Source organism: Pseudescherichia sp. (assembly GCF_031987975.1).
Lineage (GTDB): Bacteria > Pseudomonadota > Gammaproteobacteria > Enterobacterales > Enterobacteriaceae > Pseudescherichia.
In genome coordinates this window covers 1-54491 of record NZ_DALZYX010000015.1, presented here as the reverse complement: position 1 = coordinate 54491, position 54491 = coordinate 1, and the positions used below count along the sequence as shown (strand labels likewise).

The 54491-nt window shown below is 58.4% G+C and carries 52 protein-coding genes and 1 pseudogene; 16 read left to right on the top strand and 37 right to left on the bottom strand.

The window, feature by feature from the left end:
* Positions 1-230 precede the first annotated feature (230 nt).
* The 4 genes from hemG to pepQ are packed head-to-tail and all read right to left on the bottom strand — an operon-like array spanning position 231 to position 4232.
* The gene (hemG, locus tag RTN40_RS19835) at positions 231-782 is read right to left on the bottom strand and encodes a menaquinone-dependent protoporphyrinogen IX dehydrogenase (protein ID WP_312229905.1); all 552 of its coding nucleotides are present in this window, start codon (positions 780-782) and stop codon (positions 231-233) included.
* Positions 783-793: 11 nt separating this feature from the next.
* Positions 794-2245, bottom strand: coding sequence for a Trk system potassium transporter TrkH (gene trkH, locus RTN40_RS19830; RefSeq protein WP_312229904.1), 1452 nt, complete (start codon positions 2243-2245; stop codon positions 794-796).
* Positions 2246-2286: 41 nt separating this feature from the next.
* A complete protein-coding gene (locus RTN40_RS19825) occupies positions 2287-2901 on the bottom strand; it encodes an IMPACT family protein (RefSeq protein ID WP_312229903.1) in 615 nt (204 codons plus the stop codon).
* Positions 2901-4232: a Xaa-Pro dipeptidase gene (gene pepQ, locus RTN40_RS19820; protein ID WP_312229902.1), complete on the bottom strand. Its 1332-nt coding sequence runs from the start codon at positions 4230-4232 to the stop codon at positions 2901-2903. The genes RTN40_RS19825 and pepQ overlap by 1 nt, the downstream gene beginning before the upstream one ends.
* 187 nt (positions 4233-4419) lie before the next feature.
* On the opposite strand from pepQ, the gene fadB reads away from it, so the two are divergent.
* Both fadB and fadA read left to right on the top strand, forming a co-directional pair.
* Complete coding sequence (gene fadB / locus RTN40_RS19815) at positions 4420-6609, top strand: fatty acid oxidation complex subunit alpha FadB (RefSeq protein WP_312229901.1); 2190 nt, start codon at positions 4420-4422, stop codon at positions 6607-6609.
* 9 nt (positions 6610-6618) lie between these two features.
* Positions 6619-7782 carry an acetyl-CoA C-acyltransferase FadA gene (fadA, locus tag RTN40_RS19810; protein ID WP_312229900.1) on the top strand — a complete coding sequence of 388 codons (1164 nt, stop codon included), beginning with the start codon at positions 6619-6621 and terminating at the stop codon, positions 7780-7782.
* Between the two features lie 53 nt (positions 7783-7835).
* Here fadA and fre read toward each other — a convergent pair whose 3' ends face one another.
* Positions 7836-8537 carry an NAD(P)H-flavin reductase gene (gene fre, locus RTN40_RS19805; RefSeq protein ID WP_312229899.1) on the bottom strand — a complete coding sequence of 234 codons (702 nt, stop codon included), beginning with the start codon at positions 8535-8537 and terminating at the stop codon, positions 7836-7838.
* 55 nt (positions 8538-8592) lie between these two features.
* Positions 8593-10089: a 4-hydroxy-3-polyprenylbenzoate decarboxylase gene (gene ubiD / locus RTN40_RS19800; RefSeq protein WP_154056363.1), complete on the bottom strand. Its 1497-nt coding sequence runs from the start codon at positions 10087-10089 to the stop codon at positions 8593-8595.
* Between the two features lie 170 nt (positions 10090-10259).
* Here ubiD and rfaH point away from each other — a divergent pair, with 170 nt between their 5' ends.
* Complete coding sequence (gene rfaH / locus RTN40_RS19795; RefSeq protein ID WP_312229898.1) at positions 10260-10748, top strand: transcription/translation regulatory transformer protein RfaH; 489 nt, start codon at positions 10260-10262, stop codon at positions 10746-10748.
* Here the strand turns inward: rfaH and tatD are convergent.
* From tatD to udp, 9 genes are all read right to left on the bottom strand, one after another.
* On the bottom strand, positions 10745-11527 hold the full coding sequence (gene tatD / locus RTN40_RS19790; protein WP_312229897.1) for a 3'-5' ssDNA/RNA exonuclease TatD: 783 nt from the start codon (positions 11525-11527) through the stop codon (positions 10745-10747). The genes rfaH and tatD overlap by 4 nt on opposite strands.
* A complete protein-coding gene (tatC, locus tag RTN40_RS19785) occupies positions 11520-12284 on the bottom strand; it encodes a Sec-independent protein translocase subunit TatC (protein ID WP_312229896.1) in 765 nt (254 codons plus the stop codon). Before tatC ends, tatD begins: the two co-directional genes overlap by 8 nt.
* A gap of 2 nt (positions 12285-12286) precedes the next feature.
* A complete protein-coding gene (gene tatB / locus RTN40_RS19780) occupies positions 12287-12793 on the bottom strand; it encodes a Sec-independent protein translocase protein TatB (protein WP_312213787.1) in 507 nt (168 codons plus the stop codon).
* A gap of 3 nt (positions 12794-12796) precedes the next feature.
* Positions 12797-13051: a Sec-independent protein translocase subunit TatA gene (tatA, locus tag RTN40_RS19775; protein WP_312213789.1), complete on the bottom strand. Its 255-nt coding sequence runs from the start codon at positions 13049-13051 to the stop codon at positions 12797-12799.
* A gap of 71 nt (positions 13052-13122) precedes the next feature.
* Positions 13123-14769 (bottom strand): ubiquinone biosynthesis regulatory protein kinase UbiB, encoded by a 1647-nt coding sequence (ubiB, locus tag RTN40_RS19770; RefSeq protein ID WP_312229895.1) that lies wholly within the window; start codon positions 14767-14769, stop codon positions 13123-13125.
* The gene (locus RTN40_RS19765; RefSeq protein ID WP_312229894.1) at positions 14766-15371 is read right to left on the bottom strand and encodes an SCP2 domain-containing protein; all 606 of its coding nucleotides are present in this window, start codon (positions 15369-15371) and stop codon (positions 14766-14768) included. The genes ubiB and RTN40_RS19765 overlap by 4 nt, the downstream gene beginning before the upstream one ends.
* A 13-nt stretch (positions 15372-15384) precedes the next feature.
* Complete coding sequence (gene ubiE, locus RTN40_RS19760) at positions 15385-16140, bottom strand: bifunctional demethylmenaquinone methyltransferase/2-methoxy-6-polyprenyl-1,4-benzoquinol methylase UbiE (protein WP_042395932.1); 756 nt, start codon at positions 16138-16140, stop codon at positions 15385-15387.
* 66 nt (positions 16141-16206) lie between these two features.
* On the bottom strand, positions 16207-17583 hold the full coding sequence (gene rmuC / locus RTN40_RS19755) for a DNA recombination protein RmuC (RefSeq protein ID WP_409418543.1): 1377 nt from the start codon (positions 17581-17583) through the stop codon (positions 16207-16209).
* A gap of 134 nt (positions 17584-17717) precedes the next feature.
* Positions 17718-18479 (bottom strand): uridine phosphorylase, encoded by a 762-nt coding sequence (gene udp, locus RTN40_RS19750; protein WP_042395937.1) that lies wholly within the window; start codon positions 18477-18479, stop codon positions 17718-17720.
* 253 nt (positions 18480-18732) lie between these two features.
* Between udp and RTN40_RS19745 the strand changes: the two genes are divergently transcribed.
* Entirely contained in the window at positions 18733-19545 is an 813-nt protein-coding gene (locus tag RTN40_RS19745; protein ID WP_312229893.1) for a dienelactone hydrolase family protein, read from the top strand.
* Between the two features lie 18 nt (positions 19546-19563).
* Here RTN40_RS19745 and RTN40_RS19740 read toward each other — a convergent pair whose 3' ends face one another.
* Genes RTN40_RS19740 through RTN40_RS19715 form a run of 6 tightly spaced genes read right to left on the bottom strand, consistent with a single transcriptional unit; the run spans position 19564 to position 25324 of the window.
* Positions 19564-20019: a hypothetical protein gene (locus RTN40_RS19740; protein ID WP_312229892.1), complete on the bottom strand. Its 456-nt coding sequence runs from the start codon at positions 20017-20019 to the stop codon at positions 19564-19566.
* Positions 20009-20566, bottom strand: a complete 558-nt coding sequence (locus tag RTN40_RS19735) for a histidine phosphatase family protein (RefSeq protein WP_312229891.1) — start codon at positions 20564-20566, stop codon at positions 20009-20011. The genes RTN40_RS19740 and RTN40_RS19735 overlap by 11 nt, the downstream gene beginning before the upstream one ends.
* Positions 20563-21621 carry an MBL fold metallo-hydrolase gene (locus RTN40_RS19730; RefSeq protein WP_312229890.1) on the bottom strand — a complete coding sequence of 353 codons (1059 nt, stop codon included), beginning with the start codon at positions 21619-21621 and terminating at the stop codon, positions 20563-20565. The genes RTN40_RS19735 and RTN40_RS19730 overlap by 4 nt, the downstream gene beginning before the upstream one ends.
* A complete protein-coding gene (locus RTN40_RS19725; protein WP_312229889.1) occupies positions 21618-22643 on the bottom strand; it encodes an ABC transporter ATP-binding protein in 1026 nt (341 codons plus the stop codon). Before RTN40_RS19725 ends, RTN40_RS19730 begins: the two co-directional genes overlap by 4 nt.
* The gene (locus RTN40_RS19720; RefSeq protein ID WP_312229888.1) at positions 22631-24334 is read right to left on the bottom strand and encodes an iron ABC transporter permease; all 1704 of its coding nucleotides are present in this window, start codon (positions 24332-24334) and stop codon (positions 22631-22633) included. The genes RTN40_RS19725 and RTN40_RS19720 overlap by 13 nt, the downstream gene beginning before the upstream one ends.
* Positions 24335-24346: 12 nt before the next feature.
* Positions 24347-25324, bottom strand: a complete 978-nt coding sequence (locus tag RTN40_RS19715) for an ABC transporter substrate-binding protein (protein WP_312229887.1) — start codon at positions 25322-25324, stop codon at positions 24347-24349.
* 134 nt (positions 25325-25458) lie between these two features.
* Between RTN40_RS19715 and RTN40_RS19710 the strand changes: the two genes are divergently transcribed.
* A complete protein-coding gene (locus tag RTN40_RS19710; RefSeq protein WP_312229886.1) occupies positions 25459-26217 on the top strand; it encodes a DeoR/GlpR family DNA-binding transcription regulator in 759 nt (252 codons plus the stop codon).
* Between the two features lie 36 nt (positions 26218-26253).
* Here the strand turns inward: RTN40_RS19710 and metE are convergent, their stop codons facing one another.
* Entirely contained in the window at positions 26254-28515 is a 2262-nt protein-coding gene (metE, locus tag RTN40_RS19705) for a 5-methyltetrahydropteroyltriglutamate--homocysteine S-methyltransferase (protein ID WP_312229885.1), read from the bottom strand.
* Between the two features lie 116 nt (positions 28516-28631).
* Here metE and metR point away from each other — a divergent pair, with 116 nt between their 5' ends.
* Positions 28632-29588, top strand: coding sequence for an HTH-type transcriptional regulator MetR (gene metR / locus RTN40_RS19700; RefSeq protein ID WP_312229884.1), 957 nt, complete (start codon positions 28632-28634; stop codon positions 29586-29588).
* Here metR and RTN40_RS19695 read toward each other — a convergent pair.
* The 3 genes from RTN40_RS19695 to pldB all read right to left on the bottom strand — a co-directional run bounded on the left by RTN40_RS19695 (position 29473) and on the right by pldB (position 32276).
* A complete protein-coding gene (locus RTN40_RS19695; RefSeq protein WP_312229883.1) occupies positions 29473-30372 on the bottom strand; it encodes a carboxylate/amino acid/amine transporter in 900 nt (299 codons plus the stop codon). The two genes, metR and RTN40_RS19695, sit on opposite strands and share 116 nt — an antisense overlap.
* A gap of 71 nt (positions 30373-30443) precedes the next feature.
* Positions 30444-31244 (bottom strand): sugar/pyridoxal phosphate phosphatase YigL, encoded by an 801-nt coding sequence (yigL, locus tag RTN40_RS19690; RefSeq protein WP_312229882.1) that lies wholly within the window; start codon positions 31242-31244, stop codon positions 30444-30446.
* 39 nt (positions 31245-31283) lie between these two features.
* Positions 31284-32276 carry a lysophospholipase L2 gene (pldB, locus tag RTN40_RS19685; RefSeq protein ID WP_312229881.1) on the bottom strand — a complete coding sequence of 331 codons (993 nt, stop codon included), beginning with the start codon at positions 32274-32276 and terminating at the stop codon, positions 31284-31286.
* 108 nt (positions 32277-32384) lie between these two features.
* Here pldB and rhtB point away from each other — a divergent pair, with 108 nt between their 5' ends.
* Together rhtB and RTN40_RS19675 are read left to right on the top strand one after the other, a co-directional pair.
* Entirely contained in the window at positions 32385-33005 is a 621-nt protein-coding gene (gene rhtB, locus RTN40_RS19680; protein WP_312229880.1) for a homoserine/homoserine lactone efflux protein, read from the top strand.
* 165 nt (positions 33006-33170) lie between these two features.
* A complete protein-coding gene (locus RTN40_RS19675) occupies positions 33171-34055 on the top strand; it encodes an Rpn family recombination-promoting nuclease/putative transposase (protein WP_312229879.1) in 885 nt (294 codons plus the stop codon).
* A 38-nt stretch (positions 34056-34093) separates the two neighbouring features.
* On the opposite strand, the gene rhtC is transcribed toward RTN40_RS19675, so the two are convergent.
* Genes rhtC through pldA form a run of 3 tightly spaced genes read right to left on the bottom strand, consistent with a single transcriptional unit; the run spans position 34094 to position 37506 of the window.
* Positions 34094-34714 carry a threonine export protein RhtC gene (gene rhtC, locus RTN40_RS19670; protein WP_312229878.1) on the bottom strand — a complete coding sequence of 207 codons (621 nt, stop codon included), beginning with the start codon at positions 34712-34714 and terminating at the stop codon, positions 34094-34096.
* 60 nt (positions 34715-34774) lie between these two features.
* Positions 34775-36601: an ATP-dependent DNA helicase RecQ gene (recQ, locus tag RTN40_RS19665; RefSeq protein WP_312229877.1), complete on the bottom strand. Its 1827-nt coding sequence runs from the start codon at positions 36599-36601 to the stop codon at positions 34775-34777.
* Between the two features lie 35 nt (positions 36602-36636).
* A complete protein-coding gene (gene pldA, locus RTN40_RS19660) occupies positions 36637-37506 on the bottom strand; it encodes a phospholipase A (protein ID WP_312229876.1) in 870 nt (289 codons plus the stop codon).
* Positions 37507-37666: 160 nt separating this feature from the next.
* On the opposite strand from pldA, the gene yigI reads away from it, so the two are divergent.
* Complete coding sequence (yigI, locus tag RTN40_RS19655; protein WP_312229875.1) at positions 37667-38134, top strand: acyl-CoA thioesterase YigI; 468 nt, start codon at positions 37667-37669, stop codon at positions 38132-38134.
* A gap of 57 nt (positions 38135-38191) precedes the next feature.
* A complete protein-coding gene (gene rarD, locus RTN40_RS19650) occupies positions 38192-39085 on the top strand; it encodes an EamA family transporter RarD (protein ID WP_312229874.1) in 894 nt (297 codons plus the stop codon).
* Between the two features lie 38 nt (positions 39086-39123).
* Here the strand turns inward: rarD and corA are convergent, their stop codons facing one another.
* The 8 genes from corA to lptM form a co-directional block, all read right to left on the bottom strand.
* Positions 39124-40074: a magnesium/cobalt transporter CorA gene (corA, locus tag RTN40_RS19645; protein ID WP_222889085.1), complete on the bottom strand. Its 951-nt coding sequence runs from the start codon at positions 40072-40074 to the stop codon at positions 39124-39126.
* A 149-nt stretch (positions 40075-40223) separates the two neighbouring features.
* Positions 40224-40280, bottom strand: coding sequence for a YsgD/CorL family protein (gene ysgD / locus RTN40_RS21040; RefSeq protein WP_353621329.1), 57 nt, complete (start codon positions 40278-40280; stop codon positions 40224-40226).
* A 148-nt stretch (positions 40281-40428) separates the two neighbouring features.
* The gene (gene uvrD / locus RTN40_RS19640) at positions 40429-42591 is read right to left on the bottom strand and encodes a DNA helicase II (RefSeq protein WP_312229873.1); all 2163 of its coding nucleotides are present in this window, start codon (positions 42589-42591) and stop codon (positions 40429-40431) included.
* A 63-nt stretch (positions 42592-42654) separates the two neighbouring features.
* The gene (gene yigB, locus RTN40_RS19635) at positions 42655-43371 is read right to left on the bottom strand and encodes a 5-amino-6-(5-phospho-D-ribitylamino)uracil phosphatase YigB (RefSeq protein WP_312229872.1); all 717 of its coding nucleotides are present in this window, start codon (positions 43369-43371) and stop codon (positions 42655-42657) included.
* Positions 43371-44273, bottom strand: a complete 903-nt coding sequence (xerC, locus tag RTN40_RS19630) for a tyrosine recombinase XerC (protein ID WP_312229871.1) — start codon at positions 44271-44273, stop codon at positions 43371-43373. The genes yigB and xerC overlap by 1 nt, the downstream gene beginning before the upstream one ends.
* Entirely contained in the window at positions 44270-44977 is a 708-nt protein-coding gene (locus tag RTN40_RS19625; protein WP_103821732.1) for a DUF484 domain-containing protein, read from the bottom strand. The genes xerC and RTN40_RS19625 overlap by 4 nt, the downstream gene beginning before the upstream one ends.
* Positions 44974-45798 (bottom strand): diaminopimelate epimerase, encoded by an 825-nt coding sequence (gene dapF, locus RTN40_RS19620; RefSeq protein WP_312229870.1) that lies wholly within the window; start codon positions 45796-45798, stop codon positions 44974-44976. Before dapF ends, RTN40_RS19625 begins: the two co-directional genes overlap by 4 nt.
* A gap of 35 nt (positions 45799-45833) precedes the next feature.
* Positions 45834-46037: an LPS translocon maturation chaperone LptM gene (gene lptM, locus RTN40_RS19615; RefSeq protein ID WP_312229869.1), complete on the bottom strand. Its 204-nt coding sequence runs from the start codon at positions 46035-46037 to the stop codon at positions 45834-45836.
* Between the two features lie 135 nt (positions 46038-46172).
* Between lptM and cyaY the strand changes: the two genes are divergently transcribed.
* The gene (cyaY, locus tag RTN40_RS19610; protein WP_312229868.1) at positions 46173-46493 is read left to right on the top strand and encodes an iron donor protein CyaY; all 321 of its coding nucleotides are present in this window, start codon (positions 46173-46175) and stop codon (positions 46491-46493) included.
* Positions 46494-46560: 67 nt separating this feature from the next.
* Here cyaY and cyaA read toward each other — a convergent pair whose 3' ends face one another.
* Complete coding sequence (gene cyaA / locus RTN40_RS19605) at positions 46561-49107, bottom strand: class I adenylate cyclase (RefSeq protein ID WP_312229867.1); 2547 nt, start codon at positions 49105-49107, stop codon at positions 46561-46563.
* A gap of 343 nt (positions 49108-49450) precedes the next feature.
* Here cyaA and hemC point away from each other — a divergent pair, with 343 nt between their 5' ends.
* The 5 genes and pseudogenes from hemC to RTN40_RS19580 form a co-directional block, all read left to right on the top strand.
* Positions 49451-50392 carry a hydroxymethylbilane synthase gene (gene hemC, locus RTN40_RS19600; RefSeq protein ID WP_312229906.1) on the top strand — a complete coding sequence of 314 codons (942 nt, stop codon included), beginning with the start codon at positions 49451-49453 and terminating at the stop codon, positions 50390-50392.
* Positions 50389-51129 (top strand): uroporphyrinogen-III synthase, encoded by a 741-nt coding sequence (gene hemD / locus RTN40_RS19595; protein ID WP_312229866.1) that lies wholly within the window; start codon positions 50389-50391, stop codon positions 51127-51129. The genes hemC and hemD overlap by 4 nt, the downstream gene beginning before the upstream one ends.
* 21 nt (positions 51130-51150) lie before the next feature.
* Positions 51151-52323 carry a uroporphyrinogen-III C-methyltransferase gene (gene hemX, locus RTN40_RS19590; RefSeq protein ID WP_312229865.1) on the top strand — a complete coding sequence of 391 codons (1173 nt, stop codon included), beginning with the start codon at positions 51151-51153 and terminating at the stop codon, positions 52321-52323.
* Positions 52324-52325: 2 nt separating this feature from the next.
* A complete protein-coding gene (gene hemY / locus RTN40_RS19585) occupies positions 52326-53522 on the top strand; it encodes a protoheme IX biogenesis protein HemY (protein ID WP_312229864.1) in 1197 nt (398 codons plus the stop codon).
* Between the two features lie 562 nt (positions 53523-54084).
* Positions 54085-54491, top strand: a pseudogene (locus RTN40_RS19580) (RHS repeat protein); the annotation flags it as partial.

Sequence of the window (54491 nt, the reverse complement as noted above, 5' to 3'; positions counted from 1 at the left end):
AGTTGCGACGCGCTTCAGCGCTCTGTCGCGAGGTGGCGTATATTACGCTTTCCTCATTCAGAGTCAAGCGTTTATTTTCGCTTTTCTCTGCCGAAGTGCCCGGAGGCGCCTCGCTGACCGGCCGGCTTATTCGCCGTTGTTCCGTGTCAGTGGTGGCGCATTATAGGGAGTTATTCGGAGCTGACAAGTCTTAAATTCAAAAAAGTTTTCGATCGCTCACTTTGCAGACTTTATGCCTGCTTTACCGCCGATTTGCTGGTTAATTGTGCGATTTCCCGTGCAAAACCACTTACCCGTGACCAGTCGGTATAGACCACCTCTTTACGCGTATCCGTCTCTCCTCCTGTCATTTTCATAATCAGGCGGATCATGATCCGGTCATACCAGGTATAGCGCGGGTAACGCAGGGCACCGGCAAACACCGCACAGCGATCCGGCTGCCAGGGGGAGTTCAGTAAAAACTTACGCGTATAGCTATTGGTTTGCGGCGAGCTTTTTTCTGGTTTGCGCGCCACAAGATTTACGGCGTAAAAGGCACTGGGCAGCGTATTAAGGTGTTGCAGATGCTTTTTCACAAAGCGATCGACGGCTGGATGGAAGTGACCGTAGCGAATCGATGCGCCAATCACTACGCGGTCATACTCCTCCCAGGCGATAGATTCCGTACGGTTAAGGTTAACCACATCGGCATAGACGCCCAGCTCGCTCAGCTCGGAGGCGATACTGGAGGCGATCTCACGGGTTTGCCCGTCACGGGTGGAGAATAGAATCAACGTTTTCATAGCGTGCTCCCTTATTCGCGCCAGAACGTTGGGGTAAAGAGCACCAGCAACGTAAAGACTTCAAGACGACCAAAAAGCATATTGGCAATGAGTATCCACTTCGCCACCGGATTCATGCTGGCAAAGTTATCTGCTACCACCCCAAGACCCGGCCCGAGGTTGTTCAGCGTCGCAACCACTGAGGCAAAGGCGGAGAAGTCATCCACGCCCGTGGCAATGATCGCCAGCATACTGACAATAAAGACCAGTGCATAGGCGGAGAAGAAGCCCCACACCGCCTCGAGGATACGCTCCGGCAGCGCGCGGTTCCCCAGCTTGATGCTGTACACCGCGTTAGGATGCACCAGCCGTTTTAGCTCACGGTTGCCCTGCTTAAATAGCAGCAGGATACGAATGACCTTCAGTCCCCCGCCGGTCGAACCCGCCATGCCGCCGATAAACGCTGAGCAGAGTAGAAGCACCGGCAGGAATAGCGGCCAGCGTGCAATGCTATCAGTAGTAAAGCCAGCTGTCGTTGCCATCGATACCACCTGGAAGAACGCCTGGTTTAGCGTAGTGACCGCCGAGTTGTAGACATCGTGGAACCAGAGTACCAGGGTGCAGATCGCCACCAGCGTCAGCTGCACGCCAATGAACATCCTGAACTCGGGGTCACGCCAGTAGACCTTCAGGTTACGTCCGCTCAGTAGCGAAAAGTGCAGGCCATAGTTACAGCCGGAGATCAGCAGGAAGATAGCAATAATGGTGTTAATCGTTGGGCTATCAAAATAGCCGACGCTGGCATCATGGGTTGAGAACCCACCGATAGCGATGGTCGCAAAGCTGTGGCCAATCGCATCAAACGCGGGCATGCCGGCAAACCAGAGCGCCACTGCGCAGGCCACGGTAAGCAGCACATAGATAATCCACAGCGTCTTTGCCGTCTCGGCAATACGCGGGCGCATCTTATTATCCTTCAGCGGGCCGGGCATCTCTGCCCGGTAAAGCTGCATCCCCCCGACGCCAAGGATGGGAAGAATAGCCACGGCCAGCACGATGATCCCCATCCCGCCGAACCATTGCAGCATCTGGCGATAGAAAAGAATGCCGTGCGGCAAAGTATCCAGTCCCACCAGCGTGGTTGCCCCTGTGGTCGTCAGGCCAGAAAAAGATTCAAAGAAGGCGTCGGTCACCGTCAGGTTGGGACGCTCGGAAAAGATAAACGGCAAGGCCCCCACGCTGCCCAGCACTGTCCAGAACAGCACAACAATTAGAAAGCCTTCCCGCGACTTCAGCTCTCCCTTCTCCCGGCGGTTGGGCCACCACAGCAGAGAGCCGATCGCCAGCGCCACAAAGAAGGTTTGGGTGAATGCACGCCCCGCGCCGTCCCGATAAATCAGCGCAACCAGTCCGGGCAAGATCATCGTTCCGGAAAACAGTATCACCAGCAGTCCAACGATTCGGGTAATGGCGCGAAAATGCATCTCTGCCGCTTCCTTAGGTATCCAGATAAATGAGGTGGGGATTATTCTTTAATGGCTGATAATTGCAATGAACCACGACTAAAATCTGCCAGCCGGGCGGAGAACTCGGCCAGCCTGGCGCGGGGAAGCGCCACCCTTAGCTGCACGGCAGCCTGATAGTCACTGGTAACGATCTTCCCCTCGAACTGACTCAGTAGCGCCTCTACGCCAGCGAGCTGGGCATAATCACAACACAAAGTATATTCGGTCAGCGGTAATTTGCGGATAGTGGTGAGCTGATTCAACGCGCGCTGCACGCCGCCGCCGTAGGCTTTGACCAGCCCACCGGTGCCTAACAGAATACCGCCATAGTAGCGCACCACCACGGCGGTGATCTCACCGACGCCGCTGCCCATCAGCTGGGCTAGCATCGGCTTGCCCGCTGTGCCAGCCGGTTCACCATCGTCAGAGAAGCCCAGCTGCTGCGAGTCGTCCGGCGGCCCGGCCACCCATGCGACGCAGTGATGCCGCGCCTCGGGGTGTTCTGCCCGTACGGCGCTGACAAAGGCCTTCGCCGCCTCTACGCCGTCGGTATGGGCCAACAGCGTAATGAAGCGGCTCTTTTTGATCTCCTCAACGAAGGTCACCGGCGCGGCCGGTATCAGCCAGCTCTCCATCAGGCTAGCTTCAGATCTCGGGTCATGTTCTCCACGCCGTGCTCATGGATCACCACGTTATCTTCGATGCGGATCCCGCCAAACGGCTTAAGCGCCTCAATTTTCTGCCAGTTGAAGTGCTTGCTGAACTCCCCTTCCCGCCATGAGGCGAGCAGCGAGTCGATGAAGTAGATGCCAGGTTCAATGGTCAGCACCATCCGCGGCTGTATCACGCGGGTGCAGCGCAGGTAAGGATACTTCGCCGGTGCGGCCAGGTGCGTACCGGTGTCATCCTGCATAAAGCCCGCGACGTCATGCACCTGCAGGCCCAGCGGGTGACCGATACCGTGCGGCATAAACGGCCCGGTGAGATTGTTCTCTACCATCGCCTCTTCGCTGATGTCGGTGACGATCTGATGGCGGCGGAGCAGTTTCGCAATGCGCTGATGGAACTGCAGATGGTAATCGATATAGCTCACCCCCGCCTTCATGGTGCCGATCAGCGCCAGCTGCTCCTCGTTGACGTCTTTAATCAGCTGCGCAAAATCGTTATCGCCGTTGGCCGCCCAGGTTCGGGTCAGGTCAGCGGCGTAGCCGTTATACTCGGCGCCGGCATCCAGCAGGAAGCTACGCATTTCCGCGGGTACGCGATGATCCAGCCTGGTGTAGTGCAGCACGGAGGCGTGCTCGTTGAGCGCCACGATATTGCTGTAGGGCACGTCGGTATCGCGGTGGCCGGTGGCGGTCAGGTAGGCGATATTAATATCAAACTCGCTCATACCGGAGAGAAACGCCTCGTGCGCCGCACGGTGCCCCATTACCGCCGTCTTCTGCGCTTCGCGCATACAGGCCAGCTCGTAGTCGGTCTTATAGGCGCGGTAGTAGTGCAGATAATCAATCACCCCTTTCGGGTTGATGTTCTCGGCCTTGATCTCCAGCTGAAATGCGCGTTCGGCTACCGGGCCGATATAGGCGATATTGCCTCGCGCCGCAGGCAGCTGGCTGGCGATACCCTCGGCTTTTGGCAGCGCAATAATCTCGACCTCTTCGGTCCAGAACGAGGTCGGCAGCGGCTCGACGTTATGCCAGTAGTCCACCGGCAGGTAGAACCACAGCTTCGGCTTGTTGACGCCGTCCACCAGCAACCAGCAGTTGGGAACCTGCGTGACGGGCACCCAGGCTTTAAACTGCGGGTTGACCTTAAAGGGGTACGGATGGTCATCAAGGAAGATGTTGAACAGCTCGCCGGAGTGAATCAGCAGTGCGTCGAGCTTAAAGCGGGCCAGCACGTCCCGGGCACGTTCCTGTAGGGTAACGATATGATCTTTATAAAGCGCAGCCAGTGAGTCCATGATTTTCCCTTCTTGTTTAGACGTCAATTCTCCGCATCTTAGCATACCCGGTCACCCCTGCGTGTTTTCCGTTAAGCGTGATCCTCCCAGCAACTTTTTAAACACTCATTTGCATTTTATTAACATAATATCCACACTCCGTTTCATCTGGTAAGACCAGTAACCCTGCTGGATTCAGGAGACTGACATGCTCTACAAAGGCGATACCCTGTACCTCGATTGGCTGGAAGATGGCATTGCTGAACTGGTGTTCGCGGCCCCCGGCTCGGTTAACAAGCTCGATACGGCGACGGTGGCGAGTCTCGGCCAGGCGCTGGACGTGCTGGAAAAAAGTCCCGACCTCACCGGGCTGCTACTGCGATCTGACAAAGCCGCTTTTATTGTCGGCGCGGACATCACCGAATTTCTCTCTCTGTTCCAGGTTCCTGAGGAGCAGCTTAGCCAGTGGCTACATTTTGCCAACAGCATCTTTAACCGCCTGGAAGATCTGCCTGTTCCAACAATCTCTGCCGTGAACGGTTATGCACTGGGTGGCGGCTGCGAGTGCGTGCTGGCTACCGACTATCGCCTGGCGACGCCGGACCTGCGCATTGGCCTGCCGGAAACTAAGCTGGGGATTATGCCGGGCTTTGGCGGCTCGGTGCGTCTGCCGCGTATGTTGGGGGCTGATAGCGCTTTAGAGATTATCGCCGCTGGAAAAGATGTGGGGGCCGAGCAGGCGCTGAAAATTGGCCTGGTCGATGGCATCGTGACGGCGGAAAAACTGCGCGATGGCGCGCTGGCCGTTCTGCGCCAGGCCATCAGCGGCGATCTGGACTGGCGGGCTAAACGTCAGCCGAAGCTGGAGCCGCTGAAGCTGAGCAAGATTGAAGCTGCCATGAGCTTCACCATTGCCAAAGGCATGGTGATGCAGACTGCAGGTAAGCACTACCCCGCCCCGCTGACGGCGGTAAAAACCATTGAGGCGGCGGCCCGGTTTGGCCGTGATGAGGCGCTGGACCTTGAGAACCGGAGCTTTGTCCCGCTAGCCCACACCAACGAGGCCCGGGCGCTGGTAGGCATTTTCCTGAACGATCAGTATGTCAAAGGCCAGGCGAAAAAGCTGACCCACAATGTTGCTACGCCGAAGCAGGCCGCCGTGCTGGGCGCAGGCATTATGGGTGGCGGCATCGCGTATCAGTCCGCATGGAAAGACGTGCCGGTGCTGATGAAAGATATCAACGACAAATCCCTGACGCTGGGCATCAGCGAGGCCAGCAAGCTGCTCAACAAACAGCTTGAGCGCGGTAAAATCGACGGGCTAAAGATGGCGGGCGTGATTGCCACTATCCACCCAACTCTTGATTACACCGGCTTCGATCGCGTCGACGTGGTGGTGGAAGCGGTTGTCGAAAATCCTAAGGTGAAAAAGGCGGTGCTGGCCGAGACCGAACAGAAGGTGCGCCCGGATACGGTGCTGGCCTCGAACACCTCGACTATTCCTATCAGCGAGCTGGCCAGCGTTCTGCAACGCCCGGAGAACTTCTGCGGCATGCACTTCTTTAACCCGGTACACCGTATGCCGCTGGTAGAGGTGATCCGCGGTGAAAAAACCTCAGAAGAGACCCTCGCCAAAGTGGTCGCCTGGGCGAGTAAAATGGGCAAAACGCCCATCGTTGTTAATGACTGCCCCGGCTTCTTCGTCAACCGCGTCCTGTTTCCCTACTTTGCCGCCTTTAGTCAGCTGCTGCGCGACGGTGCGGACTTCCGCCGCGTCGATAAGGTGATGGAGAAGCAGTTCGGCTGGCCGATGGGTCCGGCCTATCTGCTGGACGTGGTGGGCATCGATACGGCGCATCACGCCCAGGCGGTGATGGCCGCTGGCTTCCCGGAGCGGATGCAGAAGGATTACCGCGACGCCATTGACGTACTGTTCGACGCGGGCCGCTTTGGACAGAAAAATGGTCAGGGCTTCTGGCGGTATAAAGAGGACAGTAAAGGCAAGCCGAAGAAAGAGGAAGATGCTGCCGTTGACGGCCTGCTGGCAGAGGTTAGCCAGCCGACGCGCGACTTCTCTGACGAGGAGATTATTGCCCGGATGATGATCCCGATGGTCAACGAAGTGGTGCGCTGTCTGGAGGAGGGCATTATCGCCAGCCCGGCGGAAGCCGATATGGCCCTGGTGTACGGCCTCGGCTTCCCACCGTTCCACGGCGGCGCGTTCCGCTGGCTCGATACCCAGGGCAGCGCCAGCTATCTCGACCGTGCGCAGCAGTTTGCCGCCCTTGGCCCGCTCTACGCCGTGCCGGACGGCCTGCGTGAGAAAGCGCGCCACAACGAACCCTATTATCCTCCCGTTGCGCCAGCCCGCCCGGCAGGCGTTCTGAAATCGGCTTAAGGAGTCACAATGGAACAGGTAGTCATTGTCGATGCAATTCGTACCCCGATGGGCCGTTCTAAGGGCGGCGCGTTTCGTAACGTTCGCGCGGAAGATCTCTCCGCCCACCTGATGCGTAGCCTGCTGGCGCGTAACCCGGCGCTGGACGCTGCGGCGCTGGACGATATCTACTGGGGCTGCGTGCAGCAGACCCTGGAGCAGGGCTTTAACATCGCCCGTAACGCCGCTTTGCTGGCGGAGATCCCCCACTCTGTTCCGGCGGTGACCGTTAACCGCCTGTGCGGCTCGTCGATGCAGGCCCTGCACGATGCGGCACGCATGATCATGACCGGCGATGCACAGGCTTGCCTGGTGGGCGGCGTGGAGCACATGGGTCACGTGCCAATGAGTCACGGCGTTGACTTCCATCCCGGCCTCAGCCGTAACGTTGCCAAAGCGGCGGGCATGATGGGCTTAACCGCTGAGATGCTGGCGCGCATGCACGGCATCAGCCGTGAGATGCAGGACCAGTTTGCCGCCCGCTCCCACGCCCGTGCATGGGCTGCGACCCAAGCCGGCGCGTTTAAGAATGAGATTACCCCCACCGGTGGTCATGATGCCGACGGCGTGCCGAAAATGTTTAACTATGACGAGGTGATCCGCCCGGAGACCAGCGTTGAAGGTCTCTCCGCCCTGCGGCCCGCATTCGATCCGGCTAACGGCACGGTGACGGCGGGCACCTCCTCTGCCCTCTCCGACGGCGCAGCGGCAATGCTGGTGATGAGCGAAAGCCGCGCCCGCGAGCTGGGCCTGACCCCGCGCGCGCGCGTTCGCTCAATGGCGGTGGTGGGCTGCGATCCCTCTATTATGGGTTACGGTCCGGTGCCTGCCTCGCAGCTGGCGTTGAAAAAAGCCGGGCTGGCGGTGAGCGATATCGATCTGTTTGAGATGAACGAAGCCTTTGCGGCGCAGATCCTGCCGTGCATTAAGGATCTGGGTCTGATCGAGCAGATTGACGAGAAGATCAACCTCAACGGCGGCGCGATCGCCCTGGGTCACCCGCTCGGCTGCTCCGGGGCACGGATCAGCACCACGCTGCTGAACCTGATGGAGCGTAAAGACGCGCAGTTTGGCCTGGCGACGATGTGTATTGGCTTGGGTCAGGGGATTGCGACAGTGTTTGAGCGGGTTTAGGACTGTAATGCAGGCCCGGCGGAAAGAGACCGTCGGGCCAGTAGCGCCAACGCTTAGATAAAGGCGAAAGCGTCGCCGAAAAGGCGATCTTCTCGCGCGCTACGTTCGTTGCAGAAGAGATCGCGGGCGATTTTTGCCATCTCGAAACGTCCGGCAATATAGATATCATGTTCGGCCAGCGTGCCGAAATCCTGTAGTACTGCCGTTAATACCGTACCGCTGCGGCCCTGCCATGCCTCTTCCGGCTGCTCGACTACCGGCACCACCTTCAGATGGGGATGATTAACCGTCAACGCTTCCAGCTCAGAGAGATCGTACAGATGCTTCTCCTCACGCCCGCCCCAGTAGATAGTGATATCACGTGCCGGGTTACGCGCCAGCGCGGTGAGCAGAATAGAGCGCACATAGGAGAAACCCGTCCCGCCTGCAATCAGGATCAGCGGACGCTCTTCGTCATCGCGCAGCCAGGCATCGCCGTGCGGAATATCGATCACGATTTCACGCTCTTTCAGGATCCGATCCATCACCGCCATGGCATAGAGGTTCAGCTCGGAAGCACCGATGTGCAGCTCAATGAATGCTTGCTCATCCGGCGTGGATGCCATAGAGAACGGGCGCTTATCACGCTCGTCCATCACCACCATCAAATATTGCCCAGCGCGAAATGAAAACGCCGCGTCTGGTACAAGACGAACACGGTATACGGTATCGGTGATAGCTTCTACCGAGGTCACTTTACAGCTTAAGGTTGTCATGCGCTCCCTCTGTCGGGTCGTTTTATTACGAATCAAAAGGCAAAACGGCGGCGCATTAGCTGCCTTTACCGTCACTCATTATGGCCAGCTCATCCCAGATAGCGTCGATTCGCGCGGTAACGGCAGGATCCTTTTTAATCGGACGCCCCCATTCACGCTGGGTTTCGCCGGGCCATTTGTTGGTGGCATCCAGCCCCATTTTCGAGCCAAGACCGGAAACCGGCGAGGCAAAATCCAGGTAGTCTATCGGCGTATTCTCTACCAGCACCGTATCCCTTGCCGGATCCATACGGGTAGTGATCGCCCAGATAACGTCGTTCCAGTCGCGCGCGTTAACGTCATCATCACAAACAATAACAAATTTGGTGTACATAAACTGCCGCAGAAATGACCAGACGCCCATCATCACCCGCTTGGCATGACCGGCATACTGCTTTTTAATGGTCACTACCGCAAGGCGGTATGAGCACCCTTCCGGGGGAAGATAGAAATCAACAATCTCCGGAAATTGCTTTTGCAGGATCGGCACAAAGACTTCGTTCAGCGCCACGCCGAGCACAGCCGGTTCATCCGGCGGGCGGCCCGTGTAGGTTGAGTGATAGATAGCATCTTCACGCTGGGTAATATGCGTGACCGTAAAGACCGGGAAGCTATCAATCTCATTATAGTAGCCCGTGTGGTCACCATACGGGCCTTCCGGGGCCATCTCGCCCGGCTCAATATAACCCTCAAGCACGATCTCCGCGCTGGCGGGCACTTCCAGATCGTTCGAGATGCACTTAACCACCTCGGTTTTGGTGCCGCGCAGTAGCCCGGCAAAGGCATACTCGGAGAGCGTATCCGGCACCGGCGTCACCGCGCCTAAAATCGTCGCGGGATCGGCACCCAGCGCCACGGCAACCGGGAAGCGTTCGCCGGGATGCGCTGCGCACCACTCCTGATAATCCAGCGCGCCGCCGCGATGCGACAGCCAGCGCATGATAAGTTTGTTCTTGCCGATAAGCTGCTGACGATAGATGCCAAGGTTCTGCCGCTCTTTATGCGGACCCCGGGTGACAGTGAGTCCCCAGGTGATCAGCGGAGCGGCGTCTTCCGGCCAGCACTGCATGATGGGAATGGTAGTTAAATCCACCGCCTCGCCCTGCACCACCTTTTGCTGACACGGCGCACCGCGCAGGCGTTTGGTCGGCATGTTCAGCACCTGCTTGAACTGCGGCAGCTTATCAAAGAGATCGCGGAAGCCTTTCGGCGGCTCCGGCTCTTTCAGAAAGGCCAGCAGCTTACCCACCTCGCGTAGCGCCGTCACATCCTCCTGCCCCATTCCCAGCGCCACGCGCTTCGGCGTGCCAAAGAGGTTGCAGAGTACCGGCATAGAGTAGCCCGTTGGGTTTTCAAATAGCAGAGCGGGTCCACCGGCGCGCAGGGTACGGTCGGCAATCTCTGTTATTTCCAGATGAGGATCAACAGGCAGCGTAATGCGTTTGAGTTCGCCCTGCTGTTCCAGCAGCGCCATAAAATCACGTAGGTCGTGGTATTTCATGCAGTTAATCATGGCCTCGGAGTCAGCCTTCCATTATACGGTGAACATCAGCGTGATGCTGTAATTTTGTTAAATAAGGGTAAATCGTTACGTCTGGGCGTGGCGAGAGCCTCTATAATCACCTTAGCCATCATTATCGGGTTTTGATATGCTTGCGCACGAACAGCCAAAACAGAGTGATTATGCAAGCCTGGTATTTACTTTACTGCAAGCGGGGCCAGCTTGAACGCGCCCAGCAACATCTTGAACGCCAGGCGGTAAACTGCCTGACGCCGATGATCACGCTTGAAAAAATTGTGCGCGGCAAACGCACCGCAGTCAGCGAACCGCTGTTCCCCAACTATCTGTTTATCGAGTTTGATCCAGAAGTGATCCACACTACCACAATTAACGCTACCCGCGGCGTCAGCCACTTTGTCCGCTTCGGTGCCAGCCCGGCAACCGTGCCGGAACCGGTTATTGCCCAGCTGGCAAACTATCAGCCCGAAGGGGTGACCGATCCCCAGACGCCCTATCCCGGCGATAGCGTGGTGATCACCGAAGGGGCGTTCGAAGGGTTAAAAGCGATTTTTACCGAGCCGGACGGCGAGGCGCGCTCAATGCTGCTGCTGAACCTACTCAATCAGCAGGTGATGCAGAGCGTTAAAAATACCGACTTCCGCAAGGCCTAAAAGGAAATGTTAAACAGCCGCCTGACGTTTTGATCCGTCACCTCAGAAAGCCACTCCGCCTCCTCTCCACGCAGCTGCGCAACGCGTTGCAGAATATGGCCCAGCAGGGCGGGTTCATTGCGCCGTGACGCAGGCTTAGGCTTGAGATCGCGAGGCAGCAGATAAGGCGCATCGGTTTCAATCAGCAGGCGCTCGGCCGGGATCGACGGGACGATTTCACAGAGTTCCTGCCCGCGCCGCTCGTCGCAAACCCAGCCGGTAATCCCCAGATAGAGTCCACGTGCCAGGCAGTCATGTGCCTCTCGCTCTGAGCCGGTAAAGCAGTGCAGCACTGCGCCGGGGAGTTTATCCAGCCACGGATCAAGCAGGGCTAAAAAGCGTTCGTGAGCGTCGCGGCAGTGCAGGAAAACCGGCAGCGATAGCTCAGCGGCGAGAGCCAGCTGGGCGCTGAACGCCGCCTCCTGCGCCTGAGGAGTCGAGAAGTTACGGTTAAAATCCAGCCCGCACTCGCCAATCGCGACCACCTGCGGCAGGCTGGCAAGCTGGCGAATGACGCCTGCCGTTTCGGGCTGCCACTGACTGCTGTCATGAGGATGGACACCCGCCGTGGACCAGCAGCTGGCATACCGTGCCGCCAGTTGCTGAGCCTGCTGGCTCTCATGCAGGTTGGTCCCGGTGAGCAGCATCCCCTTAACGCCTACGGCGAGGGCACGTGCGACAACCTGCTCTTGATCGCCAGCAAACTGTGAGCTGGTGAGGTTTACGCCAATATCAAACATCGTCTTCGCTTTCGTCGCCGTCATCCTGACGGAAGCGGCGTTTGCCGATATAGAAGCGCGAGAAGAAGACGCCTACCTCAAACAGGCAGTACATCGGGATCGCCAGCAGCGTCTGGGAGAAAACGTCCGGCGGCGTCAGCAGCATACCGACAACGAATGCCCCCACCAGCACGTAGGGCCGCTTACGACGCAGATCGTCCGGCGTGGTCACACCCATCCAGCAGAGCAGAACAATCGCCACCGGTACCTCAAACGAGACGCCAAAGGCCATAAACAGCGCCATGACGAAATCGAGATAGCTGGCAATATCCGTTGATACCTGCACGCCCTGTGGCGCGGTATGGGTCAAAAAGCCAAACGCCAGGGGGAAGACAACAAAGTAGGCGAAGGCCATGCCGATATAAAACAGCAGCGAGCTGGAAACCAGCAGCGGCACAACCAGACGCCGTTCGTGCTTATAGAGCGCAGGGGCAACAAAGGCCCATACCTGATAAAGGATCACGGGCGCGGAGAGGATCAGCGACACCATGAAGGTCAGCTTCACTGGAGTAAAGAAGGGCGATGCCACGTCGGTGGCAATCATTGTCGCTCCCAAAGGCATCTGCTTGATCAACGGGGCAGAGACCAGCTGGTAGATATCGTTAGCGAAATAGACCAGCACCACGAAAATGGCGAACACCGCAATGATGCAGTTCATCAGGCGTTTTCGTAGCTCGATTAGGTGCGTAATCAGCGGTTGGGTATCTTGTACAGCCATGTTTACGGTTTATCACTTGTCGATGAAGGTGAAGGTGCGGCAGAGGCAGCAGGCTGCGTAGGTTTACCATCAGCGGGCGCTTCCGGTGCCTGCGTAGGGGCACTGGCCTGATGCTCCGCAGCGGCAGGCGTTACCCCCTGGTGCTGCTCCTCGTTCCCTTTCACAATCGGATTATGAATAGTGTGCGCCACGTCGCTCGCGCGCTCAGGATCGTTCGCACTGTAGGAGCGTTTCATTGACTCCGCCGCATGGCGCAGCTCGTCCATGGACTCTTTCAGCTCTGGCGTCAGGTGATCCATACTCGCTTTTTCGACCTTCTTCAGACTGTCCTGAAGCTCCTGGATCTTCAGCTCCTGCGCCAGCTCATTCTGTACGGTGCTTGCCAGCGAGCGCAGCGCACGCACCCACCCGGCCACCGTTTTGACCGCTACCGGCAGACGCTGCGGCCCCAGCACAATGAGGCCGATAACGAATACCAGTACCAGCTCGCCAAAACCAATATCGAACACGAATTACACCTGCTCTTTATCGCGACGCTTTTCTTCGTCTTTTTTCACATCATCTTGCTTTTCAGCAAGGGTTTTAGTGGAGAAATCAGCGTCCTCCGTCGGTTTCTTCTCATGCTTATCGTCATCGCCCATGGCTTTTTTAAAGCCTTTGATCGACGCACCCAGATCGGAACCGATAGAGCCTAGCTTTTTTGTTCCAAACAGCAGCACAACGATGACGGCAATAATCACTAACTGCCAAATACTGATACCACCCATACATAATCCTCAAGCAGAGATGCTGAAATTAACGGGCCGCATACCGGGTACCCGGCCCATAAAGCGTGCGGCTATAGCACGCGGGTTTTTCGCCAGCCAATGAGCCAGGCGACCAGTCCGCCAGCAATCAGCCATGCGGACGCCGTTTGCCACTCCGGACGATTGATCAAAAAGAGCGTCCCACTCAGGATCAATGTTGCCCCAATGCCGAACAGATAGCGGGACTGCCCCTGGCGTACGTGGTTAACACGTATCTCACGGGTGATCAGATCCACGTTATGCTGCAGCTGCTTATGCTGGCGCAGGTTGTTGTAGATCAGCTCGGGAAGCTCGGGCATTTTTTCAATCCACAGCGGCCCTTTCTCTTTCAGGGAACGGACCAACGCCGGGAAGCCTACCTGATCTTTGATCCACGTTTCGAGGAAAGGTTTCGCCGTTTTCCACAAATCGAGCTGCGGATAGAGCTGACGCCCTACGCCTTCTATATAAAGCAGCGTTTTTTGCAGCAGCACCAGCTGCGGCTGCACTTCCATATTGAACCGCCGCGCCGTATTAAACAGGTTCAGCAGCACGTGACCAAAGGAGATCTCCGCCAGCGGCTTCTCGAAAATCGGTTCGCAGACGGTGCGGATGGCAAACTCAAACTCTTCGACATTGGTATCCGGCGGTACCCAGCCCGAATCAACGTGCAGCTCGGCAACTCGACGGTAGTCGCGGTTGAAGAATGCAATAAAGTTTTCCGCCAGGTAGCGCTTATCCTCTTTATTCAACGAGCCGACAATGCCGCAGTCGATACCAATATACTGCGGATCCTCGGGATGCTCATAGCTGACAAAAATATTGCCAGGGTGCATATCCCCGTGGAAAAAGCTGTCGCGAAATACCTGAGTAAAGAAAACCTGCACCCCACGCTCGGCCAAAAGCTTCAAATCGGTATTGTTCTTCTCCAGCGCCGCAACGTCGTTCACTGGAATACCATAGATGCGTTCCATGACAAGCATATTTTGGCTGCAGTAATCGGAGTAAACTTCCGGCACGTAGAGCATCTGGCTGTTTTCAAAGTTACGCCGCAGCTGAATGGCGTTGGCCGCTTCACGGAGCAGATCCAGCTCGTCGATCAGCGTCTTTTCATACTCCTTTACGACCTCAAGCGGACGCAGGCGACGCCCGTCCGGCAGCAGGCGGGGAACCCAGCGCGCAAGGCGATAAATAAGGCGCATGTCAGCTTTGATCACTGGCAGAATATCTGGCCGGATCACCTTGATTACCACCTCTTTGCCGTTCTCCTTGAGGCGGGCAGTGTGGACCTGGGCGATAGAAGCTGAAGCCAGCGGCGTGATATCAAAATCATCAAACCATGTCTCGACAGGGATATCCCCCATCGCTTTTTCGATCTGGCGCTTAGCCAGCACGCCGTCAAAAGGCGCAACGCGATCCTGCAGCATGGCCAGCTGATCGGCAATCGCGGGCGGAAAGAGATCGCGACGGGTAGAGAGCATCTGTCCGAACTTGATCCATACCGGCCCCAGCTCCTGCAGCGCCAGCCGCAGACGATGACCTAACTCTTTATCTTTGTGACGGTTTGGCATCCAGAAAAGCGTGCGACGCCAGAGCCGAAGCGGCAGGGTAAGACGCATTCGTGGGATGAGCTCATCAAGCCCGTAACTCAAAAAAGTTTGGATGATGAAATACAGGCGGCGAATTTCACCTGGCGTCATTTGCCCTCCAGTTTTTCCAGCCGTTTAGTTAACGCATCAACCGATCGCGCGACGGCGGCGGCCTCTTCGGCAAACCAGGCGACTTCCAGTCCGCCGGGTGCCAGACGCCACTCTTCCGTTAAGGCTTCGGCCACGTACTGCTGCTGACGCTGCAGGCCATGTCGAAAGCGCTTCGCACCGCCGCGCAGAACTTTAGCGATGCCTTCGGCGGCGATATCGCCGGTGTAAGGGGCAAGTAGCTCAGCAAAATCGAACTCTGCGAGATCGAAAAGCGTGCTAAGGTTTTGAACAACCTGAATATCGCCCTGCACTTCCAGCTCGCCGCTGCGTATAAGCGTAGTCAGCTGTTGGCGATCGCGCAGCTTCGGTAACAGGCGTGCCTGGGTAATCACGGTGCAGTCCGCCTCGCCCTCCCAGGCGCTGAGCACGTCGACCTGGCGCTCGCTAAAGGCCAGAATCAGCGGCGTAGAGAACTCGTTGAGGACAATACGCAGTACCTTACCCTGCAGGCGCTGGCGGGCGGGTTTTAATGCCCTTTCACGATATAAAAATGTATTGAGAACACCTTCGATTCCAGCGCTCACTAAAGGCGTAAAGGGCATTCACTCACTCCTGTCAGAACTTATATCCACGGTGCAGCGCGACGATACCCGCCGTCAGGTTGAAATACTCTGCGTTTTCAAAACCAGCATCCTGCATCATCGCCTTCAGCGTCTCCTGATCGGGATGCATACGGATGGACTCTGCCAGGTAGCGGTAGCTTTCGCCATCCTTCGCCACCAGCTCGCCAATGCGCGGCAGAACGTGGAAGGAGTAGGCGTCATAGGCCTTGCTCAGCGGCTCGATAATCGGCTTAGAGAACTCAAGAACTAAGAGGCGGCCGCCCGGCTTGAGCACGCGGAACATGGAGCGCAGCGCTTTCTCTTTATCGGTGACGTTTCGCAGGCCGAAGGCGATGGTGATGCAGTCAAAGGTATTGTCCGGGAACGGCAGCGCTTCGGCGTTGGCCTGCACGTATTCAACGTTACCCACTACGCCAAGGTTGCGCAGCTTTTCACGCCCGACTTTCAGCATTGAGTCGTTGATATCGGCCAGTACCACCTGTCCAGTTTCACCCACCAGACGGGAGAATTTTGCCGTCAGGTCACCGGTACCGCCTGCAAGGTCGAGAACCTTCTGCCCACGGCGAACGCCGCTGCAGTCAATTGTGAAACGTTTCCACAAACGATGGATGCCCATCGACATCAGATCGTTCATGACGTCATATTTTGCGGCCACGGAGTGAAATACGTGAGCCACCATGTCTGCCTTTTGCGTTTTGGCGACAGTCTGATAACCAAAATGCGTCGTTTCTTGTGAATCTTCCGCCATCTCAGTGCCTGCTATTCAAGAAATTGTTCGTGAAGTGTAACAGATTGGGCGCAATTGCCCTACGTTTCAACCCTCCTGTCCGGCGCGCAGGCGGAACTCCTCATCCTGCGCCACGGCCTGGTCGGCTAAATCCGGATTGATCTCGCGCTTGATCTCAACCCCCAACCCGCGAAACGCCTCGGCTTGGGCGAGCAGATTCCCCCGCCCGGAGGTAAGTTTTTTCATCGCCTGGCGGTAGTTATCCTGCGCTTTCTCCAGGCTCTGCCCCACCGATGACATATCGTCAACAAACAGTCGCATCTTGTCGTAGAGGCGGCTGGCGCGCTCAGCAATCTGCTGGGCGTTGCGGCTCTGATGCTCGTAGCGCCAGAGGTTAGCGATGGTGCGCAGGGCCACCAGCAGCGTGGTCGGGCTAACCAGCATAATGTTGTGTTTTAACGCCTCGGTGATCAGCTCCGGCTGCCGATCGAGAGCCACTAAAAATGCTGGCTCGACGGGAATAAACATCAGCACGTAGTCAAGGGATCGCAGTCCCGGCAGCTGCTGATAGTCTTTCCGGCCCAACAGGCGGATATGGCTGCGCACCGAGGCAATGTGCTCCTGCAACGCACTTTCGCGCGTGTACTCATCGTCGGCGTTGAAGTAGCGTTCATAGGCCACCAGCGTCATCTTGGCGTCGATAACCACGTCTTTGCCCTGCGGCAGTCGGACGATGACGTCGGGCTGCATTCTGGCGCGAGATTCGGTTTCAATGCTGACCTGGGTTTCATACTCGTAGCCGGCACGCAGGCCGGACGCCTCCAGCACGCGGGCCAGCACCACCTCACCCCAGTTACCCTGCGCTTTATTATCGCCTTTCAGGGCGCGGGTCAGGTTGATCGCTTCCTGCGCCATCTGGGCATTAAGCTGCTGTAGGTTACGGATCTCGTGGGCGAGCGTGTGGCGCTCCTGGGCCTCTTTGCCAAAGCTGTCCTGCACCTGGCGGCGGAAACCATCCAGCTGTTCCCGCAGGGGGGAGAGAAGCCCGTGAAGGCTCTGCCGGTTCTGCTCCTCGACCCGGCGGTTGCTCTGCTCAAAGATGCGGTTAGCGAGGTTTTCAAACTGCTCGCTCAGGCGCTGCTCGCTGTTGATCATCTGGCGGATTTTATCTTCCGCATGCAGCTGGGTGGACTCCAGACGGGTGGTGACCTCGCGCAGATCGGCCTCCAGCGAGGTGTTGATCTCCCGCAGGCTGCGCAGTTCGTTATTCAGCAGTTCGCACTCGTCGCGCCAGTGCTGGTTCTGTACCAGCCGCTGCCGCGCCGCGCTCAGTTCGATATCTAGCTCGCGCCGCTCTTCGGTAAGATCGGCCCGCAGGCGATCGGCATGGGATTTTGTCGCCAGCCAGCCTATCAGCAAGCCGGCTATCGCCGCTGCCACGCTGAGTAAAATTGAGATATCCACCCTGCCTCCTGCATAAACCACTTACCGATGCAAAATAAGAGTGTGCTGGATAGGTGTCCAGTTGGGAAGGATTTTCCTGCGAGGTACTACGCAAAACGGGCAGGCCGAGGGGATTGGCCTGCCGGAGAGGAGCGTTAAGCCAGACGGCGCGCCGCTTCCACCACGATTTTTATCGCGTGGCTTTCGGTTTGCTTCATGGTCTCTGCGTTCGGGATCTCTTGCTGAGTACGGTTGACGATCACGCCCGCGACCATACCCGCGCGCAGGCCCTGGCTGGAGCACATGGTCAGCAGCGTGGCGGACTCCATCTCATAGTTCATCACGCCCATTGACTGCCACTCTTCCATAGAGCCTTTATAGCGGCTAACGACGCGACCGGAGAAGGTGTCGTAACGCTCCTGGCCCGGATAGAAGGTGTCAGACGAGGCGGTCACGCCGATGTGGGTCGTTGCCCCAACCTCTTTAGCGGCCTCCACCAGCGCGGTGGTACAGGTGAAATCAGCTACCGCCGGGTACTCCATCGGCGCAAAGTGCAGGCTTGCCCCGTCGAGACGCACGGAGGCGGTAGTCACCAGCACGTCACCAACGTTGATGTGCGGCTGAATAGCGCCGGTAGTGCCCACGCGCAGGAAAGTCCGGATGCCCAGCTGCGCCAGCTCTTCAACGGCGATAGAGGTTGACGGGCCGCCGATCCCGGTGGAGCAGACAATGATTGCTTTGCCATCCACTTCGGCGCGCCATGAGGTAAATTCGCGATGCGATGCCAGCTTAACCGGCTTATCCATCAGCGCGGCGATCTTTTCCACTCGCTCCGGATCGCCAGGGACGATAGCCAGCGTTGCCCCCTGCAGATCGTTTTTGGTAAGACCGAGGTGAAAAACATCAGACTTGGACATAGGTGACTCCTTTGTGGGTCGATTCATCAGCAGAAGTAAAACGGTACTCTACAGAAGGCCATCGCTTTTTTTCGTGACATCAATCACTCTGAAGAAAACTGTTTACATCAATTTTTCATCAAAAGGTGATTTATATCACACTACTACGCTCTTATTCTCTCGTTCGTCGTAAAGATAGACCTTTTCGCACAGGATGATTTTGGCGTACTGGCTATAGTTACCTGATGCGCTAAATAAGGGTACGGAGATTGCTATGACCACAGAAAAACAGCCCGGCTTTGCACCTGCAGCTTCACCTCACGCTTCCACCGCCGTTCACACCTCTGAAGAGTCGATTTTGACCGGTGAGACATCAATTCCCACCCAGGGCGATAATATGCCCGCCTGGCACGCCCGGCCGCAGAAGGCCGACGGCCCGCTGCCGGTAGTGATTGTAGTCCAGGAGATTTTCGGCGTGCATGAGCACATTCGTGATATTTGTCGCCGGCTGGCGCAGGAGGGCTATCTGGCCATCGCGCCTGAACTTTACTTCCGCCAGGGCGATCCCAACGACTACAGCGATATTCCCACGCTGTTTAAAGAGCTGGTGTCAAAGGTGCCGGATGCTCAAGTGCTGGCCGACCTCGACCACGTCGCTAACTGGGCGGCGCGCAACGGTGGTGACGCGCATCGGCTTCAGCTTACCGGCTTTTGCTGGGGCGGGCGTATCGCCTGGCTCTACGCCGCGCATAATCCGCAGTTGAAGGCGGCGGTAGCGTGGTACGGCAAGCTGGTGGGTGATAAAACCCTCAATTCGCCAAAGCATCCGGTAGATATCGCCACCGACCTCAACGCGCCGGTGCTGGGTCTGTATGGCGCCAGGGATGACAGCATTCCTCTTGATACCGTGGAGACCATGCGCCACGCCCTACGCGCCGCCAACGCCGAGGCGGAGATTGTGGTCTACCCCGATGCCGGACATGCGTTTAACGCTGACTATCGCCCAAGCTATCATGAGGAGTCAGCCAAAGATGGCTGGCAGCGCATGCTGGCATGGTTTGCCCAGTACGGTGAAAAACGAGGCTAGCGTATTGTGCCGGGCGGCTTAAAAATCGCCCGGCGCACACTGCAGGCAGGTCAACCCCTCCGCACGCCAGAAATCAACCACCGCCTGACGATCGTCGATCACCAGCCAGGGGGCGTAGCCGTCCGCCTTAATCTGTTCCAGCAGCGCCTTTTTCACGACCTCATCCGGGAGCGTATCCTCCCCGTCCGGCCGCAGATAGAGCGTATCAAAAGGGATGCAGTGCCGCTCCAGCCACTCCTGGGTATGACGCTGAAAGCTGGCAGGCCGCCCGCTGCAGATCACAATCTTCTGCTGCTGAGCGCTCAACAGCCCTACCAGACGGCTGATGGCCACGCTCGGCAGCGCCTCCGCCATATGGGCAAAAAAGGGCTGCCACTGCTTTTCCGGGCCTAAGACCCACTCGCGTACCGCCTCGGCGTCAAACTCGGCCAGGGTACCGTCGATATCTACGATCACACACTGTTCAGTCAGCATTCATCTTCTCCAGCGGAATAATTTTCCAGTCGTCAGGGGTAGCGCCAGGCAGGATCCAGAGCGGAGCGACGTTGCCGACCCGCTCGCCATGGGGCGTGCCGGTTGCCAGCAGGCGGATCACGCGGAACACGCCAGAGTGCGCCACAATCAGCGGCGTATCGTACTGCGCCAGCAAAGTATTCAGGGCATCGGTCACGCGCATACAGAAAGGCTGCCAGGCTTCCCCATTCGGCGGTGTCTCCTCGTAGGGCGTCTGCTGGCTGAGCGGATGGCATTCAAGATCGCCCCAGTCCCGCTCGCGCAGGTCGGCAACCAGGGTCAACGCTGCTCCAGGCAGCGCCAGCTCTGCGGTACGTCGGGCGCGCTGCTGCGGGCTGACGGCAACGATGCTCCATGAGCGGTTTAACAGCAGCGGTGCGGCATCGCGAGCCTGCTGCTCGCCCGTTGCCGTCAGCGGGACTTCGGTACGTCCGCCAATCAGGCGATCGCGGTTGAGCGGCGTCTCACCGTGGCGAACAAAGACAAAAGGCTTAGGCAGTAGCGTCATGCTTCTATCCTGAAACGGGGTTGGGTAAGGATGTCGCAGCCCAGCGCCTGCTGCCAGTGCGCTGCGTGAACACCAGGGGTAAACAGCGGTACCAGTTGGCGACAGTCCAGCATCGCTACCAGCTTTTGCAGACAGCGCCGCGTAGGGTGAACATTCCAGCGGCAGAAATCGACCTCGCCTCGTTGATGCTGCTCCCGGGCGCGCTGGTTCATATGCCCGGTAAACAGGGTGCGATGCCGGAAATCAGCGCAACGCCGCAGTTCGCCCACCATGCCGTGCTGTCCGTCCGGATCGGCGGCCAACATAACCGACGCGTCAGCGGTAAACGGCGGCAGGTTGCGTACCAGCTGTCGAAGCTCATGCTCCACGCCGGGGATCAGGCTGCCGTCGTTATGCTCCGCCATCAGGGTCAGCATCTCGCGGCAGGCGTCATCCATCACCACGTCATTCATGCCTCGCCGCGCCAGCAGCAGAGCCATCTCCACTGCCCGTCCGGAGGGCGGAACCGGACAGAGCACAGGCCGCTGCACGTGCAGCCACAGAGCCTCAAGCTGCTGATGCTGAGGCGTATCGTATAGGCCATACGAGGCGTCCATCAGCGCGACCGCCGCAGGCGGGGGCGGATCGAAATGAAACAGCGCTGACTCCAGGCTAACGTCGCCGCTGTAGAACAGGCCCCCCGGCACATCGAGGTGGAACCAGATCCCACCCCAGGCATGGCCGCTGCTGCCGGTGGTAACCGTCAATTCGCCGAGGGAGAACTGGCCGCGCACAGGTATCGGGTGAACGTTCGATCCCGTCGGCAGCGCGCGGGCCGTTACGGCGCTACAGTAGATCGGCACCGAGGCGGGCAGCCGCGCCAGCCCGGCAATATGATCGATATGATCGTGGCTGAGCAGCACGGCATCCAGCCGATCCGGTACCGGCCAGTCATCGGCTCCCGGCTCCAGCGAGCCGCCAGCGTCCAGTAAAATGCGCTGCGTGGGGGTGGCCACCAGAATGGCGGCGGGCGCTTTATCATGCAGCCCGCTGATAATCTCAATCTGCGTCGTCACGCCGCCTCCAGCCGCCAGCCCTGATGCAGGCGCACGGTAGTCAGCTGCTGTTCGCGCAGCGGCAGGTGATGGAAAGCCGTAAGCGGCTGCCCATCGGCCAGGCGCAGCGCCAGCAGGTAGCGCTCCCCCTGATAGATGCAGTTTTCAACGGTAGCGGCAAGGCCGCCCTCACCTATTTCAACATGCTCGGGACGTACCAGCACCGGGTAGCGCACGCCATCGCTCACGCTTAAGCCATGATGAAGCTGTGCACCATCCAGCTGACGGCCCTGCGCCGCACTCGCAAGGTTCAGCACGCTGCCCTTACCAATAAAGCCCGCAACCCATGCGCTGTGCGGCTGCTGATAAAGCTCCTGCGGCGTTCCCCACTGCATCAGCTCGCCCCGATGCATCACGGCGATATGGCTGGCCAGCGCCATCGCCTCCGCCTGATCGTGGGTGACGTAGACAAAGGTTGCCCCAGTGCGGCGATGAAATTCGCGGAAAGTCTGCTCCATGGTAGCCCGCAGATGGCGGTCGAGATTCGCCAGCGGCTCATCGAGCAGCACTACCTGCGGCTCGGAGACCAGGCAGCGCGCCAGCGCCACACGCTGACGTTGCCCACCGCTCAGCTCCTGCGGTGAACGGTCGGCATACGCCCCTAGCTCCACCACCTCAAGGGCAGCCATCACCTGCTTATGCCGCGCCGCGCCGTTCACTTTTTTCAGCTTCAGCGGGTAACCAACGTTCTCCGCTACCGTCATATGCGGCCAGAGGGCGTAAGATTGAAAGACCATCCCCATGTTGCGCGCTTCCGGCGGCAGATGGGTGTCGGCATCGGCCAGCAGCCGGTTGCCCAGCGTCAGACGGCCATCAGAGAGCCGCTCCAGCCCGGCCAGAATGCGTAGCGTGGTGGTTTTTCCGCAGCCGCTTGGCCCGAGCAGCGCCGTAAATGCGCCTTCGGGAATGGTCAGGCTCAGATCGCGTACCACAGTCTGGTCGCCGAACGTTTTACTCAGGTGCTCCAGGCTCAGTTCTGCCATGGGATGACTCCTTTGGGTAGATAGCGGCCAAGACCGCTCAGCATCAGCATCACCAGCGCTACCAGCGCGACGACCATCACGGAGATGGCGGAGGCCAGCACCTTATCGCCGCTCTCATCAAGATTGAAAATCACCACGCCGAGGGTCTCCTTGCCCGTACTCCACAGCAGCGCCGAGACGGTCAGCTCGTTTACCGCCGTCAGAAATACCAGCAGTGCGCCAGCGAAGGCCGCCGGGGCCAGCAGGGGTAACACGATATGCCGCAGCCGCTGGGAGAAGTTCGCTCCGGCCAGGCTGGCCGCCTCCTCCATGGCCGGATCGAGTTGCAGCATGCTGTTGTGCAGCGGCTTCAGGCAGACGGTGAGAAAGCGCGCCAGGTAGGCGAAGAAGATGATCAGCAGCGTGCCACTCAGGCTGATGCCAATAATGGGCAGCGGTCGGGCGAATAGCAGGATGCAGGCGATGGCCAGCACCACGCCGGGCAGGGTATAGGGAATGTCGATCGCACTGTGCAGCCAGCGCAGCGGGCGTGCAGGAAAACGCACCAGCAGCCACGCCAGCGGCAGGCTCAGCAGCATCAGCACCAGCGCAGCGGAGACCGAGAGCAGCAGGCTGTTGCTCAGCGCGCGCCAGGTGGCGCTGCCGCTCTCCAGCATCGCCTGGTAAGCGTTAAAGGTTAGCGTCCTGGCCGTCAGCGGCACGCCAAGGGTCGGCACCAGTGAGGTCGCAACCAGCGCCAGCAGCGGGGCCAGCAGAATAGCGGCCAGCACCGTGCCCAGCAGCAGCTCGGTGGCAAGACGCCACCTGCCAAGCTGGAAGTCGAGCGCCCGTCCGGCCATGCCGATCAGCGGCAGCGCATGGCGGCGCTGGAGATAGCCCTGCAGGGAGACAATGCCGATCGCCAGCACGCCCATCAGCACCGACAGCGCCGCTACGTCACTCAGCATCGACGGCCCGAAGCTCGACAGCGACTGGTAGATCTGAATCGGCAGTACAAAATAGGAGATGGGAATGCCCAGCATGGCCGGAATACCAAAGTTGCCCAGCGCGGAGACGAAGGCTATCGCCGCCCCGGCCCACAGTGCGGTACGGCACAGCGGCAGCACGATGTCGATAAACACCCGCCACAGCGAAGCGCCATTGAGCCGCGCGGCCTCGATCTGCTCTTTCGGCAGACACTGCAGTTGGGTGCGCAGGGCCAGGAAGACCAGCGGCGCGTGCTGGATCCCCAGCAGCAGAGCGATCCCCTCGGGGGAGTAGAGCGGATTGGCACTGCCAAACGACGGCGCAATGCCGAGGCTGTTAAGCAGGATGCTGCTCGGCCCGAAGAGCTGGAGCCAGCTCAGAGCCGTCACCTGGGGTGGGATCATCATCGGCAGCATAAACAGGAATACCCAGACCTGCTTGAGGCGAATATTGGTCAGAGCGAGGCAGAAGGCAAACAGTCCGCCCAGCAGCAGCGAAAGCAGCGTACCCAGGCCGCTGGTATAGAGGCTATTGTAGAGCGCGGTCCAGGTCGTCGGGTTGCTGAGCACTCGCCACAGGCTGCTGCTGCTCCCCTGCTGCCAGTCGAGCAGGGCCGAGACCAGCAGCCGCAGGCTCGGCAGCAGGCTCAGGAGTGCTACCAGGCCGAGCAGCAGCCAGAGCAGCCCCTTCGGCGGGCCGCTGCTGGCGGGTTGACGGAGGGTCATGGTGATCATCAGTTAGCGGTTTCCAAACAGATCGGCGAAGCGTTTTTTATTGGCGTCGGTATCCGCCAGCGCCTGCGCCGGGTCATACGGCATCAGCTTGATGCTGTTCCGCGCCGGGAAGCCTTCCGGGGCTGGGAGGTTCGCATCAGCAGGCAGATAGCCCTGCTTCAGCACCAGGCGCTGCCCTGCGTCCGACAGCACAAAGTCGATAAAGGCTTTCGCCCCGTTCGGGTTTTTCGCGCTCTTCAGCATCGCTACCGGCTCGGTCACGATGCTGACGCCCTCTTTCGGGAACACGAACTCAATCGGTGCGCCCTTAGCTTTTTCGCGGATCGCCATGTAGTCCACCAGTACGCCGTAGCCCTTGCTGCCGGAGGTAATGGCGTTCATCACCGCGCCGTTCCCACTCTGGGGCATCGCGCCGTTGGCCTTCAGCTTTTCGTACCAGGCAAAGCCAAGCTGCGGATCGTTCATCAGCGTTGCCATATGGATCTGCGCCGCGCCGGAGTAGAGCGGGCTGGGCAGCGTGGTCATGTTCTTGAGTTCAGGCTTGAGCAGATCCTGCCAGGAGCCAGGCTTCACCGGCGCCCGGGTGTTGTAGGCAATCCCGGTGGTGATCAGCTTGGTGCCGTAGTAGTAGCCCTGCGGATCGTAGAGCTGGGCGTCGTAGCGGCTGGCCTCAGGGGATTGATAGGCCGCCAGCAGATCCTGCTTTTTCAGCGACTCCATGGTGACGCTGTCGGCAATCAGCAACACGTCCGGCGCGGCACCGCCTGCCGCCAGCTCGGCCTGCAGACGCGCCGTCAGCTTGGTGGTGCCGTCGCGGATCCATTTGACCTCAATGTCCGGGTGCGCCTTTTCGAAGGCAGTGACGGTCATCTGGGCATCTTCGTTCGGCTGGCTGGTATAGAGCGTCAGCGTGGAGGCGGCGAGAGCCGGCGTGCTTAACGCGGTTACGATAACGGCTGCCAGCGCGGTGTGCTTCATCATGGTCTCTTCCCTCTGTTTTCGTTGTGATGATTAAAACAGGGAAATCTGACAAAAATATGACCAGCTTTTTTCGTAGTAATAATTTCACATTCGCGCGCTAGCATGATGAAAAAGAGTGCTAAAAGGAGCGAATAATGACCCCCGAATCCCGCCGCACGGCAATTGTCGAGCTGGTGACGGCGCACGGCGAAAGCAGCATCGAGCAGCTGGCGCAGCACTTTGGCGTCTCACTGCAAACCGTGCGTAGCGATCTGCGAATGCTCACCTCGGGCGGGCTGCTGCTGCGGCGTCACGGCATGGTTGCCCCTTTCGCCCGCGAAAATATTGGCTATCAGCAGCGCGAGATCGTCAATATTGCGGGCAAACGCTGGATCGGTGAACGTACGGCGCTGCTGCTGGGCAGTTACCTGAGCTGCTTTCTCGGTACCGGCACCACCGTTGAGATGGTGGCCCGGGCGCTGCCGGAGGAGAGTCGGCTGGCGGTATTTACCAATAACCTGCACGCTGCCGGGGCGCTGAGCCGTCTCGCCGCCTGCGAATTGACGGTAGCGGGCGGGCGCGTCCGCAAACGCGATCTGGACGTGATCGGCAGCGATGCCCAAACCTTTTTCAGTCGTTATCGGGTTGATGCGGGGGTGGTCTCAGTAGGCGGGATCGGCGAGGCGGGCCAACTTTATGACTATAACGATGATGAAGTCGCGGCGCGCCGGGCGCTGGTCGCCAGCGCTGCGGTGAGCGTGCTGGTGGTGGACAGCACCAAGTTTGGCCGGACGGCGATCTGCCAGAACGGCAGCGTAGGGGATTTCGATTATATCATCAGCGATCGACCGCCGACGCCACAGCAGCATGTGGTCATTAAGCAGAGGGGGAAAGCGTGGCTAAGCCAGACGTAGGCCGGGCCAGCGCTCACGCCGCCCGGCATTTTCATCTTACGCCTGACGCAGATTCTGCGCCGCTTTTACCATGTTCGCCAGCGCCGCCCGGGTCTCCGGCCAGCCGCGTGTTTTCAGGCCGCAGTCCGGGTTAACCCACAGGCGCTCGGCCGGAATGCGATCCGCCGCTTTCTTCAGCAGGGTCTCGATCCACTCTACGTCCGGCACGTTGGGCGAGTGAATATCGTAGACCCCCGGCCCAATCTCATTCGGGTATTCAAAGGCCTCAAACGACTCCAGCAGCTCCATATCCGAGCGCGAGGTTTCGATAGTGATCACGTCCGCATCCAGCGCGGCGATAGCGTCCATGATGTCGTTAAACTCGCAGTAGCACATGTGGGTGTGGATCTGCGTCTCGTCCTTCGCCACCGCGGCGTTGATACGGAAGGCTTCCACGCCCCACGCCAGGTAGGCATCCCAGTCGCTGCGCTTCAGCGGCAGCCCTTCGCGCAGGGCAGGCTCATCAATCTGGATGATGCCAATGCCGGCCGCCTCCAGATCTGCTACCTCATCCCGTAACGCCAGGGCGATCTGTTTGGCGATGGTTTCCCGGCTAACGTCTTCACGCGGGAAGGACCAGCAGAGAATGGTCACCGGCCCGGTCAGCATCCCTTTTACCGGCTTGTCGGTGAGAGACTGGGCATATTTCGCCCACTCAACGGTGATCGCCTCCGGACGGCTGACGTCACCGATCACCACCGGCGGCTTCACGCAGCGGGAGCCGTAGCTCTGTACCCAGCCGTTCTGGGTAAAGACAAAGCCGTCCAGGTGCTCGCCGAAATACTCCACCATGTCGTTACGCTCGGCTTCACCGTGCACCAGCACGTCGAGGCCCAGCCGCTCCTGCTCGGCAATCGCCTGCTTGATGTGCTCAGCGATACCGGTACGGTAGTTGCCCGCGTCTAAACGCCCCTGCTTAAAGTCCAGGCGCAGACCGCGGATCTCGGTGGTCTGCGGGAACGAGCCGATGGTGGTCGTCGGCCAGGCAGGCAGGTTGAATCGCGCCCGCTGGGCCGCTGCTCGCTCCGCGTAGGGGCGCGTGCGCTGGCTATCCTCGGCGGTAATTGCCGCCAGCCGTTGTGCCACCGCCGTGTTGTGCACCCGTGTCGAGTCGCGGCGCGCCTGGATCGGGGCGCTCCATTCAGCCAGAGGCGCAGTGTCGCCGCCGTTCAGGGCATCGCGCAGCAGAGCCAGCTCATGACATTTTTGCAGGGCGAAGGCAAACCAGCTCTTCACCTCGGCATCCAGCCGCGTTTCAACGCTCAGGTCGATGGGGCTGTGCAGCAGTGAGCAGGAGGAGGCGACCCACAGATCGCGCTGGCCGGCGATGTCTTTGATCTGGGTATATTTCTCGCTGAGATCGGCCCGCCAGACGTTACGGCCGTTTACCAGCCCGGCAGAGAGCAGCCAGTCGGCTGGCAGACGGCGATGCAGCTCGGCTACGTCATCCTTGCCATGCACCAGGTCAACGTGCAGGCCCTGCACCGGCAGCGCAGCAATGGTATCAAGGTTCGGCGTCACGCCTTCGAAATAGGTGGTCAGCAGCAGCTTCACCTGTCCTGCCAGCGCCTCATAGGCGGGCTTAAAGGCGTTCAGCCACGGCTGGGGCAGCTCCAGCACCAGTGCTGGCTCGTCAATCTGTACCCACTCAACGCCGCGTTTTGCCAGCTCGGCCAATACCTGCTGATAGACCGGCAGGATCTCATTCATCAGGCTAAGGCGATCAAACTGCTCACCCTTTACCTTGCCCAGCCACAGGTAGGTTACCGGTCCCAGCAGGACGGGCTTCACCCTGTGACCCAGCGCCAGCGCCTCGTCCACTTCATCCAGCAGTTGGGTCCAGGTCAGCGTGAACTGCTGAGCTTTAGTGAACTCCGGCACCATGTAGTGGTAGTTGGTGTTAAACCACTTGGTCATCTCTGCCGCTGCCGCTGGCTCACCCGTTGGTGCACGGCCGCGGCCAATGCGGAACAGGGTGTCGATATCGACCGATCCATCTCTGTTCTGATGACGAGCCGGCACGTTGCCAAGCAGCAGGCTGGTGGTCAGAACATGGTCGTACCAGGCGAAATCGCCCACCGGCAGCAGGTCAATACCTGCCTGCTTCTGCTGCTCCCAGTGGCGAGCGCGCAGCTCGCGGCCTACCGCCAGTAGCGCCTCCTGGGTGGTGTTACCCGCCCAGTAGCTCTCTTGTGCCTTCTTCAACTCGCGACGCAGACCAACGCGAGGAAAACCGAGGGTGTGGTTCAGTACTGTCATGGTATGCCCCTTGTGAATTTTGGGATTTTAGACGTCCAGATGTTTACACATCTATAATGTGAAGGTACTGTATATTCCTCAAGCGCAAAATGTTCATGGCGAAGTGAAGGACTTTCATGATCGAAATTAAACACCTGAAAACGCTCCAGGCGTTACGGAACAGCGGATCGCTGGCGGCCGCGGCAGCCACGCTGCATCAGACACAGTCCGCCCTCTCCCATCAGTTCAGCGATCTCGAACAGCGTCTTGGCTTTCGTCTCTTCATACGCAAAAGCCAGCCGCTGCGCTTTACGCCGCAGGGCGAGATCCTGTTGCAGCTGGCGAACCAGGTGCTGCCGCAGATTAGCCGTGCGCTACAGGAGTGTAACGAGCCGCAGCAGGCCACCCTACGAATTGCCATTGAGTGCCACAGCTGTATTCAGTGGCTCACCCCCGCGCTTGAGAATTTCCGTGCCAAATGGCCGCAGGTAGAGATGGATTTCAAATCCGGAGTGACCTTCGATCCCCAGCCAGCATTGCAACAGAGCGAGCTGGACGTGGTGCTGACCTCAGACATTTTGCCCCGTAGCGGGCTGCACTATTCACCGATGTTTGATTATGAAGTGCGACTAGTGCTGGCCCCGGATCATCCGCTCGCCACGAGGGCGCGCATTACCCCGGAGGATATTGCCGCTGAAACGCTGCTGATCTATCCAGTACAGCGCAGCCGGTTGGATATCTGGCGTCACTTTCTGCAGCCGGCGGGCATTAACCCGATGGTGAAGAGCGTGGATAATACTCTGCTGCTGATCCAGATGGTGGCGGCCCGAATGGGTATCGCGGCACTGCCGCACTGGGTGGTGGAGAGCTTTGAGCGCCAGGGCCTGATTGTGACCAAGACCCTGGGCGAAGGACTGTGGAGCCGGCTGTACGCGGCGGTGCGCGATGGCGAGCAGCGTCAGCCGGTGACGGAGGCGTTTATTCGCTCAGCGCGGAACCATGCGTGCGACCACCTTCCCTTTGTGCGGAGCGCGGAGCGACCCAGCGGCGATGCACCCACAGGGACGCCACTATCACTGCACCCCCAAGGATAAAGCTCGGCCAGTGGGGCTGCTCCTGCCAGATGGCAAGGTTAACCAGCAGCCCTGCCGGGACGTGCATATTGTTCATAATCCCGAGCGTACCGGCGTCCACCTGGGTTGCGCCGTAGTTCCACATGAAGTAGCCAATCCCCGATGCCACCACCCCGAGAAACGCCAGGATGCTCCACTGTAAGGTAGTCTCCGGCAGCTTCTGCGCGTTGCCCAGCGAAAACCAGGCTACCACCGCCACCAGGAACGCGCCCAGATAGAACCAGGCGAAGGCGTTATGCTGCGGCATCGGGCGGGTCTCCATCAGGCGCTTGTAGCCCACCATACCAATGGCAAAGCTGATGTTAGAGAGCTGCACCAGCAGCAGTCCGGTCCAGAAGTGGTTGGTTACCTGATCGTAGCGGATGATCCCTGCCCCAATTACCGCCAGCAGCGCGCTCAGCGCATAGCCCCAGCGCAGTCGGCGTCGGCTCATCAGATCGTAGATCAGGGTGATATAGAGCGGCGTCAGGACGGTAAACAGCAGCAGCTCGGAGACCGTCAGATAGAGATAGGCGCGGAAGCTGAGCATATACATGATGCCCAGCTGCATAGCCCCTACCAGCATATAGAGACCAATGGTTTTCAGGCCGTGACCGCGCGTGCGCAGGAAAGGTAAAAAGACCAGCGCCGCCAGCCCAACGCGCATCAGCACGGAGAAGTAGCTGTCAATATGTCCGGCGAGGTATTCGCCATACAGGCTAAAGGAGAAGGCCCACAGAACGGTGGTGATAATCAGTAACGCCACAATGAGTGTCTCGTTGGTTAATGAGCGCTCATTGTAGCGGAGTTACCGGTTGACGACTGGTTAATAATTAATCAATCAAGAAACAGCTTACGCAGATAGTTTGGTACAGCGTTGTCGCCGTTGGTGCCGATCACTTCCAGCTGCGGATAGAGATCCTTCAGGCGCTGGTGCGCGTTCGCCATGATGCAGCCCTTGCCCGCCATGGAGAGCATCTCGGCGTCGTTCATCCCGTCGCCAAAGGCAATGCACTCTTTCAGGCTGTGGCCCATCGCAGTGGCGACCGCCTCCAGCGCATGGCCTTTCGAGACGCCGCCCGCCATCACCTCAAGACAGGTCAGGGTAGAGAAGCTGACGTTGACGCGATCGCCCCAGCGGGCATTAATCGCCTGCTCCAGCGGCAGCAGCGGTTCATGGGTGTCGCAGGTGAAGAATACCTTGCTGATCCCCTCCGGCTCCAGCAGGCCCGGCTCAAAAAGCGAGTACTGAAATACGGCTTCTTTGAAAAAGCGCATTTCATCTGGACGGTGGCGGTTGATAAACCATTCGTCGTCGCGGTAGACGTTGGTATCAATGTGCGGGTTGCTGTGCATCACGCCAAACAGATCCTCAGCAATTTCGCGATCCAGGTTATGCGTAAAAACCAGATTACCATCGGTATCGTGCACCCGCGCGCCGTTAGAGGTGATCATATAGGCCTTGATGCCCAGGTTATCGCGGATCTGTCCCACATCAACATGGTGACGGCCGGTGGCAAAGACAAAGTTTACGCCGCGGGCGGTCAGCAGCTTCAACGTCTCTTTGGCATAGGGAGAGAGTGAGTGGTCGGGAGAGAGCAGCGTGCCATCTAAATCAGACGCAACAACCTGATACATAATAAAATTTAACCTCTGGTCGGGCGGCGAACCGCCGAATTAGTTATGCCTGTCGAAAAAATCAACGATGGCGTTAAGCGCGACTGAGCGCATGGTGTCCTTTTCAAAAAGGATCTCATGGTACGCGCCTTCTATCACCAGCGGCCTGCCACCCTCACAGGGATGGCCCGCTGCGGCGCGGATCTCACAGAAACGATCGTGCATACGGTTATCGACCACACGCTCCTCCTCTGCTTGCAGCAGGAGCATCGGCGTCGCATCCTGTGCCGCGCCTGCCAGTACCTTTTCACCAGCAAGGATGCCCTCTCGCACCCAGTGGTTGGTCGGCCCGCCGACGCGCAGCTGCGGATCGTCAGCATAGCAGCGCAGGTTGCGCCGGTAGCGTACCCGGCTATGAGTGAGTACGTTAATGCTAAACGGCAGCGCATGCCAGCGTCCGGTACCCAGCGCGTAGCTCTCCCGAAATGGCTGATAGCCTTCGGCCCAGTTCAGGATATGACGTACCATCCACTCGGGTAGGCGGATAACAATACCAAACATGGGCGCGCAGAGCGCTATCGCATCGCATAATTGCGGCTGGCGCTGGAGCAGCAGCGTAGCAATCGCCCCGCCCATTGAGTGGGCCAGAATATAGCGCTTACGCCACGGTCCCGGTACAACCTCTTGCTGCCAGAAGGCCTGCAGATCGTCAACGTAGTCATCAAAACTGTCAACGTGGCCGCGATGGCGGTCGGGCAGGATCCGTCCGGAACGCCCCTGCCCGCGATGGTCGATGATCAGCACGTCAAAACCGAGATGGAACAGATCGTAGGCAAGCTCGGCATATTTGACGTAGCTTTCAATGCGCCCTGGGCAGACAACAATTACCCGATCGTGATCGGCAGCATGAAAGCGAACAAAACGCACCGGAATGTCATCCACGCCGGTAAACTCTGCTTCCTCACGCTGCCGCCAGAAATCGGTCAAGGGTCCGTGCGTGAAAGCCGCAAAGGCATTTTCTCTTGTTTCCCACCCCTTTTTCTGCCGAAACATTGGGTTTCCGCCCCCGGTCGTCTGTAAAATTGTTTTTTTATGACTCGTGATACAACACGTTAACAATAGCGTATTGTTGCATAAAATATATCGTTCAGGGAGTTTCGCATGACCTTCGAGTGGTGGTTTGCCTATCTGCTTACCTCAATCATCCTCAGCCTCTCGCCAGGCTCCGGCGCGATTAATACCATGACTACCGCCATCAGCCACGGTTACCGCGGCGCAGCGGCGTCGATTAGCGGCCTGCAGGCTGGTCTGGCGATCCATATCGTGCTGGTTGGCGTCGGCCTCGGGACGCTCTTCTCCCGCTCGGTGCTGGCTTTTGAGGTGCTGAAGTGGGCGGGCGCGGCTTATCTGGTCTGGCTGGGCATTCAGCAGTGGCGGGCCGCCGGTGCGCTGGATCTTAACACCCTCGCACAGACCCAGTCTCGCGGACGCCTGTTTAAACGCGCCGTCTTCGTGAACCTGACCAACCCCAAAAGCATCGTGTTTCTTGCGGCACTGTTCCCGCAGTTTATCAATCCGGATCAGCCCCAGGTGATGCAGTATCTGGTGCTTGGCGTCACCACCATTGTGGTGGATATCATCGTGATGATTGGCTATGCCACCCTGGCAACGCGGATTGCGGCGTGGATCAAAGGACCGCGCCAGATGAAGGCGTTGAACCGGGTATTCGGCTCGCTGTTTATGCTGGTCGGCGCGCTGTTGGCATCAGCAAGGCACGCCTGATTAACACTGGAGCATGCTCGCACCGTCAGGGTAATACACTGCACGTTCGACCATGCTCTCTCGACGCTTCCCGCAGGCAGAAAAGTTTCCTTTTTTCTACGCTGTTGGTCCTGCGCGACCAATGCCAGAATGCCGCCTGACACTCTCATTTAAGGATGATGAACGATGGCGGAGACCGCTACACCGCATGACGCGGTATTCAAAACGTTTCTTTCCCGTCTGGAAACCGCACGGGATTTTATCGAAATTCACCTCCCGCCCTCGTTAATCCGCATCTGTAAGCTTGATACTCTGCATCTGGAGTCGGGCAGCTTCATTGAAGACAGCCTGCGTCCCTTTTACAGCGACGTTCTCTATTCGCTGGAGACCGTCTGTGGGCGTGGCTATGTACACATTCTCATTGAACATCAAAGCTCACCGGACAAACTCATGGCGTTTCGTCTCATGCGCTACGCAGTAGCGGCAATGCATCGGCATCTTGAGGCGGGGCATAAAACCCTACCGCTGGTGATCCCGATACTCTTCTATCAGGGACGTCGCAGCCCTTATCCCTGGTCTCTGAACTGGCTGGAGGCGTTTAGCAATCCGGATATTGCTCGTCAGCTTTACAGTACGCCCTTTCCATTGGTGGATATCACCGTTATCCCCGACGATGAGATCATGCAGCACCGCAGCATGGCGGCCTTGACGCTAATTCAGAAACATATTCGCCAGCGCGATATGGCGCAGCTTTTGGACAAGCTCACAGTTTTGTTGATGTTGGAGCAGATGAGCGGACAACAAATAACCACGCTGATAAACTACATCGCACAGGCGGGGGAAGCACAGGACGTTCAGACACTGTTATTTGGACTGGCACAGCGTGTGCCGCAGCATGGAGAAACACTGATGACGTTTGCAGAGAAATTACGCAATGAAGGCATGCAAGAAGGGAAACGCGTTGCCATACAAGAAATTGCAGAAACAATGCTCAGGCTGGGCCTCGATTCTGAGGCAATAATGAAGATCACAGGCCTGTCAAAAGACGAACTGCAGCAGCTACGACACTGAAACGCGACCCGCCCGGTTAAAACCGGACGGGCGAATGCTTAACGAGAAATAATCAGGTGCAGGCCAAAGGCGGTGAAGAGCGCGCCAGCTACGCCGTCGATCCACTTCGCCATGCGCTGATAGCCGCGGCGCATCGCCGGCAGAGCAAACAGGCTCGCCACCAGGGTAAACCAGGCGAAGGTCTCCAGCGCGATCAGCACGAAAATGCCCCAGCGTGCCGTTTCACCGACGCTGTCACCCACAAACAGTGAGAAGACCGAGCCGAAGTAGATAATCGCTTTTGGATTTGCCAGATTGGTCAGCAGCCCCTTCACAAAGCTACGTCCGCCGGTTGCCAGCTCAACCTGCGGCGCAGGTGCATTGATGACCTCTTTCTTCAGCGCCCCGCGCAGCATCTGGTAGCCCATCCAGCAGAGGTATAGCCCACCGCCGACCATAATGATGGTGTGCAGCCAGGCCATTTTTTCGAGGATTAGATTGAGGCCAAGCAACGCTACGCCTGCCCAGATCATGACGCCGAGGGTGATCCCCAGCACGCCCATCATCGCCTCTTTTCGCGATCGGCTGACGGCGGTTTGCGAGACAAAAAAGAAGTCCGGGCCAGGACTCATCAGCGCCACCAGATGGACCAGCGCCACGGTCAGAAATAGCGTCAACATAGATTACTCGTGGGGAAAGATTGATCAGGCTACTATCCTGGCACCTTTTCGCCCCGCTGACTACTCGTCGTCGCCGTCGACGTGCTCACGAATAAGCGTCATAAACGGCTTGCCGAAGCGCTCAAGCTTGCGCATCCCGACGCCGTTCACGCTGAGCATCTCACTGGCGGTGATTGGCATCTGCTCGGCCATCTCGATCAGTGTGGCATCGTTGAAGACCACGTAGGGTGGAATATTCTCTTCATCAGCAATCGCCTTACGCAGCTTGCGCAGTTTGGCAAACAGCTTGCGGTCGTAGTTGCCGCCGAAGACTTTCGGATTTGCCCGCGCCTTCACCACCACCACGCGCGGCACGGCAAGCTGGAGCGGCACTTCACCACGCAGGAATGGACGCGCGGCCTCGGTAAGCTGTAACGCCGAGTGCTGAGCGATATTCTGCGTCACCACGCCGAGGTGGATAAGCTGGCGGATCACGCTCACCCAGTGCTCCGTTGTCTGGTCACGACCTTCGCCATAGATCTTGAGCTTGTCATGGCCCATGTCGCGAATACGCTGGTTATTGGCACCGCGCAGCACTTCTACGACATAGCCCATACCAAAGCGCTGGCCGACGCGGTAGATAGCGGAGAGTGCTTTCTGAGCGTCCACCAGCCCGTCGTAGCGGCGCGGCGGATCGAGGCAGATATCACAGTTGCCGCACGGCTCCTGACGTCCTTCGCCAAAGTAGTTCAGCAGCACCAGACGGCGGCAGGTCTGCGCTTCGGCAAACGCCCCCATCGCGTTGAGCTTGTGGCGCTCAATATCCTGCAGCTGGCCTGGGGGTTTCTCCTCCAGGCATTTACGCAGCCAGCCCATGTCCGCCGGATCGTAAAAAAGCATCGCCTCGGCAGGCAAGCCATCACGCCCGGCGCGGCCGGTCTCCTGATAGTAGGACTCAATGTTGCGCGGAATATCAAAGTGCACCACAAAGCGCACGTTGGGTTTGTTGATCCCCATCCCGAACGCCACGGTAGCCACTACGATCTGCAGATCGTCGCGCTGGAACTTCTCCTGCACGTCGGCGCGAATGCTGTTATCCAAACCAGCATGGTAGGCACCAGCACTAAAGCCACGAGCCTGTAAGCGCGCGGCGGTATCCTCTACCTTAGCGCGGCTGTTGCAGTAGATGATGCCAGATTTGCCACGCTGCTCCTGAACGTAGCGCAGGAGCTGATCGAGCGGCTTAAATTTCTCCAGCAGCGTATAGCGGATGTTAGGTCGGTCGAAGCTGCTAACCTGGATCAGCGGATCGCGCAGCCCGAGCAGATGCACAATATCGCTGCGGGTGGTGTCATCCGCCGTTGCAGTCAGCGCCATGAAGGGGACGGACGGGAAGCGGGCGCGCAGCTGGCCGAGTGCAGCATACTCAGGGCGGAAATCGTGACCCCACTGCGAGATACAGTGCGCCTCGTCAACCGCCACCATACGCGGATCCCAGTGGGCGAGATGCTCAAGGAAGTTATCCAGCATCAGACGTTCCGGCGCGATATAGAGCAGGCGGATCTGGCCGCTGCGGCAGCCCGCCATAATGGCCTGCTGCTCCTCTCGGCTCTGGGTAGAGTTCAGGCAGGCGGCTGCCACGCCATTCGCGAGCAATTGGTCGACCTGATCTTTCATCAGGGAGATCAGCGGCGAGACTACCACCGTTAACCCGCCCTGCACCAGGGCCGGAATTTGATAGCAGAGGGATTTCCCGCCGCCGGTCGGCATTACCACCAGACAGTCGCGCCCCTCGAGCACGGTCTCAATGATGGTCTGCTGGCCCGGGCGGAACTGCTGGTAGCCGAAGGTTTCCCGCAAAACCTGCACTGCCCCCGACTCCAGATTCAATACTTCCGCCTGCGCCACGTTAACCCCATCTGCCTTCAAAAAATGACTCTGCCTTAAAAAAGATCGTTAAGCATAACGCCCACGCCTACGCGTGTCTGGTTAAAGTTGTAATCAATTAATGATTCACCGTAACCGCTGTAAACCTGAGTATACAAGCGCACATGCTTCGTGACCGGATAGCTCAGACCCAGCTCGGCGCCGCCGTAGCCGGTGTTCCAGTTGTACTGCCCTTTGGCACTCAGAATGGCCTCACCCAGCTCGTAACCGATCTTAAGCTGGTAGTACCCCATGTACTTGGTGATATCCGGGTTATCATCGGTATCGCCCACCACAAACCAGGGTTTGACCTCTACAAGCCAGTTATCGTTCTGCGCCATCAGGCGGCTATAGATTCGGTTCCAGCTGCGGGAGGTAGGATCGGAGCGACCGTTAGAATCGTGATTATACCCGAACTCCACGTCGCGCAGCGTCCAGCCAGCCAATTCATAATCGGTGGCAAAGCCAAGGAAAAGCTGCGGCTCGTAGTTAGTTTCACGAAACGGCGAGGATTCACCGCTATTGGAGAGCTGCCACCAGGACTTCTGCGTATAGGAGGCACCCAGAACCGAGTTTGGCCCCATGATACCGCGCCAGAATGGGAATGCCAGGCTGAGCTGGAATTTTACCTCATCTTTGCGAGCATTGTCGGACCAGTTATAGGTGCTGATTGCCTCTTTGTTGAGATCGCTGGTCACCGTATAGAGCAGATAGTTTGACTCATAGGGATAGAGCGTAAAGGGGTTATCGTGCTCCTGTAACATATTCGCGATAATGCTGCCGCGTACCGCTGGCGCATCGTGTACTGCTTTAACCGTGGCTTCCTGCGCTAATGCTGAAAAAGGCAGTGCGATGGCTGACAAAAACCAGGGCAGATACGTCCGCATCGGTTTTGCTCTCCTGACCAAAAATGTTGAAATGGGTAATATTCAGACACCTATTTTACATATTTCTATAAACGCTGCGCAGCTATCGTTTCTGAAAGTGGAAAACAACAATTAAGAAGCATAAAATCAACAACTCATTAACTACCGGACGTATAAAATAATGTCAGCCGTTCTTACCGCCGAGGAAGCTTTACAGCTGGTGGGTGAAATTTTTGTTTATCACATGCCCTTTAACCGTGCGCTGGGGCTAGAGCTGGAGCGCTACGAAAAAGCGTTTGCCCAGCTTAGCTTTAACAACCAGCCGATGATGGTCGGCAACTGGGCGCAAAGCATCCTTCACGGCGGGGTGATCGCCTCTGCACTGGACGTCGCGGCTGGCCTGGTCTGCGTTGGCAGCACCCTCACCCGCCATGACACTATTGCTGAAGAGGAGCTGCGCACGCGCCTTGCAAAGATGGGCACTATCGATCTGCGCGTTGACTATCTGCGACCCGGGCGGGGCAATCGCTTTACCGCCACCAGCAGCCTGCTGCGGGCGGGTAACAAAGTTGCCGTGGCCCGTGTCGAACTGCATAACGAAGAGCAGCTCTATATCGCCAGCGCCACCGCCACCTATATGGTGGGTTGAGGTGCCAAAATCGGGTAACATGCTGTTACTTTTTTGCTAACGGATTTGGATGTTCCGATGGATGCTAAGCAGACGCGGCAGGGCGTACTACTCGCTCTTGCCGCTTATTTTATTTGGGGTATCGCACCGGCGTACTTCAAGCTGATCGACTACGTTCCCGCCAACGAGATCTTTACTCACCGGGTCATCTGGTCATTTTTCTTTATGGTGGTGCTGATCAGCGTCAGCCGCCAGTGGTCACGGCTCAAAAACCTTCTACGCACGCCGAAGAAAATCCTGCTGCTGGCCCTTTCGGCGGTCTTGATCGGCGGTAACTGGCTGCTATTTATTTGGGCGGTCAATAACCATCACATGCTGGAAGCCAGCCTCGGCTACTTTATCAATCCGCTGGTAAATATCCTGCTGGGGATGATCTTTCTTGGCGAGCGCTTCCGTCGCATGCAGTGGCTGGCGGTGATCCTTGCTGGCTGCGGCGTACTGGTGCAGCTCTGGACGTTTGGTTCACTGCCGATCATTGCCCTGGCGCTGGCGTTCAGCTTTGCCTTCTACGGCTTGGTGCGTAAGAAGATTGCCGTTGATGCCCAGACTGGCATGCTGATAGAGACCCTGTGGCTACTGCCGGTCGCCGCCGTCTGGCTATTTGGCATCGCTGACAGCCCGACCAGCCATATGGGAAATAATCCGTGGACGCTCAACGTGATGCTGATGGCGGCAGGCGTGGTGACCACTATCCCCCTGCTCTGCTTTACCGGTGCGGCTACCCGTCTGCGCCTCTCGACGCTGGGCTTTTTCCAGTATATCGGCCCGACGCTGATGTTCCTGCTGGCGGTCACCTTCTATGGTGAAGTACCGGGCATGGATAAGATGGTGACCTTTGCCTTTATCTGGGTGGCATTAGCCGTATTCGTGATGGACGCTATCTATACCCAGCGCCGGATGCGGAAGATGTAATGACGTCGGGTGGCGCAAAGCCACCCGATCTGGAACGATTACAGCCAATTTTTGCGTTTAAAGTAGAGGTACGGTGCCAGGCCAGCGAGCATCATAAAGACGATCGCGCCCGGGTAGCCAAAGCTCCAGTGCAGCTCCGGCATAAACTCAAAGTTCATCCCGTAGCTGGAGGCCACCAGCGTCGGCGGCAGGAACACCACCGAGACCACCGAGAAGATCTTAATGATGCGGTTCTGCTCAATATTGATAAAGCCCATCGCCGCCTGCATCAGGAAGTTGACCTTCTGGAACAGGGACTCATTATGCGGCAGCAGGGATTCGATATCGCGCAGGATCTCGCGAGCCTGTTCCAGCTGGCTACCCGGCAGGCGCGCTTTACGCACCAGGAAGTTCAGCGCGCGCTGGGTATCCATCAGACACAGACGTACCTTCCAGCCGATATCCTCCTGCTCTGCTAGCGCTGAGAGCGCCTCGTCATACTCATCGCCCTGCTGGCCTTCCATAATGACGCGGCTCAGCTTCTCCAGGTCGCTGTAGATGTTCTCAATCTCATCCGCCAGCTGTTCGATTTTGGTTTCAAAGAGATCGAGCAGCAGCTCGTAGGCGTTACCGTCAACCATTGCCTGGCTGCGGGCGCGCATCCGGTAGAGGCGAAACGCGGGCAGCTCACGCTCGCGCAGGGTAAACAGGCGGCCGTCACGAATAGTGAACGCCACCGTGGAGTTACCGGCGTGATCCTCTGCATCTTCAAAGAAGAAGAAGGAGTGGATATGCAGCCCGTCCTCATCCTCAAAGAAACGCGCAGAAGCCTCGATATCCTCCAGCTCAGGACGCGTTGCCAGGCTCTGACCAAGGTCCGTCTGCACACGGTTACGTTCATCGTCATCCGGCTCGACCAGATCCACCCACACCGCATCGATCAGGGTAGGTGCCTCTTCAACCTCGAGACGGGTGAGACGGTTATTTTCCAGTTGAAATGCGCTCAACATGACCGGGACTCCCAATACAAAAAATTATCGGACAGTTCGGTGGGCACACAGAAACAAATTGGGTTTCAGACCATTAAACAGCCTGACTCAGCGCGACGGGAATTATTGCCGCTGACAACCACTAAGGCCATCAGCGCGAGGAGATAGCCTTAGGAGTTGTTCCTGAATGACAGGGAATTGAGCCAGCATCTACTGGGTGTGTCCAAGGCGAATGTCCTCTTAGCGTGATCGTGCGCGCATGTTACGCCAGCTAAAATATGGCGTCAACACGCAACGGAACGCTGAAGAACAATAATTGGCCTTCAGCGTTTAAGGGTAGCAGAGTGTTACAAAATAGTGATATTTTTCTGAAAGTTACACTTCTTCCAGCCGTGCGTAAGCGGCCACCAGCCATTTGATCCCCTGGCCCTGGAAGGCCACCTGCAGACGGCTGTGCTCGCCGCTGCCCTCGAGGTTAACGATGGTACCTTCGCCAAATTTCGGATGGCGCACGCGCTGGCCGAGCTTGTAGCCGGAGTCGTTCTGCGCCACCGGGGTGCCCATACGCTGATGGTTTACCGGGCGGCTGATGCTGGCACGCAGACGTACCTCTTCCACACAGTTTTCCGGCAGCTCGCCGATAAAGCGCGATGGACGATGGTAGACCTCTTTGCCGTATAGACGGCGGGTTTCAGCATAGGTTAACGTCAGCTTCTGCATAGCGCGGGTTACGCCCACGTAGGCCAGACGACGCTCCTCCTCCAGCCTACCGCCCTCGTCAAGGGACATCTGGCTAGGGAACATTCCCTCCTCCATGCCGACGATAAAGACCTGCGGGAACTCCAGCCCTTTTGCCGAGTGCAGGGTCATCAGCTGCACCGCATCCTGCCAGGTATCGGCCTGCCCCTCGCCCGCTTCCAGCGCCGCGTGGGAGAGAAACGCCTGCAGCGGCATCAGATCTTCGTCTTCATCGTTGTAGCTGAACTGGCGCGTGGCCGTCACCAGCTCCTCTAAGTTTTCGATACGCGCCTGGCCCTTTTCGCCCTTCTCCTGCTCATACATCATCCACAGGCCGGAGTCCTTGATCACCCGGTCGGTCTGCACATGCAGCGGCATATCGGCGGTCTCCTGGGCCAGGGCGTCGATAAGCTCAAGGAAGCGCTGGAGGGCGCTGGCGGCGCGTCCAGCCAGGGCACGCTCCTGCAACAGCTCGCGGCTGGCCTGCCACAGAGTGAGCTGCCGGTCGCGCGACGCCTGGCGCACCACGTCCAGGGTGCGATCGCCAATACCACGCGTTGGCGTATTGACCACGCGCTCAAAGGCCGCGTCGTCGTTGCGGTTAGCAATCAGGCGTAAATAGGAGAGCGAATCTTTGATCTCCTGGCGTTCAAAGAAGCGCATGCCGCCATAGATACGGTACGGCATGCCGACCTGTAGCAGGGCCTCTTCCAGCACGCGCGACTGGGCGTTGCTGCGGTAGAGAATGGCACACTGCTCCAGCGCGCCGCCGCTCTCCTGCCAGGTCTTGATGCGGTTAACCACGAAGCGTGCTTCATCGAGTTCGTTGAAGGCGCAGTAGAGCGAAATCAGCTCGCCTTCGAGACCCTCAGTCCAGAGCTTTTTCCCGAGGCGACCGTTGTTATTCTCAATCAGGGCGTTGGCCGCGCTGAGAATGTTGCTGGTCGAGCGGTAGTTTTGCTCCAGGCGGATGGTCTCTGCGCCGGGGAAGTCGTTGAGGAAGCGCTGGATGTTCTCTACCTGTGCGCCGCGCCAGCCGTAGATGGACTGGTCGTCATCGCCAACGATCATCACCTTGCCGGTATCGCCTGCCAACAGGCGGATCCAGGCGTACTGAATGTTGTTAGTGTCCTGGAACTCATCCACCAGGATGTTAGTAAAGCGCTCGCGGTAGTGGTTGAGAATATGCGGCTTGTTAAGCCATAGCTCGTGGGCACGCAGCAGCAGCTCGGCGAAATCCACCAGTCCGGCGCGATCGCACGCCTCCTGGTAGGCCTGATAGACCTTCTGCCAGGTCTGCTCAACCGGGTTACCAAAGCTCTGAATATGATGCGGGCGAATGCCCTCGTCTTTCTGGCCGTTGATGTACCACATCGCCTGGCGCGGCGGCCACTGCTTCTCGTCGAGGTTCATGGCCTTGATCAGCCGACGCAGCAGGCGCAGCTGATCCTCGCTGTCGAGGATTTGAAAATCCTGTGGCAGGTTGGCGTCCAGATGATGGGCGCGCAGCAGGCGGTGCGCCAGCCCGTGGAAGGTGCCGACCCACATACCGCCCTGGGTAGTGCCCATCAGCTGACCGATACGGTGGCGCATCTCCGCCGCCGCCTTGTTGGTAAAGGTTACCGCCATAATTGAGTAGGGCGAGCAGTTCTCTACGCTCAGCAGCCAGGCGATACGGTGAACCAGCACGCGCGTCTTACCGCTGCCTGCCCCCGCCAGCACCAGCATATTGCTACGCGACGCGGCAACGGCGTCACGCTGTTTATCATTAAGGCTGTCGAGTAGGTAAGAAACGTCCATTGGCACCGCCGGAGAAGAGGGGCCGTACAAGACCCCTGTTAATATATACAGATTCTCTGGTGATTATATCAGCGAGGTCAGAGATGCCAACCGGGAAATTTCAACGTGGGGCAATAAGCGGCTGTCGGAGGTGTGCATCAGATCGGCGCTTTTCGGTTTGATCCAGCAGGCCTGCATTCCACAGCGGATCGCGCCCGCCACGTCGGTGGTGAGGTCATCACCCACGTGCAGGATCTCCCCCAGCGGCAGGGAGAGCTTCTCCGCTGCCAGATGGTACATATCCTGATAGGGCTTCGAACGCCCGTCAGGCCCGGCGCGCAGCACAAACTCAAAGTAGTCGCCAAGGCCAAACCGCTCCGGCTGCGCGTTGCCGTTGGTGATCGCCACCAGCGGCCACTTTTCGGCCAGCGCCGCCAGCGTATCGTGCGTTGCCTGCGGGACGTCGATCCGGCTACGCCAGATCGCAAAGTTTGCCATCGCCGCCGTGGCTCCCTCCTCCGCCTCTTCCGCGCTCAGGCCCGCATCCAGCATGGCCCGCTCTACCGCACGCCGCCGCCACTCCGTGACGTCGTGGTAGATATCCGGCTCGCTTTCCCGCAGCGCCTGGCGCAGGCGGTGAAAGTCGCTATTCTGCAGATGGTTTAGCGAGGGGTGATAGTTCTGCACAAAGGTCAGCGACTCATGCTCGGTGCGCAGGATCACTTCACGGTTATCGTACAGGGTGTCATCAAGATCAAAGGTCAGCGCGGAGATCTGACCCAATGGGCGGTAAAAACGCATTATTTCCCCCGTTTAGCGCGTGGATGCGCCGCGTCGTACACCGAGGCAAGGTGTTGAAAATCGAGATGGGTATAGATCTGCGTGGTGGATAAGTTCGCATGGCCCAGCAGCTCCTGCACGCCGCGCAGGTCGCCGCTCGACTCCAGCATGTGGGTGGCAAAGGAGTGGCGCAGCTTGTGCGGATGCACGTGGCTGTTCAGGCCCTGCCTGATGCCCCACTCGGCAAAGCGCTTCTGGACGTTGCGCGCTGAAATACGCTTGCCGAGCTTCGACAGGAACAGCGCATCCTCATCTGTACCAAATAGCCCGCGCAGATCCAGCCAGTGTTCAACCCAGATCATCGCGTTGCGGCCTATCGGCAGACGGCGCTCCTTGCTGCCTTTTCCCAGCACCCACACCTCACCGGTGTCGAGATCGAGATGGCGGATGTCCAGATTCACCAGCTCCGACAGACGCAGGCCCGCGCCGTACATCACCTCCAGCATCGCCCGGTCGCGCACCGCCAGCGGATCGTTGAGATCGATATCCAGCAGGCGGTTAACGTCGTCAACGTCGATATTTTTCGGCAGGTGGCGCGGCGCTTTTGGCGCGGATATGCCCTTTGCCGGGTTGACGGCCAGCTCACCCTGGCTTACCAGCCAGTCAAAAAAACTGCGCAGGGCCGAGAGCCGCAGCGCCAGGCTGGCTGCCCCCAGCCCCTTACGTCGGCTTTTAACGGCGAAGCTGCGCACCACGGCAGCATCGCACTGCGGCCAGCTTTTTACGCCGCTCTCATCCGCCAGCGAAATAATGGCAGCGAGCTGACGCTCATAGTTCAGCAGGGTGATCGGGCTTAGCTGCCGCTCGACGCTTAGGTAGCGCAGAAAGCGGGTTACCAGCGGCTGCAGCGGCGAGTCGATCATATCCGTTCGATCCAGCGTGCCAGCAGTTCAGGCAGCATTGCCGCGACTTCCTGCAACAGCTGAGTGCCCTGATCCGGATGGTAGTGAGTCACATCCCGGCTGCTGAAAATGATCACTCCCAGATCGCCATCGTGGCCCATCATGGAGAGCGCCACGGAGCCGATAGCGCGAGCCTCCGGGAGCAGGAGCAGCAGCTCAGGCCCGTTAAGCGGTCCCAGATAGTGATTCTCCTGGCCCAGGCGCTGAATACGCAGCGGCTCAAAGGCCTGGCGGCTCAGCGCCAGATGGGTAAAGTCAGAGGGCGCGCCGATGCGCCAGCGATCGGAGAACAGACGGATGCTGGCACCTGCCAGGCCCATCTCTTTTGCCCAGCGCTGGAAACGCACCAGCAGATCCTCAAGGCTGCTGGCTGAGGCCATCTGTCCCTGCAGACGCAGCAGGCAGGAGAAGAGATCTTCGTTACTGCTCGCCTGCTCCATCAGCAGGGTCATGTTCTCTTCCAGCACGTTGATATGGTTGCGCGCGCGCACCATCTGCCACTCAACCAGCGATACCGCGCCACGCACCGGGTGCGGAACCTCGATCATCTGCACCGCCTGCGCGTTGCGGATAAAAAACTCAGGATTACGCAGCAGGTAATCGACAACCTCGCGATCGGTAAGTTCGGCCAGGGCCGCCTGCTGCTCTTCCTCAATGTGCTTCATAGATGAATAAATCCGTCGTAGACGTGTGTTGCCGGGCCGGTCATAAACAGCGGCTGGCCCGGACCCTTCCAGGCAATATCAAGACGGCCGCCTGGAAGCTCCACGCGTACCTCTTCTGCCAGTAAACCTTGCTGGATCCCTACGGCCACTGCTGCACATGCGCCGCTGCCGCAGGCCTGGGTCTCACCCGCCCCGCGTTCAAAGACGCGCAGACGAACATGTTCGCGCTTAACAACCTGCATAAAGCCAATGTTGGCGCGTTCCGGGAAGCGCTCGTGGCTCTCCAGCACCGGACCCAGCGTTTCGACCGGGGCGGTATCGACATTGTCTACCTGAATCACGCAATGCGGATTCCCCATCGAAACGACGCCGCACAGAATGGTCTGTTCAGCAGCGCGCATGATATAGGTTTTTTCCGCTTTGTTCGCGCGAAACGGAACGGCGGCAGGATCAAAGTTCGGCTCGCCCATATTAACGCGTACCAGCTCATCTTCCGTGACGCTCAGCACCATACGGCCATTGGCGGTACTGACGCGGATATCGCGCTTGTTGGTTAGCCCCTTCAGCCGTACAAAGCGAGCAAAGCAGCGTGCGCCATTGCCGCACTGGGACACCTCGCTACCGTCGGCGTTATAGATCCGGTAGTGAAAATCGAGATCCGGATCGTAAGGCGGCTCAACGATCAGCAGCTGATCGAAGCCAACGCCCAGATGACGATCCGCCAGCCGGCGGATCAGCTCGGGTGAGAAAAAGACATTCTGCGTTACCGCGTCTACGACCATAAAGTCGTTGCCAAGGCCATGCATTTTAGAGAACTGCATCATTGACTCCATTGCACAGGGACAGAATGTTACCGTCAGTAAATAACCTGGGTCGGGCCATCAGCGGTGCCGCGATCGTTACGCGCTGGCGTAGTCGTCTGGGCCGGATTGTCCACTTTCTTCGTTGGCGGCGGAGCAGATTTGTCAGCCGGCGGGAAATAGAGAGGTCCCTTCAAACCGCAGCCCGTCAGGCTAAACAGGGTCAGAAGTACCGCCAGCGAACGAAAAACGTTTTTCATTATGGTTGCCTGTAAGTTCATGCTTTATGGTTTCTATCATCGCAGGAGAGGGCGCAAAAGCAAGAGTTTGCACGCCGCCTGCAATGGGAATTATTTCGCGTTATACTGCCGCCATCACGATCAGAAGGAAAAAAAATGAACGACTCTGAATTTCACCGCCTTGCCGATGGCCTGTGGCAGAACATCGAAGAGCGCCTGGATAGCTGGGACGGCGACAGCGATATCGACTGCGAAATTAACGGCGGCGTGCTGACCCTGACCTTTGAAAACGGCAGCAAAATTATCATCAACCGTCAGGAGCCGCTGCACCAGGTCTGGCTGGCCACCAAACAGGGCGGCTACCACTTCGATCTGAAAGGCGACGCGTGGATCTGCGATCGCACCGGCGACGATTTTTGGGATCTGCTGGAGCAGGCGGCAACGCACCAGGCCGGCGAACCGGTGAGCTTCCGTTAATAACGGCTTCGCGCGCTCGTAGGCCCGGTAAGCGCAGCGCCACCGGGCATTACGTCAGCAAAATGCCTCAGGAAAAATAGTGCTGCAGCAGCGGCGCGTCGTTGTTTGGACTGGCCGGAGGCGGCACGCCAATCGCCTGGTTGCGGAACGGGATCACCTGCGCGCGCCCATCAACTTTCACAATCTGATAGAACTGCGGCAGATTGAAGTTGATAAAGCTCGAGCCGTAGGTAAAGCGATCGTGGGATGAAGAGTAGAAGCGGCTTACGTCGCGCACCAGCTCCTCTTTACTGCCTTCGCAGTGATGGTACACCTCTGCCCGGTTGCTCTCATCCAGAATGTAGATGTTAAAGCCCGTCTCATCGCCCGACTCTTCAAAGAAGAACTGAATGATCCCTTCGCTGGCAAAACCGTCCACCACCGGCGGCAGCTTGACCTGGTTGGTCTCTACCTGAACCGACAGGCCGTGCAGCTTGTTGTGGGAGATCGCCCCGTAGAACTCAATGGCATTCTCCAGCTTCTGCACCGATACGTTCAGACGCTCAAAGAACAGTCCCCAGGTCTGCCCGGCAACGCGCAGCGCTTTAAAGCGTCCGGTCTCCTGACGCGTACTGGAGAGGCGCAGCTCAATGCACTCTGACACCAGCTGCTGCACGCGGGTACGAATCAAACCGCGCAGGTGCTGGCTATAGCAGAACACCTCCACGCTATCCGGCGGTGCGGCGTCCTGATGCATCTTGCCCAGAATGGTCTTCAGCGCCTCAATCATCGCCTGCTCGCCGTTGAAATGCAGGGTACGCACCTCGTTCCACGAGTTGCGGTAGAGCAGATCGACACTGCCGACCAGGCAATTTTGCTGCTCGCCGAAGCTGAACACGTCCAGCTTGCGGAAGTCAAAATGGACCACCTGATTGCGGAACGCCGCCGTCGGGTCGTACTCCAGATTAACGATAATCGCCAGATGACGAATTTCACACGGGCTGTAGAGCGCCTTCGGCGTTGGCGCGGGTAGGCGCAGCGGGAAGTGGTGCGACACGTCGGCCACCATCTCCTGCAGCTTCGCCAGATCGACAATGCCGTTGCCCTTGATAAACAGGTGCGTGCGCGACGTCAGCAGGCCATTAAACCACGCCCACGCCACCAGCTTGTTGAGATAGCGGTTATACTCCAGCGGCTGCTGGCTGATAATCGAATCCATGCTCGGGGCGCGGTTATAGAGATACCAGCCGGAGCGGTTGGCCCGGCCCGGCGGTACATGGATAAAGGTCAGGTTCGGCTCAGAGAGATCCGGCGAAATTTGCGGGTTCACCAGCGTCACTTTGCCCGGCAGCGCTTCAAACGCGGCATACAGCTTACGTGTCAGCACGCCGATATCCTGCGGACTGGCGGAGACGCTGAGGTTGTTACGGCGTGCAAAGCGGATAAGGTTGCGGTAGCTCTGCATCATGGCATCGAGCAGTTCGTTATGCGCTTCGCGCACCTGGCCGATTTTCCAGTTGGCGCGGTTATCAAGCATGGCGAGGCGCGCTTCGTCCCAGCCCCACTCCTTCACCAGCGAGCTGACCACTTCACGCCGCCAGCCCACGCAGGCGCGCTCGCGGCTCAGCTTTTCACACACTTTTAGATAGAAACATCGACGCACCAGATCGAGGCGCGTGAAGTCCTCGATCGCCGTCAGGTAGTGGGTAACGCGCTCCAGCATCATGCAGTAGTGATCGAGACCAAAGGAGACGATCTCCCCGTCGTGCAGCCGCTGTTTAATATCTTTTGCCAGCAGGCGCGTGTTCGGGTACTCCCAGGAGTAGGCCTCCAGCAGCAGCGTTTTCAGCACCGCTTTATAAGGGGAGTCGATGCTTTTGTAGAGCTGCCACAGGCTAGCCCCGAAGTACTCCTCCGCCGACAGCGAACTCAGCCCGCCCAGATCCAGCCACTCGTTTGGCGTCAGCACACCCTGAGCGTACAGCGACATCACGTAGTCGTCGTAGTTGGCCTCTTCATCGCCTGGGACCATGTTCCACAGAATACGTTTCCCGGCCAGACGCACGGCGGTGCGGTAGAACTCATCGAGCAGTAAAATATGTTGGGTAGAGCCGCAGTCTTCCCCACCGAGGCTGCCGCTTTCGTTATGGCGGAAGCGGTTCTCGTCGATCAGGAAGAAGCTCACCTCTACGCCGAGCGAGGCGGCCCAGCTCTCCAGCAGGCTGCATTTACGCTGTAATAGCTGGCGCTCGTCGTTGTCGAGCCACGACTGATGGCACACCCAGATGTCGAGATCGGAAGAGCTGCTCTGCCCGACCGACGAGGTACTGCCCATGGTATAGAGTCCGGTGATGGGCAGTTCGCCTTTGGGCGACTCCTGTACCGGCAGGCCACGATTCAACTCCAGCTCGTTAAGGTAGCGGAGCTGGTTTTCATCAGGCGCGTAGAGGCAGATGCCACAGGGAACGTTACCGTCAAGGTAACCCGGCATCAGCGGATGATGATAATGCAATAATGTAGGCAGCAGACTGTATACCTGCTGGAAAGCAGGCCCCATAGCGGCCAGTGCGCGATCGACACGCAGTTGGTTTATGGCATCCAGTCTCTGTTTCAGAGTCTCAATATAGAGGTACAAGACGTATCGCCTGATGTTTTAAACCTTTCCGTAGCGCCATGCTGACAGAAACGTCGGCAATCGCGGTCCGGTTCAGATTTATAGTATTACAAAGATACCCGTCACCCTTTTTCGTCCTTATGATTGTGTGAGTACAGACGAAAAAATGGTCTAAAACGTGATCAATTTAACACCTTGCCGATTGACCGTAAAGAAAGATGCGCTACATACAAGTGTAGCACCGTTCGTTACGTGTAAATCCCAGAATACGGCCTCTTGGCATGCTTGCGCAATCACCCGTGAAAACTGACACCCTAAGACAACAGTGTTAGGATGGTCGATGGACGATAATGACGGTAACAGTATGCCAGACACTATTTTAAGAATCGCCACACGCCAAAGCCCCCTTGCGCTCTGGCAGGCACACTATGTTCAGCAGCGCCTGATGGCCTGCCATCCGGGTCTTAACGTTGAGCTGGTGCCGATGGTCACGCGCGGCGATGTGATCCTTGATACCCCGCTCGCTAAGGTCGGCGGTAAAGGCCTGTTCGTTAAAGAGCTGGAGCTGGCCCTGATTGAGGATCGTGCCGATCTGGCCGTTCACTCCATGAAAGACGTGCCGGTCGAGTTTCCGAAAGGTCTGGGTCTGGTGACCATCTGCGAGCGCGAGGATCCTCGCGATGCCTTCGTCTCTAACCATTACGAGAGCCTGGACGCCCTGCCTGCGGGCAGCGTGGTTGGCACGTCAAGTTTACGCCGCCAGTGTCAGCTGGCCGAGCGCCGCCCGGATCTGCAGATCCGCTCCCTGCGCGGCAACGTCGGCACGCGGCTGGGCAAGCTCGATAACGGCGACTACGACGCCATTATTCTGGCCGTTGCCGGACTAAAACGCCTCGACCTTGAGTCGCGCATTCGCGTGGCGCTGCCGCCGGAACTCTCTCTGCCCGCCGTGGGCCAGGGTGCGGTAGGTATTGAGTGCCGTCTGGACGATAAACGCACCCGGGCGCTGCTTGCCCCTCTCAATCATGATGATACCGCCCTACGCGTTAAAGCCGAACGCGCGATGAACACGCGGCTGGAGGGTGGCTGCCAGGTGCCTATTGGTAGCTATGCTGAACTGGTCGCGGGTGAAATCTGGCTGCGTGCGCTGGTGGGCGCACCGGATGGCTCGGTAATGGTGCGCGGTGAACGGCGCGGCAAGCCGGAAGAGGCAGAGCAGCTGGGCGTGTCCCTCGCTGAAGAGCTGCTGGCTAATGGTGCGCGCGAGATCCTGGCCGAAGTCTATAACGGAGAAGCGCCTGCATGAGTATCCTGGTCACCCGCCCCTCCCCCGCTGGGGAGGAATTAGTGAGCCGTCTGCGCGCACTGGGAAAGGTGGCCTGGAGCTTTCCGCTGATTGAATTTACCCCCGGCCGGGAGCTGGCGACGCTGCCTGACCGCCTTGCCGCTCTGACGGCTAACGACCTTGTCTTTGTGCTATCGCAGCATGCAGTGGCCTTTGCCCATGCGTATCTCCAGCATCACGGCCTGCCCTGGCCGGTTGCGCCCCGCTATTTTGCTATCGGTCGCACGACCGCGCTGGCGCTTCATACCGTAAGCGGCGTCAATGTACGCTATCCGGTGGATCGGGAAATTAGCGAAGTGTTGCTACAATTACCTGAATTACAAAATATTGCAGGTAAGCGTGCAATGCTGTTACGTGGCAACGGTGGGCGCGAGCTGTTAGGCGATACGCTGGCAGCACGCGGTGCTGATGTCACATTTTGTGAATGTTATCAACGTAGTGCGAAGTTTTATGACGGCGCGGAAGAGGCAATGCGCTGGCAGACTCGCGGAGTCACTACCCTCGTGGTGACCAGCGGCGAGATGATCCAGCAACTTTTCTCCCTGATTCCGGCCTGGTATCGTGAAAACTGGTTACTTCGCTGCCGTCTGCTGGTGGTAAGCGAACGTCTGGCGCACCTCGCCCGGGATCTGGGCTGGCAGGATATTCAGGTCGCTGATAACGCTGACAACGATGCGCTGCTGCGCGCATTACAATAACTCTCATAATGGGAAGCCATAATGACGGAACAACAGAACTCCTCTGCCGAGGTTGAAGAGACCAGGGAGGCCGTGGATACCACGCCACAGCCAGAAAAAGCTGAGAAGAAGGATCGCGCCAATAAGACCAGCCTTGCGCTGAGCGCGATTGCCATCGCCATTGCACTGGCGGCTGGCGTGGGGATTTATGGCTGGGTGAAACAGCAGACCTCAACGCAGACAGCAACCAGCGACGCGCTGGTAAGCCAAATCACCGCCCTGCAAAAGGCGCAGGAAGCGCAAAAAACGCAGTTTGAAGGCATTATCAAACAGCAGAGCGAGGCCCTGGCCACGGCAGATCGCCAGCAGGCCGAGCTGAATAAGCAGCTTGATGAGCTGTCGCAGAAAGTTGCGACCATCTCCGGAACCGACGCCAAAACCTGGCTGCTGGCGCAGGCCGATTTCCTTGTGAAGCTGGCCGGTCGTAAACTGTGGAGCGATAGCGACATCACCACCGCCGCCGCGCTGCTGAAAAGTGCCGATGCGAGCCTGGCCGATATGAACGATCCGAGCCTGATCGCGGCCCGCCGTGCCATCACCGACGACGTAGCCAGCCTCTCCGGCGTGGCGCAGGTGGATTACGACGGCATCATTCTGAAGGTTAATCAGCTCTCCAACCAGATCGACAATCTGCGCCTGGCGGATAACAACGACGATGATACCCCGATGGATAGCGACAGCGGTGAGCTATCCAGCTCGCTGAGCGAGTGGCGGGTAAATCTGCAAAAGAGCTGGCATAACTTTATGGATAGCTTTATTACCGTCCGCCGCCGCGATGAGACCGCGGTCCCACTACTCGCCCCGAACCAGGATATCTACCTGCGGGAAAATATCCGTTCGCGCCTGCTGGTTGCCGCACAGGCCGTGCCGCGCCACCAGGAAGAGACCTATAAACAGGCTCTGGATAACGTCTCCAGTTGGGTACGCGCCTACTACGATACCGATGACGCCAGCACCAAAGCGTTCCTCGAAGAGGTGGACAAGCTCAGCCAGCAGAACATCACCATGGAGGTGCCGGATTCACTGCAAAGCCAGCCGATCCTGGAGAAGCTGATGCAGACGCGCGTGCGTAACCTGCTGGCACAGCCAGCGGCGGCAGCGAATGACGCACCGCCGGCCGACGCACCGGCCGCTGCGCCGCAGCAGGGGGAATAATTATGCTTAAAGTATTGCTCCTCTTTGCACTGCTGCTCGCCGGTATCGTTGTTGGCCCAATGGTGGCCGGACATCAGGGCTACGTGCTGATCCAGACCGATAACTACAATATCGAAACCAGCGTGACGGGGCTGGTGATTATCCTGATCCTCGCCATGGTGGTACTGTTTGCCGTTGAGTGGCTGCTGCGCCGTATTTTCCATACCGGCGCACGTACCCGCGGCTGGTTCACGGGCCGCAAACGCCGCCGCGCCCGCAAACAGACCGAGCAGGCGCTGCTCAAGCTGGCCGAGGGCGACTACCAGCAGGTTGAAAAGCTGATGGCGAAGAACGCCGATCACGCCGAGCAGCCGGTGGTTAACTATCTGCTAGCCGCTGAAGCCGCTCAGCAGCGTGGCGACGAAGCCCGGGCTAACCAGCATCTGCAGCGCGCCTCTGAGCTGGCCGAACACGATCCTATTCCGGTGGAGATCACCCGTGTACGCCTGCAGCTGGCACGTAACGAAAACCATGCGGCACGCCACGGCGTGGATAACCTGCTGGAAATTACGCCGCGCCATCCGGAAGTGCTGCGTCTGGCCGAGCAGGCCTATATCCGTACCGGGGCATGGAATTCCCTGCTGGACTGCATTCCGTCTATGGCGAAAGCAGGCGTCGGTGATGAAGCGCACCATGAGGCGCTGGCCCAGCAGGCATGGATTGGCATGATGGATCAGGCCCGGGCCGAACGGGGCAGCGATGGCCTGAAGACCTGGTGGAAGCATCAGAGCCGCAAGACCCGCCATCAGGTCGCGCTTCAGGTCGCCATGGCCGAGCATCTCATTGAGTGTGACGATCACGATACCGCGCAGGAGATCCTCCTCGATGGGTTGAAACGTCAGTATGACGATCGTCTGGTCCTGCCGATCCCGCGTTTGAAGACCAATAACCCGGAACAGGTAGAGAAAGTGCTGCGCCAGCAGATTAAAACTCAGGGCGATCGTCCGCTGCTGTGGAGCACCCTTGGTCAGTCGCTGATGAAGCACGGTGAGTGGAAGGAGGCGAGCCTGGCATTCCGCGCCGCGCTGAAGCAGCGTCCGGATCCGTTTGACTATGCCTGGCTGGCCGATACTCTTGATCGTTTACAGCAGCCTGAAGAGGCAGCAGCCATGCGCCGTGACGGCTTGATGCATACCCTGCAGAACAATCCCCCGCAGTAAACCCGCCATAAAAAAACGCCCGCTCTGAAACCAGAGCGGGCATTAAACAGGTCTGCGTGACAACAAATTGGTGCTTCACTCAACGTTGTGTCCATGGTGTTTGATGAGGCCGGAGCGACATCTGTCTGTGGACGATAAGCACCATTAAACGGCTCTGCGTCATTCCTGAGTTTATGAGGCCTGGCGGCGAGCATAAGAGATGGAATGAGCATCTACAGGTATATTATTGCACAACCCGTGCCACATTTTCACTCTCAAAACTAGCGGGCTGTATTCATTTAGGAATTATGGAAGGCGTCACGAAATCGCACTAAATGAGGCCGGAAAGTGAAGGAAGATCGATAAAAGCGTCGCCGTACAGCGACGAATATACGTGCTAATTAATAACCCAAATAAAAACAAAATCTTATCTGTCTCTTTCTGGCGACGCCCCGGGTCATCTTCTGTCTGTAAGTACGCTCGCCCCTCCTCTATTTTGCACCTTGTAGCAAGGTAATGTCCTGTACCCTCTATTTAAGACTGCCTGATGTATATCCTCTAAAAACTGAATGGGTAAAACAAAATGAGCGATCCAACCGCCGCAACCGGCACGCCAGTGGTCAGCGTACATGATAACCGGGGGCTGGCCGTGCGCGCCCTCAACTGGAACCATGACAGCAGTGCCGACCCGCTGCGCCTGCTGGTCAGCCATACACAGGCGGATGACGCCAGCCGGATAGCAACACACCGTGACCCACGCCTGTTTGCCGCCTGGACCGCCGACAGCACGGCTCCGGCAAACCTGCGCACCACGCTCTCGCTGGCAGGCCAGGTGCTGCGGCGCGAAAGCACCGACAGCGGCGAACAGGTGATGTTGTCTGATGCCGCAGGCCGTCCGGTGTGGATCCGGGACGGGCGCGGCACGGTGCAAACTGTGGCGTATGACGAGCTGGGACGGCTGGCGAGCGGCAGCGAGCAGCTCTCGGGTCA

Bases quoted from the DNA above. Each gene is read 5' to 3' on its own strand.
- xerC (WP_312229871.1), bottom strand. From the start codon at position 44,273: ATGATCGACTCGCCGCTGCAGCCGCTGGTAACCCGCTTTCTGCGCTAC.
- rhtC (WP_312229878.1), bottom strand. From the start codon at position 34,714: ATGTTGACGCTATTTCTGACCGTGGCGCTGGTCCATCTGGTGGCGCTG.
- udp (WP_042395937.1), bottom strand. From the start codon at position 18,479: ATGTCCAAGTCTGATGTTTTTCACCTCGGTCTTACCAAAAACGATCTG.
- hemD (WP_312229866.1), top strand. From the start codon at position 50,389: ATGAGTATCCTGGTCACCCGCCCCTCCCCCGCTGGGGAGGAATTAGTG.
- RTN40_RS19625 (WP_103821732.1), bottom strand. From the start codon at position 44,977: ATGAAGCACATTGAGGAAGAGCAGCAGGCGGCCCTGGCCGAACTTACC.
- rfaH (WP_312229898.1), top strand. From the start codon at position 10,260: ATGCAAGCCTGGTATTTACTTTACTGCAAGCGGGGCCAGCTTGAACGC.
- uvrD (WP_312229873.1), bottom strand. From the start codon at position 42,591: ATGGACGTTTCTTACCTACTCGACAGCCTTAATGATAAACAGCGTGAC.
- rarD (WP_312229874.1), top strand. From the start codon at position 38,192: ATGGATGCTAAGCAGACGCGGCAGGGCGTACTACTCGCTCTTGCCGCT.
- hemY (WP_312229864.1), top strand. From the start codon at position 52,326: ATGCTTAAAGTATTGCTCCTCTTTGCACTGCTGCTCGCCGGTATCGTT.
- hemG (WP_312229905.1), bottom strand. From the start codon at position 782: ATGAAAACGTTGATTCTATTCTCCACCCGTGACGGGCAAACCCGTGAG.
- tatD (WP_312229897.1), bottom strand. From the start codon at position 11,527: ATGTTTGATATTGGCGTAAACCTCACCAGCTCACAGTTTGCTGGCGAT.
- yigI (WP_312229875.1), top strand. From the start codon at position 37,667: ATGTCAGCCGTTCTTACCGCCGAGGAAGCTTTACAGCTGGTGGGTGAA.
- RTN40_RS19740 (WP_312229892.1), bottom strand. From the start codon at position 20,019: ATGCTGACTGAACAGTGTGTGATCGTAGATATCGACGGTACCCTGGCC.
- hemC (WP_312229906.1), top strand. From the start codon at position 49,451: ATGCCAGACACTATTTTAAGAATCGCCACACGCCAAAGCCCCCTTGCG.
- lptM (WP_312229869.1), bottom strand. From the start codon at position 46,037: ATGAAAAACGTTTTTCGTTCGCTGGCGGTACTTCTGACCCTGTTTAGC.
- pepQ (WP_312229902.1), bottom strand. From the start codon at position 4,232: ATGGACTCACTGGCTGCGCTTTATAAAGATCATATCGTTACCCTACAG.
- RTN40_RS19720 (WP_312229888.1), bottom strand. From the start codon at position 24,334: ATGACCCTCCGTCAACCCGCCAGCAGCGGCCCGCCGAAGGGGCTGCTC.
- fadA (WP_312229900.1), top strand. From the start codon at position 6,619: ATGGAACAGGTAGTCATTGTCGATGCAATTCGTACCCCGATGGGCCGT.
- RTN40_RS19735 (WP_312229891.1), bottom strand. From the start codon at position 20,566: ATGACGCTACTGCCTAAGCCTTTTGTCTTTGTTCGCCACGGTGAGACG.
- RTN40_RS19675 (WP_312229879.1), top strand. From the start codon at position 33,171: ATGGCGGAGACCGCTACACCGCATGACGCGGTATTCAAAACGTTTCTT.
- RTN40_RS19715 (WP_312229887.1), bottom strand. From the start codon at position 25,324: ATGATGAAGCACACCGCGCTGGCAGCCGTTATCGTAACCGCGTTAAGC.
- pldA (WP_312229876.1), bottom strand. From the start codon at position 37,506: ATGCGGACGTATCTGCCCTGGTTTTTGTCAGCCATCGCACTGCCTTTT.
- corA (WP_222889085.1), bottom strand. From the start codon at position 40,074: ATGTTGAGCGCATTTCAACTGGAAAATAACCGTCTCACCCGTCTCGAG.
- pldB (WP_312229881.1), bottom strand. From the start codon at position 32,276: ATGTTTCGGCAGAAAAAGGGGTGGGAAACAAGAGAAAATGCCTTTGCG.
- cyaY (WP_312229868.1), top strand. From the start codon at position 46,173: ATGAACGACTCTGAATTTCACCGCCTTGCCGATGGCCTGTGGCAGAAC.
- RTN40_RS19825 (WP_312229903.1), bottom strand. From the start codon at position 2,901: ATGGAGAGCTGGCTGATACCGGCCGCGCCGGTGACCTTCGTTGAGGAG.
- yigL (WP_312229882.1), bottom strand. From the start codon at position 31,244: ATGTATCAGGTTGTTGCGTCTGATTTAGATGGCACGCTGCTCTCTCCC.
- yigB (WP_312229872.1), bottom strand. From the start codon at position 43,371: ATGCGTTTTTACCGCCCATTGGGTCAGATCTCCGCGCTGACCTTTGAT.
- metE (WP_312229885.1), bottom strand. From the start codon at position 28,515: ATGACAGTACTGAACCACACCCTCGGTTTTCCTCGCGTTGGTCTGCGT.
- hemX (WP_312229865.1), top strand. From the start codon at position 51,151: ATGACGGAACAACAGAACTCCTCTGCCGAGGTTGAAGAGACCAGGGAG.
- RTN40_RS19725 (WP_312229889.1), bottom strand. From the start codon at position 22,643: ATGGCAGAACTGAGCCTGGAGCACCTGAGTAAAACGTTCGGCGACCAG.
- tatA (WP_312213789.1), bottom strand. From the start codon at position 13,051: ATGGGTGGTATCAGTATTTGGCAGTTAGTGATTATTGCCGTCATCGTT.
- ubiE (WP_042395932.1), bottom strand. From the start codon at position 16,140: ATGGCGGAAGATTCACAAGAAACGACGCATTTTGGTTATCAGACTGTC.
- metR (WP_312229884.1), top strand. From the start codon at position 28,632: ATGATCGAAATTAAACACCTGAAAACGCTCCAGGCGTTACGGAACAGC.
- RTN40_RS19765 (WP_312229894.1), bottom strand. From the start codon at position 15,371: ATGCCCTTTACGCCTTTAGTGAGCGCTGGAATCGAAGGTGTTCTCAAT.
- dapF (WP_312229870.1), bottom strand. From the start codon at position 45,798: ATGCAGTTCTCTAAAATGCATGGCCTTGGCAACGACTTTATGGTCGTA.
- RTN40_RS19745 (WP_312229893.1), top strand. From the start codon at position 18,733: ATGACCACAGAAAAACAGCCCGGCTTTGCACCTGCAGCTTCACCTCAC.
- fadB (WP_312229901.1), top strand. From the start codon at position 4,420: ATGCTCTACAAAGGCGATACCCTGTACCTCGATTGGCTGGAAGATGGC.
- fre (WP_312229899.1), bottom strand. From the start codon at position 8,537: ATGACAACCTTAAGCTGTAAAGTGACCTCGGTAGAAGCTATCACCGAT.
- ubiB (WP_312229895.1), bottom strand. From the start codon at position 14,769: ATGACGCCAGGTGAAATTCGCCGCCTGTATTTCATCATCCAAACTTTT.
- ubiD (WP_154056363.1), bottom strand. From the start codon at position 10,089: ATGATTAACTGCATGAAATACCACGACCTACGTGATTTTATGGCGCTG.
- tatC (WP_312229896.1), bottom strand. From the start codon at position 12,284: ATGGCTGTACAAGATACCCAACCGCTGATTACGCACCTAATCGAGCTA.
- trkH (WP_312229904.1), bottom strand. From the start codon at position 2,245: ATGCATTTTCGCGCCATTACCCGAATCGTTGGACTGCTGGTGATACTG.
- rhtB (WP_312229880.1), top strand. From the start codon at position 32,385: ATGACCTTCGAGTGGTGGTTTGCCTATCTGCTTACCTCAATCATCCTC.
- RTN40_RS19710 (WP_312229886.1), top strand. From the start codon at position 25,459: ATGACCCCCGAATCCCGCCGCACGGCAATTGTCGAGCTGGTGACGGCG.